50 protein-coding genes, 1 tRNA gene and 2 pseudogenes (1 of these 53 only partly in view) are annotated in these 55,978 nt (G+C 68.9%); 19 read left to right on the top strand and 34 right to left on the bottom strand.

Translation table 11 applies throughout. The features are described from left to right. Both BLU84_RS03365 and BLU84_RS03360 read left to right on the top strand, forming a co-directional pair. A protein-coding gene (locus BLU84_RS03365) for a sensor histidine kinase (RefSeq protein WP_074862887.1) crosses the window boundary here: on the top strand, window positions 1-892 show its 3' portion. 506 nt of this gene lie to the left of the window's left edge; only the last 892 of its 1,398 coding nucleotides appear in the window; the start codon falls outside the window, past its left edge; it ends in the stop codon at window positions 890-892. Next, on the top strand, window positions 889-2,013 hold the full coding sequence (locus tag BLU84_RS03360; RefSeq protein ID WP_083382276.1) for an ABC transporter substrate-binding protein: 1,125 nt from the start codon (window positions 889-891) through the stop codon (window positions 2,011-2,013). The genes BLU84_RS03365 and BLU84_RS03360 overlap by 4 nt, the downstream gene beginning before the upstream one ends. A gap of 117 nt (window positions 2,014-2,130) precedes the next feature. On the opposite strand, the gene BLU84_RS03355 is transcribed toward BLU84_RS03360, so the two are convergent. Both BLU84_RS03355 and BLU84_RS03350 read right to left on the bottom strand, forming a co-directional pair. Beyond that, window positions 2,131-3,042, bottom strand: coding sequence for a dihydrodipicolinate synthase family protein (locus BLU84_RS03355; protein WP_074862884.1), 912 nt, complete (start codon window positions 3,040-3,042; stop codon window positions 2,131-2,133). 54 nt (window positions 3,043-3,096) lie between these two features. Then, the gene (locus BLU84_RS03350) at window positions 3,097-3,888 is read right to left on the bottom strand and encodes an aldolase (RefSeq protein WP_074862881.1); all 792 of its coding nucleotides are present in this window, start codon (window positions 3,886-3,888) and stop codon (window positions 3,097-3,099) included. A gap of 174 nt (window positions 3,889-4,062) precedes the next feature. Between BLU84_RS03350 and BLU84_RS03345 the strand changes: the two genes are divergently transcribed. After that, window positions 4,063-4,632 carry a helix-turn-helix domain-containing protein gene (locus BLU84_RS03345; RefSeq protein ID WP_074862879.1) on the top strand — a complete coding sequence of 190 codons (570 nt, stop codon included), beginning with the start codon at window positions 4,063-4,065 and terminating at the stop codon, window positions 4,630-4,632. A 249-nt stretch (window positions 4,633-4,881) separates the two neighbouring features. Here BLU84_RS03345 and BLU84_RS03340 read toward each other — a convergent pair whose 3' ends face one another. Next, complete coding sequence (locus BLU84_RS03340) at window positions 4,882-6,120, bottom strand: NADH:flavin oxidoreductase/NADH oxidase family protein (protein ID WP_074862876.1); 1,239 nt, start codon at window positions 6,118-6,120, stop codon at window positions 4,882-4,884. Window positions 6,121-6,203: 83 nt separating this feature from the next. Here BLU84_RS03340 and BLU84_RS03335 point away from each other — a divergent pair, with 83 nt between their 5' ends. Continuing rightward, a complete protein-coding gene (locus BLU84_RS03335; protein WP_074862874.1) occupies window positions 6,204-6,695 on the top strand; it encodes a MerR family transcriptional regulator in 492 nt (163 codons plus the stop codon). A gap of 250 nt (window positions 6,696-6,945) precedes the next feature. Here the strand turns inward: BLU84_RS03335 and BLU84_RS03330 are convergent, their stop codons facing one another. Together BLU84_RS03330 and BLU84_RS03325 are read right to left on the bottom strand one after the other, a co-directional pair. Then, entirely contained in the window at window positions 6,946-7,470 is a 525-nt protein-coding gene (locus BLU84_RS03330) for a flagellar basal body L-ring protein FlgH (protein ID WP_170849075.1), read from the bottom strand. 227 nt (window positions 7,471-7,697) lie between these two features. Next, complete coding sequence (locus tag BLU84_RS03325; RefSeq protein ID WP_074862870.1) at window positions 7,698-8,024, bottom strand: hypothetical protein; 327 nt, start codon at window positions 8,022-8,024, stop codon at window positions 7,698-7,700. A gap of 1,394 nt (window positions 8,025-9,418) precedes the next feature. On the opposite strand from BLU84_RS03325, the gene BLU84_RS03320 reads away from it, so the two are divergent. Then, the gene (locus BLU84_RS03320) at window positions 9,419-9,796 is read left to right on the top strand and encodes a hypothetical protein (protein ID WP_139174584.1); all 378 of its coding nucleotides are present in this window, start codon (window positions 9,419-9,421) and stop codon (window positions 9,794-9,796) included. A gap of 345 nt (window positions 9,797-10,141) precedes the next feature. Here the strand turns inward: BLU84_RS03320 and BLU84_RS03315 are convergent, their stop codons facing one another. The 3 genes from BLU84_RS03315 to BLU84_RS26090 all read right to left on the bottom strand — a co-directional run bounded on the left by BLU84_RS03315 (window position 10,142) and on the right by BLU84_RS26090 (window position 13,347). Next, window positions 10,142-12,445, bottom strand: coding sequence for a serine/threonine-protein kinase (locus tag BLU84_RS03315; protein WP_074862866.1), 2,304 nt, complete (start codon window positions 12,443-12,445; stop codon window positions 10,142-10,144). A gap of 10 nt (window positions 12,446-12,455) precedes the next feature. Next, window positions 12,456-13,016 carry an ECF-type sigma factor gene (locus tag BLU84_RS03310; protein WP_074862865.1) on the bottom strand — a complete coding sequence of 187 codons (561 nt, stop codon included), beginning with the start codon at window positions 13,014-13,016 and terminating at the stop codon, window positions 12,456-12,458. A 136-nt stretch (window positions 13,017-13,152) separates the two neighbouring features. Continuing rightward, window positions 13,153-13,347, bottom strand: coding sequence for a hypothetical protein (locus BLU84_RS26090; RefSeq protein WP_139174582.1), 195 nt, complete (start codon window positions 13,345-13,347; stop codon window positions 13,153-13,155). Between the two features lie 41 nt (window positions 13,348-13,388). Between BLU84_RS26090 and BLU84_RS03305 the strand changes: the two genes are divergently transcribed. After that, window positions 13,389-14,156: a hypothetical protein gene (locus BLU84_RS03305; protein ID WP_139174580.1), complete on the top strand. Its 768-nt coding sequence runs from the start codon at window positions 13,389-13,391 to the stop codon at window positions 14,154-14,156. Window positions 14,157-14,185: 29 nt separating this feature from the next. Then, complete coding sequence (locus tag BLU84_RS03300; RefSeq protein WP_074862862.1) at window positions 14,186-14,734, top strand: C39 family peptidase; 549 nt, start codon at window positions 14,186-14,188, stop codon at window positions 14,732-14,734. Between the two features lie 464 nt (window positions 14,735-15,198). Here BLU84_RS03300 and BLU84_RS03295 read toward each other — a convergent pair. Next, a tRNA-Lys gene (locus tag BLU84_RS03295) sits at window positions 15,199-15,274 on the bottom strand. Window positions 15,275-15,352: 78 nt separating this feature from the next. After that, a complete protein-coding gene (gene queC, locus BLU84_RS03290; protein WP_074862860.1) occupies window positions 15,353-16,051 on the bottom strand; it encodes a 7-cyano-7-deazaguanine synthase QueC in 699 nt (232 codons plus the stop codon). Between the two features lie 1,205 nt (window positions 16,052-17,256). On the opposite strand from queC, the gene BLU84_RS03285 reads away from it, so the two are divergent. Both BLU84_RS03285 and katG read left to right on the top strand, forming a co-directional pair. Continuing rightward, window positions 17,257-17,613, top strand: a complete 357-nt coding sequence (locus BLU84_RS03285) for a c-type cytochrome (RefSeq protein ID WP_170849073.1) — start codon at window positions 17,257-17,259, stop codon at window positions 17,611-17,613. Window positions 17,614-17,753: 140 nt separating this feature from the next. Then, entirely contained in the window at window positions 17,754-19,910 is a 2,157-nt protein-coding gene (katG, locus tag BLU84_RS03280) for a catalase/peroxidase HPI (RefSeq protein WP_211664504.1), read from the top strand. A gap of 241 nt (window positions 19,911-20,151) precedes the next feature. Here the strand turns inward: katG and queE are convergent, their stop codons facing one another. The 17 genes from queE to BLU84_RS03195 form a co-directional block, all read right to left on the bottom strand. Further along, on the bottom strand, window positions 20,152-20,832 hold the full coding sequence (gene queE, locus BLU84_RS03275; RefSeq protein WP_074862856.1) for a 7-carboxy-7-deazaguanine synthase QueE: 681 nt from the start codon (window positions 20,830-20,832) through the stop codon (window positions 20,152-20,154). Window positions 20,833-20,840: 8 nt separating this feature from the next. After that, window positions 20,841-21,638, bottom strand: a complete 798-nt coding sequence (ybgF, locus tag BLU84_RS03270; protein WP_074862854.1) for a tol-pal system protein YbgF — start codon at window positions 21,636-21,638, stop codon at window positions 20,841-20,843. Between the two features lie 43 nt (window positions 21,639-21,681). After that, on the bottom strand, window positions 21,682-22,206 hold the full coding sequence (gene pal, locus BLU84_RS03265; RefSeq protein ID WP_074862852.1) for a peptidoglycan-associated lipoprotein Pal: 525 nt from the start codon (window positions 22,204-22,206) through the stop codon (window positions 21,682-21,684). Between the two features lie 97 nt (window positions 22,207-22,303). Continuing rightward, the gene (gene tolB, locus BLU84_RS03260; protein ID WP_074862850.1) at window positions 22,304-23,623 is read right to left on the bottom strand and encodes a Tol-Pal system beta propeller repeat protein TolB; all 1,320 of its coding nucleotides are present in this window, start codon (window positions 23,621-23,623) and stop codon (window positions 22,304-22,306) included. A 248-nt stretch (window positions 23,624-23,871) separates the two neighbouring features. Beyond that, entirely contained in the window at window positions 23,872-24,333 is a 462-nt protein-coding gene (locus BLU84_RS03255) for an energy transducer TonB (protein ID WP_074862847.1), read from the bottom strand. Continuing rightward, window positions 24,333-25,283 carry a TonB C-terminal domain-containing protein gene (locus BLU84_RS03250; protein WP_074862845.1) on the bottom strand — a complete coding sequence of 317 codons (951 nt, stop codon included), beginning with the start codon at window positions 25,281-25,283 and terminating at the stop codon, window positions 24,333-24,335. Before BLU84_RS03250 ends, BLU84_RS03255 begins: the two co-directional genes overlap by 1 nt. Further along, a complete protein-coding gene (tolR, locus tag BLU84_RS03245; RefSeq protein ID WP_074862843.1) occupies window positions 25,280-25,723 on the bottom strand; it encodes a protein TolR in 444 nt (147 codons plus the stop codon). The genes BLU84_RS03250 and tolR overlap by 4 nt, the downstream gene beginning before the upstream one ends. A 105-nt stretch (window positions 25,724-25,828) precedes the next feature. Further along, window positions 25,829-26,611 (bottom strand): protein TolQ, encoded by a 783-nt coding sequence (gene tolQ / locus BLU84_RS03240; protein ID WP_074862841.1) that lies wholly within the window; start codon window positions 26,609-26,611, stop codon window positions 25,829-25,831. A 234-nt stretch (window positions 26,612-26,845) separates the two neighbouring features. Continuing rightward, window positions 26,846-27,301, bottom strand: coding sequence for a tol-pal system-associated acyl-CoA thioesterase (gene ybgC, locus BLU84_RS03235; protein WP_074862838.1), 456 nt, complete (start codon window positions 27,299-27,301; stop codon window positions 26,846-26,848). Window positions 27,302-27,350: 49 nt separating this feature from the next. Then, window positions 27,351-28,391 carry a Holliday junction branch migration DNA helicase RuvB gene (gene ruvB / locus BLU84_RS03230; protein ID WP_074862836.1) on the bottom strand — a complete coding sequence of 347 codons (1,041 nt, stop codon included), beginning with the start codon at window positions 28,389-28,391 and terminating at the stop codon, window positions 27,351-27,353. 162 nt (window positions 28,392-28,553) lie between these two features. Beyond that, window positions 28,554-29,015 (bottom strand): cupin domain-containing protein, encoded by a 462-nt coding sequence (locus tag BLU84_RS03225; protein ID WP_074862834.1) that lies wholly within the window; start codon window positions 29,013-29,015, stop codon window positions 28,554-28,556. 148 nt (window positions 29,016-29,163) lie between these two features. Beyond that, the gene (locus tag BLU84_RS03220; RefSeq protein WP_074862833.1) at window positions 29,164-30,267 is read right to left on the bottom strand and encodes an SMI1/KNR4 family protein; all 1,104 of its coding nucleotides are present in this window, start codon (window positions 30,265-30,267) and stop codon (window positions 29,164-29,166) included. 1 nt (window position 30,268) lies between these two features. Next, entirely contained in the window at window positions 30,269-32,224 is a 1,956-nt protein-coding gene (locus tag BLU84_RS03215) for a potassium transporter Kup (RefSeq protein ID WP_074862831.1), read from the bottom strand. 39 nt (window positions 32,225-32,263) lie between these two features. Then, window positions 32,264-32,854, bottom strand: a complete 591-nt coding sequence (gene ruvA, locus BLU84_RS03210) for a Holliday junction branch migration protein RuvA (protein ID WP_074862830.1) — start codon at window positions 32,852-32,854, stop codon at window positions 32,264-32,266. Window positions 32,855-33,022: 168 nt separating this feature from the next. Beyond that, window positions 33,023-33,586, bottom strand: a complete 564-nt coding sequence (ruvC, locus tag BLU84_RS03205) for a crossover junction endodeoxyribonuclease RuvC (RefSeq protein ID WP_074862828.1) — start codon at window positions 33,584-33,586, stop codon at window positions 33,023-33,025. 73 nt (window positions 33,587-33,659) lie between these two features. Continuing rightward, window positions 33,660-34,391 (bottom strand): YebC/PmpR family DNA-binding transcriptional regulator, encoded by a 732-nt coding sequence (locus BLU84_RS03200; RefSeq protein WP_074862826.1) that lies wholly within the window; start codon window positions 34,389-34,391, stop codon window positions 33,660-33,662. A 123-nt stretch (window positions 34,392-34,514) separates the two neighbouring features. Further along, on the bottom strand, window positions 34,515-35,141 hold the full coding sequence (locus BLU84_RS03195) for an alpha/beta fold hydrolase (protein ID WP_074862824.1): 627 nt from the start codon (window positions 35,139-35,141) through the stop codon (window positions 34,515-34,517). A 152-nt stretch (window positions 35,142-35,293) separates the two neighbouring features. On the opposite strand from BLU84_RS03195, the gene BLU84_RS03190 reads away from it, so the two are divergent. The 5 genes from BLU84_RS03190 (at window position 35,294) to BLU84_RS03170 (ending at window position 39,453) form a co-directional block, all read left to right on the top strand. Then, window positions 35,294-36,331, top strand: a complete 1,038-nt coding sequence (locus tag BLU84_RS03190) for a TolB family protein (RefSeq protein WP_074862821.1) — start codon at window positions 35,294-35,296, stop codon at window positions 36,329-36,331. A gap of 364 nt (window positions 36,332-36,695) precedes the next feature. Next, window positions 36,696-37,025, top strand: a complete 330-nt coding sequence (locus tag BLU84_RS03185) for a hypothetical protein (protein ID WP_074862819.1) — start codon at window positions 36,696-36,698, stop codon at window positions 37,023-37,025. A gap of 205 nt (window positions 37,026-37,230) precedes the next feature. Then, entirely contained in the window at window positions 37,231-38,430 is a 1,200-nt protein-coding gene (locus BLU84_RS03180; RefSeq protein ID WP_083382273.1) for a LamG domain-containing protein, read from the top strand. A gap of 40 nt (window positions 38,431-38,470) precedes the next feature. Continuing rightward, window positions 38,471-38,947 carry a hypothetical protein gene (locus BLU84_RS03175; protein WP_074862815.1) on the top strand — a complete coding sequence of 159 codons (477 nt, stop codon included), beginning with the start codon at window positions 38,471-38,473 and terminating at the stop codon, window positions 38,945-38,947. A gap of 227 nt (window positions 38,948-39,174) precedes the next feature. Next, window positions 39,175-39,453: a hypothetical protein gene (locus BLU84_RS03170; RefSeq protein ID WP_074862813.1), complete on the top strand. Its 279-nt coding sequence runs from the start codon at window positions 39,175-39,177 to the stop codon at window positions 39,451-39,453. Between the two features lie 5 nt (window positions 39,454-39,458). On the opposite strand, the gene BLU84_RS03165 is transcribed toward BLU84_RS03170, so the two are convergent. The 3 genes and pseudogenes from BLU84_RS03165 to aspS all read right to left on the bottom strand — a co-directional run bounded on the left by BLU84_RS03165 (window position 39,459) and on the right by aspS (window position 41,919). Then, complete coding sequence (locus BLU84_RS03165; RefSeq protein WP_074862811.1) at window positions 39,459-39,992, bottom strand: GNAT family N-acetyltransferase; 534 nt, start codon at window positions 39,990-39,992, stop codon at window positions 39,459-39,461. A gap of 52 nt (window positions 39,993-40,044) precedes the next feature. Further along, window positions 40,045-40,113 (bottom strand): annotated as a pseudogene (locus tag BLU84_RS28185) (DUF6053 domain-containing protein); the annotation flags it as partial. A 39-nt stretch (window positions 40,114-40,152) separates the two neighbouring features. Next, window positions 40,153-41,919, bottom strand: coding sequence for an aspartate--tRNA ligase (gene aspS / locus BLU84_RS03160; RefSeq protein WP_074862809.1), 1,767 nt, complete (start codon window positions 41,917-41,919; stop codon window positions 40,153-40,155). 207 nt (window positions 41,920-42,126) lie between these two features. On the opposite strand from aspS, the pseudogene BLU84_RS29000 reads away from it, so the two are divergent. Continuing rightward, a pseudogene (locus tag BLU84_RS29000) lies at window positions 42,127-42,177 on the top strand (DUF6053 domain-containing protein); the annotation flags it as partial. Between the two features lie 147 nt (window positions 42,178-42,324). Here the strand turns inward: BLU84_RS29000 and BLU84_RS03155 are convergent. The 4 genes from BLU84_RS03155 to BLU84_RS03140 form a co-directional block, all read right to left on the bottom strand. Further along, window positions 42,325-42,645, bottom strand: coding sequence for an FmdB family zinc ribbon protein (locus BLU84_RS03155; protein ID WP_074862807.1), 321 nt, complete (start codon window positions 42,643-42,645; stop codon window positions 42,325-42,327). A gap of 183 nt (window positions 42,646-42,828) precedes the next feature. Further along, window positions 42,829-44,109 carry a cation:proton antiporter gene (locus tag BLU84_RS03150; protein WP_074862804.1) on the bottom strand — a complete coding sequence of 427 codons (1,281 nt, stop codon included), beginning with the start codon at window positions 44,107-44,109 and terminating at the stop codon, window positions 42,829-42,831. A 146-nt stretch (window positions 44,110-44,255) separates the two neighbouring features. Beyond that, window positions 44,256-46,367 (bottom strand): hypothetical protein, encoded by a 2,112-nt coding sequence (locus BLU84_RS03145; RefSeq protein ID WP_074862801.1) that lies wholly within the window; start codon window positions 46,365-46,367, stop codon window positions 44,256-44,258. Window positions 46,368-47,663: 1,296 nt separating this feature from the next. Continuing rightward, window positions 47,664-49,538 carry an ABC-F family ATP-binding cassette domain-containing protein gene (locus tag BLU84_RS03140; RefSeq protein ID WP_074862798.1) on the bottom strand — a complete coding sequence of 625 codons (1,875 nt, stop codon included), beginning with the start codon at window positions 49,536-49,538 and terminating at the stop codon, window positions 47,664-47,666. 205 nt (window positions 49,539-49,743) lie between these two features. On the opposite strand from BLU84_RS03140, the gene BLU84_RS03135 reads away from it, so the two are divergent. From BLU84_RS03135 to BLU84_RS03120, 4 genes are all read left to right on the top strand, one after another. Beyond that, complete coding sequence (locus BLU84_RS03135; protein WP_074862795.1) at window positions 49,744-52,179, top strand: TonB-dependent receptor plug domain-containing protein; 2,436 nt, start codon at window positions 49,744-49,746, stop codon at window positions 52,177-52,179. A gap of 198 nt (window positions 52,180-52,377) precedes the next feature. Next, window positions 52,378-52,698, top strand: coding sequence for a hypothetical protein (locus BLU84_RS03130; RefSeq protein WP_074862790.1), 321 nt, complete (start codon window positions 52,378-52,380; stop codon window positions 52,696-52,698). Window positions 52,699-53,283: 585 nt separating this feature from the next. After that, window positions 53,284-54,975 (top strand): YbaL family putative K(+) efflux transporter, encoded by a 1,692-nt coding sequence (gene ybaL / locus BLU84_RS03125; RefSeq protein WP_074862787.1) that lies wholly within the window; start codon window positions 53,284-53,286, stop codon window positions 54,973-54,975. A 108-nt stretch (window positions 54,976-55,083) separates the two neighbouring features. Continuing rightward, window positions 55,084-55,749, top strand: coding sequence for a YceH family protein (locus BLU84_RS03120; protein ID WP_074862785.1), 666 nt, complete (start codon window positions 55,084-55,086; stop codon window positions 55,747-55,749). Window positions 55,750-55,978 lie beyond the last annotated feature (229 nt).

Genomic DNA, 55,978 nt, shown 5'->3' with positions numbered 1-55,978 from the left:
CATCGTCTGGCACGTCACCGGCTGGATCGCGCTGTTCACCGTCGCCACCCTGCTGCTGGCCTGGCTGGCGGTGGACCGCGCGCTGCAACCGCTGGTGCGGATCGAACAGGACTTCAGCGTGCGCACGCCGTTCGACCTGCGCCCGATCGACCGCGCGGTGCCGACCGAGCTGTCGCACGTGGTCGCCGCGCAGAACCATTTCATGTCGCGCCTGTCGACCAACATCGACGCCCTGCGCGCGTTCATCGCCGAGGCCGCGCACCAGATGCGCAACCCGCTGGCCTCGCTGCGCGCGCAGGCGCAGCTGGCCCTGCACCAGAACAATCCGCAGCAGTGGCGCCAAGGCCTGCAGCAGATCGACCGGCACGCGGGCAAGCTCAGCCGCCTGCTCAATCAGTTGCTCAGCCACGCCCACGTCACCCACCGCGCCGAGCTGCACCACTTCAAGCCGCTGCAGTTGGAGACCATCGCCCGCCAGGCCCTGCACGAATCGGTGCCGCTGGCCGAGCCGCGCCCGCAGGTGCGCTTCGAATGCGCGGCCAACGACACCCGCCTGCTCGGCGATGCGCTGATGCTGCGCGAGGCGATCAAGAACCTGATCGACAACGCGATCAAGCACGGCGGCGACGCGCCGGTGCACGTGCGCCTGGAACGCGACGACGCCGGCCTGGCGCTGAGCGTCGCCGACGCCGGCCCCGGCATGGACGAGACCGAGCGCGAGCGCGCGTTCGAACGCTTCGTGCGCGGCGACCTGGCCAGCGCCCAGGGCGCCGGCCTCGGCCTGGCCATCGTCAAGCGCGTGGTGGAGAGCCACGGCGGCCGCATCGAGCTGGCGCGCTCGAGCTTCGGCGGGTTGGAGGCGCGCCTGCGCCTGCCCAAGGACGCGGCGTGAAAACCTTGCGTTGGGCCGCGGGCATTGCCCTGTTCCTGGTCGCGGCGCTGGGCACGCTGTACCTGTCGCCGGCGCAGGCGCGGCCGAAGCAGAACGAACGCATCAGCGTGTTCGCGCCGCGCTTGCCCAAGCAAGGGCAGTTGGTGCTGCACGGCTCGTCCAACGCCGGGCTGATGCGCGCGCTGATCCTGGACTACCAGCGCCTGCACCCGGGCGTGGAAGTGCGTTACTCGCACCTGGACACGCAGGCGCTGTACGACCGCGTGCTGCGTCCCGGCAACGCCGCCGAACGCGCCGACCTGGTGCTCAGCGCCAGCACCGACCTGCAGGCGAAACTGGTCAACGACGGCTACGCCCGCGCCCACCGCTCGCCCAACGGCCAGGCGCTGCCGGCGGCCGCGCGCTGGCGCGACGAACTGTTCGCCTACGGCTACGAGCCGGTGACGATGGTCTACCACAGCGGCCGCCTCGACCCGGCGCAAGCGCCGCGCGACCGCGACGGCCTGCTGCGCCTGCTGCAACGCGCCGACCAACCGCTGCGCGGCCGCATCGCCGTACAAGACCCGCGCGACAGCGCCGTGGCCTATTTCATCGCCACCCAGGACGCCAAGCTGCTCGGCCACAGCGCCGCGCCGCTGCTGGCCGCGTTCGGCGCGCAACGCGCGCAACCCTACAAGCGCATGGACGCCCTGCTCGACCGCCTCGCCGAAGGCGAACTCAGCCTGGCCTACGGCGTGTTCGGCTCTTACGCCCTGCAACGCATCGAACGCGGCGCGCCGCTGCGCGTGGTGCTGCCGCGCGACCACCTGCTGCTGGTCGCGCGCACCGCACTGATCCCGCGCGAAGCCCCGCACGCCGACGAAGCGCGCCGCTTCCTCGATCACCTGCTGTCGCCGCGCGGCCAGGCGCTGCTGTCGCGCGAGGCCTACCTGATTCCCGCGCGCGCCGACCTGCCCGCGCCGCAGGCCTATCGCGGCCTGCTCGGCGCGGCCGCCAACCCGCGCCGGGTGCCGTTGGGGTTGGGCTTGCTGGTGTATCTGGACGAGACCAAGCGCCGGCATTTTCTGCGCGATTGGAGCGCGGCGTTGGGCGCGGGCGCGACGCAGGCTGCGCCGCGCTGAACTACAGCCGCCGCAGCGGCATCCTCGCACCGCGCAAGCGCACTACGGGCCGCGCTCGACCGAGCCCGTTCGACCATGCAGGCAGGCGCGTCCGGCTCGCCGAACGCGCCGCCCCGGTTACGCCGCCAGCGAGGCGCCCTCGCCGGTCACCGCGCTCAGAATCGCCGCCAGCGCCGCGCAACCGGCCGCATCCAACGGCAGTACCGGATGCCGCGGCGCGCCGACGTCCAGCCCACTCAAACGCAAGCCCGCCTTGACCGTCTTCGGCAAGCCGCCCTTGAGGATGAACTGCAGCAACGGCAGCTGCCGATAGAAGGTCTCGCGCGCCGCCGCCATGTCGCCGGCCTGGGCAGCGGCGTACAGGCTCAGGGTCTGCTCGGGAATCAGGCAGGCGGCCGCGGTGCACCAGCCGCTGGCGCCGGCGGCGAAGGCTTCCAGCGCCAGCGGATTGCTGCCGTTGAAGAACGGCACCGTGCCGCCGGACAGCTCATGGATCCGGTGCATGCGCTGGATGTCGCCCGAGCTCTCCTTGATCATGCAGACGTTGTCGATCTCGCGGGTCATGCGGATCATCAGCTCCGGCGACATGTCGATGCCGCTGGTGGCCGGGTTGTTGTAGGCCATGATCGGAAGGCCGGTCGCCGCGGCGATGCGCGCGTAGTGCTGGAACACTTCTTCTTCGCCGAGCTTCCAGTACGAAGTTGGCAGCACCATGATCGCGGCGGCGCCGGCCTGCTCGGCATAGACCGCGCGGCGCGCGGCGGCGGCCGTGGTGAGTTCGGAGATGCCGACGATGACTGGCACCCGCCCGGCCACCCGGCCGACCGAAGTTTCGACGACGTGACGCCATTCCGATTCGCTGAGATAAGCGCTTTCGCCGGTGCTGCCCAGCGGCGCGATCGCGTGCACGCCGCTGTCGATCAGCCGGTCGATGAGGCGCACCAGCATCTCGTCGTCGACGCTGCCGTCGGAGTCGTGGAACGGGGTGATCGGATAAGCGACGATGCCGTGTAGATCGATGGATTGCATGGGGGTTTCCTTGTTCGCGTTGGTGGAAGCAGCGTCGATCGAGGCCGCGCCGAGTCAGGCGGCGTCGGCGAGGCAGTCGGGGTGCTGCTTGAGCGCGCGGCGCGCGTAATAGGCGAACGTCGCCTGGCTGCGCTTGGGCGTGGAGATCCAGTCGTGGGCTTCGCGCGCCAGCGCTTCGGGAATCGGCTTGATCTCGCCGGCCGCCATCGCCAGCAACTGCAGCTTCGCCGCGCGTTCGAACAACGCCGCCAGCACGCAGGCTTCCTCGATGCTCGCGCACGCCACCAACTGGCCGTGATGGGCGAGCAGGATCGCGCGCTTGTCGCCGAGCGCGGCGGAGATGATTTCGCCCTCCTCGTTGCCCACCGGCACGCCCGGCCATTGCTTGAGGAAGGCGCAGTCGTCGAACAAGGGGCAGATGTCCATGTGCGAGACCGTCAGCGGCACTTCCAGCATCGACAGCGCGACGATGTGCAGCGGGTGGGTGTGGATGATGCAGTTGACGTCCGGGCGCGCGCGATAGACCCAGCTGTGGAAGCGATTGGCCGGATTGGCCATGCCGGCGCCTTCGAGCACGTTGAGGTCTTCGTCGACCAGCAGCAGGTTGTCCTGGCTGATTTCGTCGAAGCCGAGCCCGAGCCGCTGGGTGTAGTAGGTGCCGGGCCGCTCGGCGCGACAGGTGATCTGCCCGGCCAGGCCGGAATCGTGGCCGGCGTCGAACAGGATCCGGCAGGTCAGCGCCAGTTTTTGCCGCGCCGTCCAGGCGTTGTCGGGCAGCAGTTGCTGCATGCTCCGCTGCGCCTGGGCGACGAGCGTGCCTTTATCGAGTTGCAGGGTGGTAGCCATGGAGGAACCTCATTGGTCAGCGCCGTTCACGGGGGAGTGGTGGCAAGGAGTGCGCGCGTTCGAGGCCGCCGCGGGCCGTGGCGAACGCCTTCGGCCGGAGGGCAAGAACACTGCGATCTCTTTATGACACAAAGTGTCATGTGAGACAATAGAGGCACCCATCTGGATGCGGATATGGCTGCTCGCCTGAGAAGTTTGCGCAAGAAGTACGGCTGGACGATCGAGTCGCTGGCGCTGCAGACCGGCCTGACCAAGAGCTATCTGTCGAAGGTCGAGCGCGGCCTGAGCGTGCCGTCGATCGCGGTGGCGCTGAAGCTCGCGCACGCGTTCAAGATCGACGTCGAACAACTGTTCTCAGACGAGGCCGGCGAGCGGGCCTCGATCACCGTGGTGCGCGCCGGCGAGCGCACGCCGATCGCGCGATCGGGCAAGGCCAGCAAGCCCGTCTACGAAGGCATCGCGACCCAACTGGGCCACAAGCGGCTGCTGCCTTTCATGATGTACCCGCCCAAGGACTTCGCCACCTCCGAGTTCAAGGAGCACGCCGGCGAAGAACTGATGTTCGTGCACAAGGGCCAGGTCGAGGTCTCGCTGGCCGGCCAGAGCGTGCAGCTCGACGTCGGCGACAGCGTCTATTTCGACTCGCAGATCCCGCATCGGGTCCGCTCGATCGGCGCGCAGCAGGCTGAGGTGTTGATCGTTGTGCACGACGCGCACGCCGACGCCGACGCGGCGTCGGATTGACCGCCGCCGGATCGGCGCGGCCGGTCGCCGGCCTGGGCGACGTTGGAATCGCGCGCTAGCCGATGCCGGCTCAAAGCGAGCCGTCATGACCGTCATCGCCAGGCGCTGGCGACCCGCCCGGCGGAAGCGGTGCCATGACCCTGTGCGGGCGGGCGGGTCTCGACGATCGGCATGACCTTGCCCTGCGCCGCCCGATCCAGCGCCTCGCTCGCCCCCCGCGTGCCGGACGCACCGCTCGACAGACTGCCTTCAAGCCGCGGCCCTTCGCTGAACTATCCAGCGACGGTAGCGCTTGGTGCGGCACTGCGCTTCCACCTGCGAGACCACCAGCGCCCACAGCGGCGAAACACCCGGCGCCGTTCGACGCTGGCGACTGAGACGGGTCAGCTGATACTTGACTGCAGCCATATGCGCCGCCGCGGCCAGCGGCTTGTTCTTCCAGGCGACGGGCTTGAGCGCAGGAATCTCTGCATGGCTGCGTTTCCAGCTGCGCGGAAGATCCGGCTCCAACGCCAGCGCCGTGGCGATCCCAGCCATCGCGACGCCGCTGTCGATCACTTGCTGCGCGATTTCGCGCCGGCGGATACCGCCGGTGACCATGAGCGGCATCGTCGCAACCTGGCCTATTTCGCGAGCGAATTCGAGGAAATAAGCCTCGCGCGCCTGAGTGCGTTCGTCGCGCGCGGGGCCCACCATGGCAGGCGCCTCGTAGCTGCCGCCGGACAGTTCGACCAAGTCCACGCCCAGTGGCGCGAGCATCGCGACCACGGCCTGCGCGTCCTGCGCCGAGAAGCCGCCGCGCTGGAAGTCGGCCGAATTGAGCTTGACCGCCACGACGAAGCCGGGCGCGACCGCGGCACGCACGGCGCCGACGACGCGCAGCAACAAGCGCGCACGATTCTCCAGGCTGCCGCCCCAACGGTCCTGGCGACGGTTCGCCAGCGGCGAGAGGAACTGGCTCAGCAGGTAACCATGCGCGGCATGGATCTCCACGCCGGTGAAACCGGCGCGTTCGGCGAGCAGTGCGGTCGCGACGAAACGGCGTTCGACCTCGGCGATATCCGTCTCGGTCATCGCCTTGGGCATCGGGAACTGCTTCGACTGCGCGCCCAGGTCGAGCCGGACCGCCGAGGGCGCAAGCGTTGTCTGGCCGAGCGCTGCGGGCATTTGCCGCCCAGGATGATTGATCTGCAGCCACATCTGCGCGCCGCGCGAGCGCCCGGCCTGCGTCCACGCCTTGAAGCGATCGAGATGGCGGTCGTCTTCGAGCACGACGCCGCCGGGGCCGGTCATGGCGCGGGCGTCGATCATCACGTTGCCGGTGATGATCAGCCCCGCCTCGCCGTCGGCCCAGGCTTGGTAGAGGCGCAACAGCTCGTCGGAGGGCGCATGGTCGGCGTCGGCCATGTTCTCTTCCATGGCGGCCTTGGCGATGCGGTTGGGGATGACGGAACCGTTGGGCAGCGTCAGCGGAGAAAATAGGGACACGGGGTGCCTCCAGAGGGGAACTGGACGCACCCTAACCTTTAAGTTAACTTTAATGTCAAGTACTTTTGCCGAGGCGAATCGACATGAAAATCGGGGATCTGGCCAAACGCAGCGGCCTGGCCCAGTCGCGCATCCGCTTCTACGAGAGCATCGGCCTGCTGCAAGCGGTCGAGCGCCGGCCGAACGGTTATCGGGTCTATCCGCCCGACGCAGTGCTCGTTCTCGAACTCATTGCGACCGCGCAGAAGGCCGGCTTCAGTCTCGAGGAGATTCGTACGCTGCTTCCATCCAGCCAGGAACACGGGGAGCACGGTGCGCTGGTCGAAACGCTGCGCCACAAGGTCGCGGATATCGATGCATTGCAGGCGCGGCTCGCGCAAAGCAAGGCGCAACTGATCGCGGTCATCGCCGATATCGAAGCCAAACCCGAGGACATCGACTGCGCCGAGAACGCGCGCAGAGTACTGTCGCGCATGCTGCACGGCGAGATCGCGCGCCCGACGATGGCGGCCGATGACGTCAAGCGGCTCGACAAGGCGAGTCGGCGGCGCGCGGCCGCGGCCGCGGCCGATTAGAAGCCTGTCAGATATCCGTTGTGCTTAAGGGCGAACCGAAGTCGCGAAGACCGAAAGAAAATGCACATGCCGATGCGCAAAGGCAACCGCGTGCAAGACCGGTCCCATCGGCAAACGGACGCTCATTGAGCGGGGCTGGCGCAAAATCCTTTATCCAGGCCGAGCCGGGAAGCGGCTTGGGCCAGACCGAATCGCTGGACGCGTAGCGTCGCACCGGTACTGTCCAGAGCAGTTGCGCAGCCGAAAGCACTCATCGTGCCCGCTGCAGCCCCAGCAGCTTGAACATGTTTTCGATTTGGCGCTTACGCTGCGAAGAGTCCCCTGCACCATCGCCAAGCAATTCCAGGGACGCGCCAGCGATGCGGCGCGAATCGACAATCCCGCTGATGTCGATGTCCCCGGGGCGGACGTAGCCGGTGACTCGGTAGATCTGTTCCCGACCGTTTACGCTGGTCGTGAGCAGGCCCCGGATCTGCAACTTCCCGCCAGAGCTCACCGCGATCACCTCGCTCGGGATGGCTGCCAGCAGTTCCGTCTCCGAAGCCTCGGGATTGGGGACGGCATGCGACCTGGACCACGACGATTTGCGCGCATGTACTGTAATCGGATCGCCAACCCGAAACGCGGATTGCGTGCCGGAGTAGCCGACATAGTCGTTGACGTCGGATGAACTCCGCGATTCAGCGCTCGCCGGTGGCGCCCAGACCGAAGTTGGAGGCGCTACTTCAGGGGGCCCGAGCACTTCTGTCGGAGGCAATTTCGGCGGCGGGGGCACGCGAGGCGCTTGTTCGCGCGCATTCGCGCTCCCGGCGCAAGCCGCGACGACTACTACGGCATGCAAGATCAGTACGTGAAGGAAATGGCCGTGCCTTTTCATCGTGCGGCATCTATGTGGTGGTGAGGCATGCAAGTTCGGTTGGCCGCGACTGATTCTTCCACAGTGGTGGGTCGCTCAATCAGGTCGAGTCGCGAAGCGGCTTCGGCCGATCCGGATTCCAGATATCACTTGACGAATTCCATCTCCAGCAGCGCCCCGGTCTTCAAATCGACTCTGGCGATGTAGCCTACGTCGAGATAAAAACTCAAGGGCTCCTCCCTTACGATGCTGTACATGACCAAATGGTCGTCATCGTGGGCGAAATGCGCCAGATCCATGTCGCGCCAAAGCACCTTGCGATCCAAGTCCAACGCCATGATGGAAGGCTCACCCTCGTCGGGGATGAACGTCAAGACCACAGTGTCGCCGATGAGCGCCGCGTCGCTGATGGCGCGGCCGAAGTCCCATTCAATACCGTTGACGATGATGGTTCTTCTGATCGGGAGCTTCATGTTGAGCCTGTCTGTAGAGAGCCGAATGCCGAATCGGACGGCCAACGAAACTGCATTGCCGATCCTTCGCACACACGGATGCAGCTGAACTATATACCCGCCTGTGTGGACTGAGCCGCGAAGCGGCTTCGGCTCGGGACCGTATTTTTTTGCGGGCGTCAGGGTGCTTGAGTGGATCGCGATTCGATCACGAACACCAGCCAAGGTTCGTTGTTGCGAGTGGCTGGTGTAACCACGACGTCGCATGTCCCAATACTGGCGCGTTCGTAGCCAGGAAGGGCTTTGAGATACCGCGGTCCGTCCCCGGTCGCGAGCGATGGGTCTGCTGAGGCGATGAGCACTCTGTTCCCGCCGTCCGCTCGGTCCGATGTGCCTGTCACTGCCTCGTATTGGCATAAGGGGAAACCAGATCCCTCGCGCACTGCGAACATGGAGCGGCTTCCATCGAGCCAGACAAAACTGGAAGACCCAGTTGTTTGCAATGCGTTGAACGCATCGAGCGCTTGATCCGCCTTGCCGAGCATCTCGTCGTCAAGTTGCAAAGACCGCGCCAACACAGCTTCGCTGCTTGACGATTCTTCGGGACTGACCGAAGGGCTCGCCACTCGCAAGTTCTCAGGCGCTTGCATGCAGCCGGCGATCACGAATGTCACAAGCAACGTTGGCAGCACGAACGTAGATTTTACCAAGCGCATTTGTGTGGCCCGAAAGTTTGCCTGGAAGAGCAAAGCGAAAATACAAGAGATCTCATTCGACGGCTATATCGGCAGCTTTTGCCTGACAGGTTGACACAGATGATTGAAGCCTTGGCGGCATGAATATCGACATCGAGAAGCTCGCCCTATGGGAACTGACGCCCTTTTGATCGCCGCGGAGAAGCGGAAGCATTTCCTATCGAAGCGTCGCCCCGCCGCTTCGGTTCGTCGACAAGCTGTCGCGCGCAAGAGGGGTTCGACAGGCAAACGGACACTGGTCGAGTGGGACCGATCCGCTTGGGTGCGTAAATAGCTAGGTCGAAGCGCTGTCTGCGCTTGAAAGCGTATCTCGTCCCTAGGCGAGCAGGAATCCCGACGCGCGTGCCGCCTCGACAATCCTCACCGCGAAGGAGTGGTGGAGCGTGGGCAACCGGAATCCAACTCTCTTGATTACCCACGGCTATCCAGCAGTGCAGCCCCCCGGGCGACCCGACTGGGTCGGCGCCGGGCTAGCTGTCCAGGCCACTCCCGACTGCCGGGTCAAGACGCAGTGGTGGAAGCGCCGGCGCAGTTGTAACGTGGTGCGAACCACATCGCCGCGATGCGGAACAGGGGGGCTGCATGGGCAAGGGATGCCGATACGCGACGGTGTTGCGCGCAATGGTAGCGGCCCTGACTGCGATGGCCGCAGGCCCGGCGATGGCCACCGACTACGACGGCCTCTTCTATCCGGTGCTGATCGTCTTCAGCCTAGTCGTGCTGTTCGCTACGGTGACCTGCTTCGTTCTGGTCGGTGCGATCTCCCGGCCAGTGGTGCGCGCGCTGGTACCGGCAACGATTTTCGGACCTTTGCTGGCGTTGCCAGTGGTCGCGGTGTTCGACCAGGCCCAGTCCTGGCTGGGCTGGGTCGGCATTTCCGCCGCGATCGCCGCCCCGCTCTGGGGGCTGACCTGGTTTTTCTTTGCCAAGATTCACCCGCGCTTTCGCGAAATCGAGCGCGAAGCGCGCGAGTGGAAGCACGCCGCCGTCGAAGACGAACCCGACCGTCCCGATGCGCGGCCCGAAGACGAAACCTGAGCGTCGCTGAGCTAGCCGATTTCGGAGTCCAACAAAGGCAACAAATCGCCCGAGGCGGACTTGGCGATGAATCACTGGATAACGGACTAGACCATTGCGTGGAGTTCAAATTTATGTCCGCCATATCAGCGCAACGCGCTACCGGCCCGGCCCGCATAGGCGCTAACTACGCTGCTTAGGCCACTGAACCAGCTTCGCCTCACCAGCCACCAAGACTTCTATGACACCAATTCGCATGCTGCGACCAGGTTTTCGGCAGATGAAGAAGATCCAAGAAAGCGAGAAGCAACCGGAGCTTCGTTAGTCCAGCCTCCTCTGGCACCAGTGCCGCTAACACCCCAAAACTCATCGCGAATATCGCAGCCGATCCAGATCTGCCTCCATCCGCGGCCCCCCAACGCAGCGGTTGTCGTAAGCCTCACTCCCGCCATAACGCAGATACGCCACCCGCGCCTGTGCGCTTTGACCAGCACGCGATAGCGCCAGTCCTAACCCCGCATCGATCGCATGCAGAGTCCATCGATACGCCATCCCCGGCCGCGACGCCAATTCCCGCGCGGCCCGGTAATGCCGGATCGCCTCGTCGTTGCGCCCCTCGCGCAGATACCACTCGCCCAGCCCACGATGGATCGCCACCTGCGACCCGGGCTCATCGACCGCCCCCTGCATCCGCTCGACCTCAGCCACGATCGGTCGCGCCGCTTCGATGCGGCCGCTGCGCAACAGCGCCACGACATACTGCGCCTGCACCCCGACCGTCCACGGATGTTGCGGCCCGAACACCTGCTGGCGCGCGCGTAGTCCGCGCCCGGTCCATTGCGCGGCGCGTTCGTTGTCGCCGGCGCACAGGTACAGCAAGCCCAGGTGGTCCATGTAGGTCGCGGTGGTGCCGTGGTTCTCGCCGACCAGGCCGATCAGGGCGTCGACTTCGTGGCGGAATCGGGCGGTGGCTTCGTCGTGGCGGCCCAGCGCGCTCAGGGCCACGGCGATGCGGATGCGAGCGATGGCGGCGTTGCCGCTGTGCGGGCCGTTGGCGGCGGCGGCGTGGCGTTCGGCGCGTTCGCCGCTGCGCAATCCTTGTTCGGCGGCGCCGGTGGCGACCTGGCACAGGCTCAGGCTGTTGTAGGCGTCGCCGAGGTCGCCGTCGCCGACGGCGCCGGGGCGGGCGAGCAGTTCGGTGTAGATCGCCACGCATTCGCCGAAGCGGCTCAGCAGCATGGCGTTCCAGCCGCGCGCGACCTGGATGTGCCATTCCAGCGGTGAGGCGCCGCCGGGGCGGTAGGGATAGCGTTCCTGCAGGCGCTCCAGGCGCGGTTGCGCGCGTTGCGGCAGGCCGCGGTACATGTCCACGGTGGCGCGCAGCAGCTCCGCGTCGGCGGCGTCGCGCGGGTCGGCGACGCCGCCCAGCAGGACGGCGGCGCGGTCGGCGGCGGCGGCGGCGGCGGCGTAGCGGCCGCGGGCGAGCAGGCTCTTGCCCAGGGCGAGCACGATCCGGCCGGCGACGGCGGGGTGGTCGCGGAAACGGGCCTGCGCGCGTTGCACGCCGTCTTCGAGTTGCTCGGCGATCGGGCGGCCGTCGCCGGCGCCTTCGAAGGGGTCGCTGGCGCCGAGGATGTCTTCGCTGAGGAAGCGGTTGATCGCGGCGGTTTCGTCGCGCGCTTGCAGCAGGCGCCGTTGTTCGGCCGCCGATTGCACGGCGAATGCGGCCGCCAGCGCGATCAGGGCGAGCGCAGCCAGGGCGCTGCCTGCGGTGCCGAAGGGATGACGCTGCGCCAGCCGCCGCAGCCGGTAGGCCGGGCCGCCGCGGCGCGCGCGCACGGGGCGGCGCTGCAGGTAGCGCAGCAGTTCGTTCTTCAGCGCCGCCACGGTGGGGTAGCGCTGTTCGGGCGCCTCGCGCATGGCCTCGGCGACGATGGCCTGCAGGTCGCGCGAGGGCGACGCGTCGGTGTCGGCGCGCAGCACGGTGTCGAGCAGACGCCCGAGTTGCCACACGTCCGAGGCGGTGCCGACCGGGCGCGCGCTGCGTTGTTCGGGGCTGGCGACATCGGGGGTGAAGGCCGCGGCCGGATCGCCGTCCTGGGCCAGTCCGGCGATGCCGAAGTCCAGCAATCGCGCCTGGCCGCGCGCGTCGATGAGCACGTTGCCGGGCTTGATGTCGCGGTGGATCAGCAGCCGAGCATGGGCGAATTCGACCGCTTCCAGCGCCGGCAACAGCAGCGCCACGCGCGCGCGTTCGTCCAGCGCGTGGACGCTGGCGTGGCGGTCGATCGGCAGGCCTTCGACGTATTCCATCGCGAACCACAGGTGGCCGTCGTCGGTGTGGCCGCCGTCGACGAGGCGAGCGATGTTGGGGTGCGACAGCCCGGCCAGGAACTGGCGCTCGCGGCGGAACAGCGCTTCGCTGTCGGGCGAGGTGGCCGCGTCGGGCAGCAGCTTCAGCGCGACGCGCTGTTCGAATTCGCCGTCGTCGCGTTCGGCCAGAAACACCAGGCCCATGCCGCCGCGGCCGAGTTCGCGCACGATCCGCCAGGCGCCGATGCGCTCGCCGGGCTGCAGTTCGCAGGCGCCGAAGCGGCTGCGCAGCAGTTCGCCGAACAAGGCGCCGCGCAGCGGGCCCTGCGGTTCCAGCAAGCGGTCGCGCAGGGACATGCGGGCGGGCTCAGGCGGCCTCGTCGAGCAAGGTGCGCAGGCGTTCGCGCGCTTGCTGCCACAGCCGCTGCGCCGAACGCAGCGGCAGGCCCAGCGCCAGCGCGGTCTCTTCTTCGCTGAGCCCGGCGAACAGCCGGCACTCCAGCACCCGCACCAGGCGCGCGTCGGCGTCGCCCAGGCGTTTGAGCGCGGCGTCGATCATCACCATCTCCTCGGCCTCGCAATACGCCGCGCGCGCGGCGTCGAGGTCGGCCTTGCCCAGGGTGGTGTGCGCGTGCTGGCCGCCGCGCTTGCCGGCGATGCGGTCGCGCGCGTGGTTGATCAGCAGCTGGCGCATCGCCATCGCCGCGACCGAGAGGAAATGCGCGCGGCTTTCGATGCCGTCGGCGCCGCCGCGGTCCAGGCGCAGGTAGCAGTCGTGCACCAGCGCGGTGACGTCCTGCCCGCCCGAGCCCGCGCTGGCGCGCCGCGCCAGCCGCTTGAGATCGGCGTACAGCAGATGCACCACCCGGTCCCAGGCGGCGCCGTCGCCACCGCGCGCGTGCCCGAGCAGAACGGTGATTTCGCCCATGATGTCAGTGCCTCGTCGGATTCTGCGAGACAGCCGGCGCGGCTCCCTTCCGCACCGCAGCCGCCGCCCCCCTGCGGCGCGACGCCCGCCCTCGCATTGCGAGGATCACGGTGCCATCGGCCGCGATCCGCGCGGCTTAATTCTTGTGCCCGAAATGCTCAAAAGGCAAACGCCGGTCGCAGATTTTCTTGATGCGACGCAGCAAGCGCAGATCGCTGGCGGGAATCTCCCGCGTACCGGGTGAATTGAAATCGACGCGTCCGATGCGCGGCCCGAATCGAGTTTCGGCCGTGCGCGAGGCGAACGTCGGCGACGCGATGCCGCGCCGCAACAGACCACTATTCCGGAGAGAGCATGATGAAAGTCGGTTACATGAGAGGCGCGCTGTGGGCGCCGGCCGTGGCCCTGGGCCTGTGCGCCGCGGCGCTGCCTGCGTCCGCCCAGAACGTCGGCGCGGGCGCGATTGCGGGCGCCGGCCTTGGCGCGGGCCAGGGCGTGGCGGGCCGGGTCGCGTTGCGCGACCAGTCCAGCCTGGGCCTGCGCGCGGCGGCCGAACAGGGCCTGCGCGCGATGATGCTGGAGATGAGCCGCGGCCACGCCGCCGGCGCCAAACTGCCCGAAGGCTTCCCGCTCGCCGCGGCGACCTACGGCGAACTCGCCACGCTCACCCTGGGCGCCGGCTTCGAGGTCAACACCGTCGACCCGGCCGCGCTGATGTACGCCAACGCCGCCGCCGACCTGAGCCGCATCGCGCGCAGCACCGACACCTGGAAGTTCGTGATCCTGTCCGCCGGCAAGCCGGTCGGCCTGCTCGACATGAACCGGGTCGGCGGCCGCTGGACCGCGGTCGGCGCCGGCGCATCCGCGCTCGCGGCCGATCTGGTCGCGGCCGCACCGGCCACCGGCGACGGCTCGTTCCGCTTCGTGCGCATCTACCAGGCCACCTCCGACCTGATCGAAGTGCGCGGCGCCGGCGATCGCTCGCGGTTCGTGCCGATGCCCTCGGCGCGCCGTTCGCTCGCGCTGTCCGCCAGCGCCGCCCGAACCACGGCCGGCGCCGAGCAGACGCTGGACAGCCAAGACCTGCTGCCGGCGCTGCAAGCGGCCGTGCGCGGCAACCTGCAGCGCGGCCAGCGCTGACCGACCGAACGAACTGCGGAGCCCTTTCGATGAAGATCAAGAACAAACTGTCCACGGCCGCGCTGCTGGCGCTGGCTGCGATCGGCACCGCCTCGGCCGGCGTGCTCAGCGTTCCGCTGTACAAGCAGGAACACAGCAACTGGTGCTGGGCGGCCTCGGCCTCGATGATCCTGAGCTACCACGGCCGCTCGGTGGCGCAGTGCTCGATGGCGAACTACTCCTTCGGCATCAACTACGCCTGCGGCAACAACACCTTCTACTGGAACAGCTACGCCAACCAGGGCAACTGGAACTACGACGTCGACGATGCGATGAACTACTTCTGGGGAAGCCAGCGCTTCTACCAGCAGAACGGCGCGCTGAGCCAGGCCAGCCTGAAGGCGCGCATCGACGCCAACAAGCCCTTCATCATGTCCTGGCGCTGGAGCAGCGGCGGCGCCCACGACGTGGTGGTGACCGGCTATTCGGGCAACTACGTGTACTTCAACGACCCGTGGGACGGAAGCTATTACCGCACCTACGCCGCGACCGTGTCGGCCTCGGACCGGAAGTGGGAGGACGTGCTGGTGCAGTACTGAGCGGGTTCGCATCCGCCGCCGGCGGTCTGTCGGCGCAGGATGCGGTTGCAAGTGCGCTGCGTTTCATGAGCGAAAACGCGAGCGTCGCGGCCTGTTCGTCGGGCCGCGGCGTTCGTGCGTTTGCGTTTGCGTCTTGGTTTTCGTGGGAGCGGCGAAACGCGGGCGCGTTCGACGTCGCGGTGTCGGCCCCGCTTCAGGCCGAGGCGCGCTCCAGATACCGAACGCCCGGGCGCGAGCGGATGCGCTGCCCGGAAAGTGCTGACACGGCCGCACCCCACTCCCCGAAAACCTGTGCCCTGGTCGGCAGTTCAGAGGACGGGAGAAACGGAGAAAATTTGGCGAAGTTTTCGCCAAAACAGGGGCTGTGGGTATTTGACCAGTCCACAGGCCAGCGACGAAAAGCCAAAAAAGGGCTTTTCGTGGGAACGTGGAGGGGGAGAGACGCGGGTTCCACCCCGAGGGAGTGGTGGGTCGTGATGGATTCGAACCATCGACCAGCGGATTAAAAGTCCGATGCTCTACCGACTGAGCTAACGACCCAACGCGTGTCCGGGCGCGCCGGAGCCGGGCATTCTAGCCCAGGTCGGCGCGCGAGTCAGGCCCCTGCCCGCTGGACGTTCAGACGTAGCGGGTGGGGTCGGCCACGCCGGCGGCGTGGAAGCCTTCGGCGCGCAGGCGGCAGGCGTCGCAGTGGCCGCAGGCGCGGCCGGCGTCGTCGGCCTTGTAGCACGACACGGTCTGGCCGAAGTCCACGCCCAGGCGCACGCCTTCGCGGACGATGTCGGCCTTGCTCAGGAACTGCAGCGGCGCGACCACGCGCAGGCCGGCGCCCTCGACCCCGGCCTTGGTGGCGAGGTTGGCTAGGCGCTCGAAGGCCTCGACGAATTCGGGGCGGCAGTCGGGGTAGCCGGAGTAATCGACCGCGTTGACGCCGCAGAAGATGTCGTTGGCGCCCAGCACCTCGGCCCAGCCCAGCGCGATCGACAGCATGATGGTGTTGCGCGCCGGCACGTAGGTGACCGGGATCGCGTCCTTGGCCGCGTCCTGGCCGATCGCGTGGCCGTCGTCGTCGAGCGGCACCTGGATGCTCTCGTCGGTCAGGGCCGAGCCGCCGATGCTGCGCAGGTCGACGCTGACGGTCTTGTGCGCGGCCGCGCCGATCGATTCGGCGATGCGCGCGGCGGCGTCGAGCTCGGAGGTGTGGCGCTGGCCGTAGCGCACGCTGAGCGCGTGGACCAGGAAGCCCTGCTCGCGGGCGATGGCGGCGACGACGGCGGAGTCCATGCCTCCGGACACCAGGACGACGGCTTTCTTCATTTCTGCATGGCTCCGGCAACGGGCTCGGCGGGACGGATCCCTGCCCGAATGGTCGATTGATCAATTACTTAGGCGGGCATCGGGCGAGGCCTGCGGTGCTTGCCGGCGGCTCGCCGATCCCGGGTGGGGCCAGCGGGCGCCTGGCGACGGCGTTGCGGGCCGCCGATCCGGCAAGGACCGGGGTCGGCGCCGGGTCGGGCGCGGGCCCGGCCGAGCCGCGGTGTTCGCGGGCACGCGGGCCTGCGATGCCGCGCGCAAGAGTACCGCACCCGGCGTGGAGCGTTCATACCCGCATTGGCCGGCTCGCAAGCCGGTTTCGTCGCTGTGACCGGGCTGCGGCCGTGCGCGAGGCGCGCGGCGGTACATGGGCTGCACCGTGGCGGCTCGCTTGCGATCCGGGGCCAGCCGGCCTGCCGCACCGCCGTTGTTCCGCGCGGATTCGGCCCGCCCGGCAAGCCGGGGCGCGGTGGCGGGCGGCGGCATCGAGCGGCCCGATGCCTCCGTCGCTCGCCTCTCGTCCGCCAAGCGCGACGGCGGCATTGAGGCGGCTTCTCTGTGTCGCATCGGCACGATAACGCTCGAACCGCCTCGGAACGATTCGCGACTATTCGCGCGTGTGGACGCCGGCCTCCGTGCGCGCATGTGCTTCACGTGCGCGAGTGTGCGTGTGCGTGTGCGTGTGCGTGTGCGTGTGCGTGTGCGTGTGCGTGTGCGTGTGCGTGTGCGTGTGCGTGTGCGAGAGAAGCATTTCACATCCGTATCGCAACCAACCTCGCGCAATAAGCGTTCATACGAATGAACGATGCGCATTGCGTACATATCGAAGCGAACGCAAACGTGGACGGACGCCAGCCGCATGTGCGCGCGTTCGCATTCGCACATAAACGCAAGCTTCGGCACTCGCATCGCCACAGAGCAACAACTGCGACGGCGAGAGAAAAATAATCGACACGCAGCCCGCAGTTTTCACCTCGACAGCCCCAGCAACAGCTTATTCATAGGGCCAGTCGATAGCCTTCATCGGAACAATCAATTATCCGAAACCATCGCACGCACTCGATGATTGCGCCCTGCATGGCGAGCGACCGCTCGGCCGAAACGACGCAAGCAAAGGCGAACGCATGAAGCGAAACACGCGAGTGGCGACGATAGCGAACATCGCCGCCATTCCGTTTTTCGCCGCGCTCCTGGCAACGATGTTCGCGATGTTTCCGGCAGCGTCGCCCGCGACCGCCGCATCGGCCGAATCCGCGCCGTCGGCGCAATCGGGAAAGAAGCACTTCATCCGCTGCGCCGCCTGCCATTCCACCGACGCCGCCGATCGCTCGGCGACCGGCCCGCATCTCAACGGCATCGTCGGCCGCACCGCCGCTTCGTTGCCGCACTTCGCTTACACCAGCGCGCTGCGCGCTCAAGACTTCAAGTGGAGCGAGCCGAAGCTCGATGCCTTCCTCAAGTCGCCGCACAGCACCCATCCCGGCATGTGCCTGACCTTCAACGGCCTGGCCAAGGCCGAGGATCGCGCGGCGCTGATCGCTTATCTGAAAGACCCGGCCGGCTGATCCAGGCCTGCGATGCACGCGCGATCGCGCCGGTGGCGCGGCGACGTCCCATTTTTTCTGCCGTAAGGAGGGCAGCGATGCGCAACCGAACCACTCTGACGATCTTGGCCGCAGCGATCATGTCGATTTCATCGACGAGCATGGCCGGGCCGGCCCCTACCCCGAGCCAAAGCGCGGCCAAGCCGATGGGCAACCACGACTGGTGGCCGCGCACGCTCGACCTGTCCGCGTTGCGCCAGCACGAAGCGCAATCCAATCCCTACGGCGCCGATTACGACTACGCCAAGGAATTCGCCACCCTCGATCTCGATGCGGTCAAGGCCGACATCCGCAAGACGCTGACCACCTCGCAGCCGTGGTGGCCGGCCGACTACGGCCACTACGGCCCGTTCTTCATCCGCATGGCCTGGCACAGCGCCGGCACCTACCGCGTCGGCGACGGCCGCGGCGGCTCGGACGGCGGCGAACAGCGCTTCGATCCGCTCAACTCCTGGCCCGACAACGTCAGCCTGGACAAGGCGCGCCGGCTGGTGTGGCCGATCAAGCAAAAGTACGGGCGCAAGCTGTCGTGGGGCGATCTGATGGTGCTCAGCGGCAACGTCGCGCTGGAAGACATGGGCTTCAAGACCATCGGTTTCGCCGGCGGCCGCGTCGATGCGTGGCAGCCCGACGTGGTGTTCTGGGGCCCGGAAACCAAGATGATGGCCGACCAGCGCCGCGACGCCAAAGGCAATCTCAAAGGCCCGCTCGCCGCGACCCAGATGGGTTTGATCTACGTCAATCCGGAAGGGCCCAACGGCAACCACGACCCGATTTCTGCCGCCGCCGACATCCGCCGCGCGTTCGGCAACATGGCGATGAACGACGAGGAGACGCTGGCGCTGATCGCCGGCGGCCACACCTTCGGCAAGGCTCATGGCGCGCACAAGCCGGACAAGTGCGTCGGCGCCGAGCCGTCCGCCGCGGTCATCGAGCAGCAGGGATTGGGCTGGCAAAACAAGTGCGGCAAGGGCAACGCCGAAGACACCGTCAGCAGCGGCCTGGAAGGCGCGTGGTCGGCCAATCCGATCAAGTTCACCACCCAGTATCTCGACAACCTGCTCGGCTTCGATTGGGTGAAGACCAAGAGCCCGGCCGGCGCGACCCAGTGGATTCCGACCGATGCGTCGGCCGCGCGTCTGGTGCCCGATGCGCACATCAAGGGCAAGACCCACGCGCCGATCATGTTCACCACCGACATCGCGATCAAGGAAGACCCGGGCTTTCGCAAGATCGCCGATCGCTGGCACGAGAATCCGCAGGAGTTCGCCGATGCGTTCGCGCGCGCCTGGTTCAAGCTGACCCATCGCGACCTCGGGCCGCAGGCGCGTTACCTGGGCAAGGACGTTCCCAACCAGACCTTCGAATGGCAGGACCCGCTGCCCAAGGCCGCGGCCGCGCCGTTGAACGAGGCGGACCAGCGCAAGCTCAAGGCGCAGTTGCTGGCCTCGGGACTGACCGCGCCGCAGCTGGTGCGCACCGCCTGGGCCTCCGCGTCGACCTTCCGCGGCACCGACATGCGCGGCGGCGCCAACGGCGCGCGCCTGCGCCTGCAACCGCAACGCGGCTGGGCGGTCAACGATCCGGCCGAGCTGGCGCAGGTGCTGAGCAAGCTCAGCGCAGTGCAGAGCGCGTTCGCCCAGGGCGGCAAGCAGGTCTCGATGGCCGACCTGATCGTGCTCGGCGGCAACGCCGGCATCGAACAGGCGGCGGCGCAGGCCGGCTACCGCGTCGCGGTGCCGTTCGCGCCGGGCCGGGTCGATGCGACCCAGGAGCAGACCGACGCTGCGTCGTTCGCCTACCTGGAGCCCAAGGCCGACGGTTTCCGCAACTACTACGGCCCCGGCGCCGAACTCGACCCGGCCGCGGCGCTGGTCGACAAGGCCGATGCGCTCGACCTGACCGTGCCGGAGATGACCGTGCTCGTCGGCGGCCTGCGCGTGCTGGGCGCCAACGCCGGCCGCTCGACGGCGGGCGTGTTCACCGCTACGCCGGGCAAGCTCGACAACGCCTTCTTCGTCAATCTGCTGTCGATGGACACCGTGTGGTCGAAGTCGGCCGCGCCGGGTTTGTTCGAGGGCAAGGATCGCGCCTCGGGCGCGGCGAAGTGGACGGCGACGCCGGTCGATCTGGCGTTCGGCTCCAACTCCGAGCTGCGCGCGGTGGCCGAGGTCTACGCCTCGGACGATGCGAAGCAGAAGTTCGTCGACGACTTCGTGCGCGCCTGGGCCAAGGTGATGAACGCGGATCGTAGCTGAGCGGTCGGGGGCTAGCGATCTCGATCGGATCGGCCGTCATGGCTCGCGTCGTCGCCCCGCAAGGGGCGGCGGCGCGAGGTTCGTTGTGGGCTTTCGCTGGGCTTTGGCCCAGGTCGCGGCGAGCGGGTACGCAGGCATCGGGCCTGAAGGCCCTCGCACAAAAGCTGCGGCGAGCGGGCACGAAAGCGTCGGGCCTGAAGGCCCTCCCACATGCGAGCAGGCGGCGGGCGGCGCGGTGCGCTCAGCGGCCGGGTTCGTCGTCCCAGAGGATCTTGTGCAGCTGCAGTTGGAACCGCACCGGCAGGCGGTCGGCGACGATCCAGTCGGCCAGGTCGCGCGGGCGCACCTGGTGGAAGCTCGGCGAGAACATCACCGCGCAGATCGAGGTCAGCCCGTGCTCGGCGACGATGCCCTTGGACCACTCGTAGTCCTCGCGGCTGCAGATCACGAACTTGATCTGGTCGCGCGCGCTCAGCAGCGGCAGGTTGCTCCACAGGTTGCGGTGCGCTTCCTTGGAATCCGGGGTCTTGATGTCGAGCACGCGCGACACGCGCGGATCGACCGCGGCGATGTCGATCGCGCCGGAGGTTTCCAGCGAGACCTCGTAGCCGGCATCGCACAGGCGCTTGAGCAATTCGATGCAGCGCTTCTGCGCCAGCGGCTCGCCGCCGGTCACGCAGACGTGGCGCGCGCCGTGCTGGGCGACCTCGGCCTCGATCGCTTCGAACGTCCACCACTCGCCGCCGTGGAAGGCGTAGGCGGTGTCGCAGTATTGGCAGCGCAGCGGGCAGCCGGTCAGGCGCACGAACACCGTCGGCCAACCGATGCTGTCGGATTCGCCTTGCAGCGACAGGAAGATTTCGGTCAGCCGCAGGCGCTCGGAGGACGGCGCGGCGGCCGTCTCGGAGACAACGGCGTTCATGGCGGGACTCAGTTGCGCAACCGGCTCAGCTGGATCGCGTTGAGGCGATCGGCGGCCGTGCGCGCGGCGTCGGTACCGGGATACCGGTTGGCCACGTCGGCGAGCGTGCGCTCGGCGGCGTCGACCTGTTTCAGCCCGAACTGGGCCAGGCCGACCTTGAGCAGGGCCCCGGCGGCCTTGTCGTGGGTCGGATAGCGATCGAGCAGGGACTGGAACTGCTCCTGCGCGAGCTGGTAGTTCTGGGTGACGTAGTAGCTCTCGCCCAGCCAATACAGCGCGTTGGGCGTGTAGGTGCCGTTCGGGTGCGCGGCCAGGAACTCCTGGAACAGACGCGCCGACTCGACGTACTGCCCGGCCTTGAGCTGGTTGAACGCGGCGTCGTAGGCGGCGCGTTCGTCGCCGCTCTGCGCCAGCAGGCCCGGATCGCCGTGCACGCTGGGCGGAGTGTCCTTCACCGCCGGCGGCGGCGGCGAAGGCTTGGCGGACGCCTGCGGACCCGGCGCGGCGGCGGCGGGCGCGCCGCTTTCGAGCCGGTTGAGGCGGTTGTCGGTATCCAGGTACTGGGCCTTGCTCGATTCCTGCAGTTGGCGGTTGTGCTGCTGCAATTCCTCGACCTGCGAGCGCAGGGCCTGCATTTCCGACTTGAGCTGGTTGACCTGGTTGAGCAGGTCCATGTTGGCCTGGTTGTCGGACGCGCGCTGTTCCAGCGTCGCGACGCGATCGGCCAGGCTCGCGCGCTGGGCGAAAGCGGGCGTGGCGGCGGCAAGGGCCGCCACGACTGCCAAGGCTAGGGCGAATTTGCGCATCGCTGATCAGCCTTTGTCTGGGTTGCTCGGAAGGTCCGACCGCTTACTTGGCGGTGTAGACGATCTCGACGCGGCGGTTCTTGCCCCAGCAGTCTTCGTTCGACTCGGTGCACACCGGACGCTCTTCGCCGTAGGACACGACGGTGATCTGGCTGCCCGAACCGCCGTTGGCCTGGATGGCCGACGACACGGCATTGCCGCGGCGCTCGCCCAGGCCCAGGTTGTATTCGCGGCTGCCGCGCTCGTCGGCGTTGCCTTCCAGGGTCATGCGCGAGGACGGACGGTCGCGCAGGTACTTGGCGTGGCAGCCGACGATGGCCTGGAACTCCGGCTTCAGCGAATCCTGGTCGAGGTCGAAGTAGACCACGCGCTGGCGCAGGCAGGCGTCGGTGTCCAGGTCGTTCGGGCCGTAGGCGCCCGAGGCGACCGGGCCGGTCTCGCCGCCCGGCTGGGTGGTGGTCGAACCCGGGCCGGTATCGGTCGGCACGTTTTCCTTGACCTTCTTCGAGCAGGCGACGGCCGCGGTGCAGAGCACGGCGGCGAGCAGAATGCGGGCAGCGTTGTTCATGGGTATTCCTCGTCAGTGTGTAACGTGGGGCAGGAGTCGTTCGGGGATTGGTGCAGGCGTGTTCCGGCGCGTCTGCGCGTGGGGGCCGGCCGGCGCGTCAGCGCGGCAGGCGATAGGGCCCCCAGGCCGGTTCGCGCACGTCGCCGTCGGCGAGCACCAGGCGCTGGCGCACCCGGGCATCGGCGGAAACGGCATACAGCACGCCACGGCGTCCTTCGCGCGCAGCATAAATGATCATGGAGGCGTTCGGGGCAAAGCTCGGCGATTCGTCCAGCGAACCCGGCGACAGGGTGCTCCACAGGGCGCCGCCGGTGCTCGAATCCATCACCGCGATCCGGTAGGTGTTGCCGGCGCCCTGGGCGGTGGCGATCTTCTTGCCGTCGAAGGACACGCTGGCGCTGGCGTTGTAGCTGCCCTGGAAGGTCACCCGGGTGGCGCTGCCGCCGCTGGCCGCGACCGAGTAGATCTGCGGCTTGCCGCCGCGGTCGGAGGTGAAATAGATCTTGCCGCCGTCGGCCGACCAGGTCGGCTCGGTGTCGATGCCGAAGTGGTTGGTCAGCTGGGTCAGCGCCTTGCTGCCCAGGTCCATCACGTAGATCTCGGGGTTGCCGCTGCGCGACAGGGTCAGGGCCAGGCGGCGGCCGTCGGGCGAGAACGCCGGGGCGCCGTTGATGCCGCGGAACTTGGCTACCAGTTCGCGGCTGCCGGTGCCGATGTTCTGGATGTAGATCGAGGAGTTGCCGCCTTCGAAGCTGACATAGGCCAGGCGGTTGCCGTCCGGGCTCCACGACGGCGACAGCAGCGGCTCGGGCGAGCGCACCACGGTCTGCGGGTTGTAGCCGTCGGAGTCGGCGACCATCAGCGCGTAGTTGCTGCCGCGGCCGGTGCCGGTGGCGGTGACGTAGGCGATGCGGGTGAAGAACGCGCCGCGCACGCCGGTGATCTTCTCGTAGATGGCGTCGGCGACCTGGTGGGCGACATCGCGCATGGCGTTGGCGCGCGCGGTCAGGGCGAAGCCGAGCAGGCGCTGCTGCTTGCCCACGTCGTACAGCTCGTACTCGACCCGGTAGCTGCCGGCGCCGGCGTCGAGCACGCGGCCGACCACGATGTAGTCCTGGTTGAGCGCGCGCCAGTCGGGGAAGCTGATTTCGTTGCCGCGGGTCGGCTTGGCCGCCATCTGCTCGACCGGCAGACCGCGGAACTGGCCGGAACGGTTGAGGTCGTTGCGGACCACTTCGGCCACGTCGGTCGGCGGAGCGGCGCCGCCGCCCTGGTAGGGCATCGGCACGACCGCGATCGGGGTGGCCGAAGCCAGGCCGCCGACGATGTCGATCTCCAACCCCTTCTGCTGGGCCGATGCGGCGAGGGGAAGCAGGACGGCGAGCAACGCGGTCAGCCAGCGCAGGGGTCGTTTCATCGGCACTCCGTGAAAATCCAACGGGGGTTTGTTCAGGTTCGGCATTGTTAACGCTGTTGGGTGAACGTTGGCTCAAAACCCGGCGTCAATTTGCGTTTCAAAGTGTTAGCGCAGCGCGTACGCCGGCGAACGGCGGACAAAAAGGCGCGAAAAACGCCTTTAGCGACGCAACCGGGCAGCATCGGACCCGCCGGGACAGGCCGCCGGCCCATCGGGCGGGCCGCCCGACCCGGCAAGGCCGGACGCCCTCAGCGCTCGCGCACCTGGCGCCACCAGCGCTTGACCCGGCCCTCGCGCTCGTCCGGTTCCGGCACGTGCACGGCCAGCCGCAGGCGCGGTTTGAACACTTGTTGGTAGCCCTGGTACGGCAACGGGCTGGCCGCGCGTACCGCCGCCAGCAGGCTGTCGCGCGCGGCCGCGTCGAGGCCGCAGGGCTCGATCGCCCGCACCGCGTTGACCGCGCCGCCGGCCGCCTGATCCAGTTCCAGGGTGCAGACGCTGTCGGCGGCGGCGCTGTCCGGCGGCCGCCAATGCTGGCCGATGGCCTGGCGCAGCACTTCGTAATAGCGCAGCTGGTTCTGCGGCAGGCAGTGTTCGGCGCTGTCGCAGGCGCGGCCGATTTCGTTCTTGGCCGCGAACGCGGGCGCTGCGGCGAAGGCCGCACCCATCAGGGACGCGACTAACAGCAAACGGCGGAAAGCGGCGCGCATCAGCGGTCCTCGGCGCGGAAGTTGAGGATCAGGCTGCGCTGGAACACGCTTTCGAATCCGGCATAGGGCAAGGGCTGGGCCTTGAGCACCGCGGCCTCGACCGAACGCCGGCCGGCCTCGTCGTAGCCGCAAGGCTCCATCACTTCCACTGCGATCACCTGCCCGCCCGGCAACTGGCGGATGTTGAGGCGGCAGGCCGCGCCCAGCGGCACCGAATCCGGGCGCGTCCACTTGGAAGTGATCGCCGACTGCAGCGCCGCCTGATAGCGCGCCAGCAGGCCGGCATCGGTGCCCTGGTTGCCGGCCTGGGCGGCCGGCGTAGCGGCGGCGGTCTGGCTGGCCTGGGTGGCGCGGCGGTCGGCGAGCTGCTGCAGCTTCTGTTCGGCCAGGCTCTGTTCGCGCTGCAGGCGCGCGCGCTCGCGGCGGATCTCTTCGAGCTTCTTCTGCCGCTCGGCTTCCTGTTGCTCGGCCAGGCGCTGCTTCTGCTGCGCCTCTTCCTGGCGCTTCTGTTCGGTCAGGTCGACCTGCTCCTGCCGCGCCTTGGCCTCCTGCAGCTTCTTTTCCTCGGTCGGGTTCGGCGTGGGCGTGTCGACCACCTGCTCCTGGCTGGTGGTGTCGGGCACCGGGATGAAGTCCTGCGGCGACTGTTGCTGCGGCGCGACCGCGTCCTGCGGCTTGGGCTCGGCGACCGGCTGCGGCAGCGGCTCGGCCTCGTCGGGCTGCGGCTCGGGCAGTTCGACCGGCTTGACCTTGCTGCGCAGGGTGCGCTGCATCGCCGCCGACAGGTCGCTCATTTCCGCCAGTTCGGTGGTCACCGGCGAACCGGCGGCCGACACCGCCGCGCTGTTCCAGTTGAGCAGCGCGCTGATGATCAAGGCGGCGATCAACAGGCCGTGCAGCAGCACGACCAGGATCACCGCCTGTACCGTATCGGCGCGGGACTCCTTCATTGCTTGCCCTTCTCGGGCTGGCTGATCAGGCTGACCTTCTCCACCCCGGCCTTCTGCAGGATGTTCATCGCATCCATGACCGGCTGGTAGTTGGCGCGGCCGTCGCCGGCGATGTAGACCTGCAGCTTGTCCTTGTCGTTCTGCTTGACCATCGCGCTGACTTTCGTCGACAGCGTTTCGGCGGTCACCGCTTCCTTCTTGCCTGCGCGGACCGTCAGGAACAAGTTGCCGCGCTCGTCGACCTGGACCACGACCGGGTCGCTGGTGGTGTTGGTCGACTTGGCGTTGGACTTGGGCAGATCGACATCGACGCCCAGGGTCAGCAAGGGCGCGGTGACCATGAAGATGATCAGCAGCACCAGCATGACGTCGATGTACGGCACGACGTTGATGTCGGCCTTGAGCTTGCGTTTGTTCGGGCGGCGGATGGTGCCGGACATGGCGGGTTCCTCTGGTGGCGCCTGATCAGGCGGGGCGCGGCGCCGCAGTTCGGCGCGGCGCGCGCCCGCGGCGCGGGCTGTGCGGTGCGGTGGCGGTCGCCCGCATCACTCGTCCAGGTGCGCCTGCCGCTGCAGGATCGAGGAAAACTCTTCGGAGAACGCGTCGTAGCGCACCGCCAGCCGCTCCACGCCGGTGGCGAAGCGGTTGTAGGCCCACACCGCCGGGATCGCCACGAACAGGCCCATCGCGGTCGCCAGCAGCGCCTCGGAGATGCCCGGGGCGACGTCGGCGATGCCGACCTGCTTGGACGCGGAGACCAGCGAATGCATGGTCACCATGATGCCGAACACGGTGCCGACCAGGCCGATGTAGGGCGAGGTCGAGCCGATGTTGGCCAGCAGTTCCAGGTTGTGCTCCAGGCCGTCGACCTCGCGCGAACCGGTCGCGCGCATCGCCCGCTGGGCGCTTTCGATCTGGGCGCGGGCGTCGACGCCGCGGCGCTGGCGCACGCGGTTGAACTCGCGAAAGCCGGCTTCGAAGATCGCTTCCAGCCCGCCGATGTTGCGCGCGCGCTCGGTGGTGCCGGCGTAGAGCTTGGACAGTTCGGCGCCGGACCAGAAGCGCTCTTCGAAATGATCGGCCTCGGCCTTGGCGCGGCGGATCACTTTCCACTTGCGGAAGATGATGAACCAAGAGGTCAGCGAGGCGACCACCAGCAGCGCCATGATGAACTGCACCGGCAGGCTGGCCTTGATCACCAGGTCCAGCAGGCTGAATTCGGCGGCGGCCTGGCCGGCGGCGGCGGCGCCCTGGGTCACCGCCTGGGTGGCTTCCTCCGGCAAGGCTTGCACAGTCGTGGCCAGAAGCGCGATCAGCGATGACGTCATGCTCGGTTCTCCGTAGCCCGATGCGCGGGCTTGTGTGGGGCGTGCGGCGCGTCGGGAGTCAACGGGCCGCGGGATGCTGTGGGGTTGAAGCGCTGGGGTCGAACGCGGTGGGTCGCAAACGCGGGTTTCGCCTGGCGCGGGTGTCGCTGCGCGTGGGTCTTGCTACGCGCGGGTTTTACTACTGGATCCGTGAAGCCGTCTGCAACGCGCCCAGCCAGCGGCGCGGCGCGCGCCTCAACCGCCCGGCTCCGGCGCTTCGCGCGCCTGCAACTGCGCGTACAAGGCCGGCGGGATCGGACACGGGCGCAACTGCCGCGCGTCGACCGAGGCGATCTTCACTTCCGCCTCGATCAGCCGCTCCTCGCCGCGCATGACCTGCTGGACGAAGATCAGGCTGGCGCGGCGGCAACGCACGAGCCGCACGGTGACCTGCAGTTCGTCGTCCAGCCGTCCGGGCTTGAGGAAGCCGATCTGCATGCCGGCGACCACGAACACCAGCCCGTGCTCCAGGCGCAGGCCTTCCTGGCCATAGCCCAGGGCGCGCACCCATTCGCTGCGCGCGCGCTCCATGAAGGCCAGGTATTGGGCGTGGTACACCAGCCCGCCGGCGTCGGTATCTTCCCAATAGACGCGTGTCGGCCAACTGAATAAGCCGGGATTCGCCGCGGAATTCGCCGATATCGCGCTCATGCGCGCGCTCCTCGCGGGCCGGCGGACGCCGGCGTCGACGCCGTGGGCATCAGAACAGGTCTCCCGAATCGATGGCGCGTTCGCCCGGCCGGTCGCGCGGGTCCAGGCCGAAATGGCGGTAGGCGCGCGAGCTGGCCATGCGGCCGCGCGCGGTGCGGATCAGATAGCCCTGTTGGATCAGGAACGGCTCGATCACATCCTCCAGCGTGCCGCGCTCCTCGCTCAGCGCCGCGGCCAGCGACTCGACTCCGACCGGGCCGCCGTCGAAGGATTCGATGATGGTCTTGAGCAGGCGCCGGTCGAGGTCGTCGAAGCCTTCCGGATCGACCTTGAGCATCGCCATGGCGGCGTCGGCGACGGCGCGGTCGATATGACCGTTCGCGCGCACCTGGGCGTAATCGCGCACGCGCCGCAGCAGGCGGTTGGCGATGCGCGGGGTGCCGCGCGAGCGCCGGGCGATCTCGCCCGCGCCCTCGGCCTCGCAGGCGATGCCCAGGATCTGCGCCGAGCGGCGCACGATCTTGGTCAGCTCCTCGGCGTTGTAGAACTCCAGCCGCTGGACGATGCCGAAGCGGTCGCGCAGCGGCGCGGTCAGCAGGCCGGCGCGGGTGGTCGCGCCGATCAGGGTGAACGGCGGCAGGTCGAGCTTGATCGAGCGCGCCGCGGGGCCCTCGCCGATCATGATGTCGATCTGGTAGTCCTCCATCGCCGGGTACAGCACTTCCTCGACCAGCGGCGAGAGGCGGTGGATTTCGTCGACGAACAGCACATCGTGCGGCTGCAGGTTGGTCAGCAGCGCGGCCAGGTCGCCGGCCTTTTCGATCACCGGGCCGGAGGTCTGGCGCAGGTTGACCCCGAGTTCGTTGGCGATGACGTGGCTCAGCGTGGTCTTGCCCAGGCCCGGCGGGCCGAAGATCAGCACGTGGTCGAGCGCCTCGCCGCGGCCCTTGGCGGCCTCGATGTAGATCTTGAGCTGCTCGCGCACCGGCTGCTGGCCGAGGTACTCGTCCAGGCGCTTGGGCCGGATCGAGGCCTCGATGGCGTCGTCTTCGCGGGTGGCGCCGGAGCCGATGATGCGCTGATCGTTCATGCGGATATGTTCGCATGGGACGGGGCACGGGCGCAGTGGCGGAAAGTACCGGGCGGCGCGGCGGGCGGATTTCGCGGCCGCAGCGCCCGTGGACGGATCGCGCGGCGGCGCCGCGGCGGGCGCCGGCCGCAGCGGGCGCCCCCTGCCCTGCGGGCGCGCAGATCAGACGAAATGCACGTCGTAGCGCTCGTGCATCCGCGCCAGTTCGTCCGCGCCGACCTCGCCGCGCAGGATCTTCGGCAGCGCGCGGAAATAATCGAAGCGGTCGGTGCCCGGCGCCAGGGTCACGAACACGTCGGCGACCTCGCCATCGCCGGCGCGGAAGGAATGCACCACGCCGGCCGGGATCACCGCCAGGCCGCCTTGCTCCAGCCGCACGGCCTCGCCGTCGATCAGCATCTCCAGGGTTCCTTCGAGCACGTAGAACGCCTCGCTGGAGCGCCGGTGCAGGTGCGGGCGGGCGCCGGCCGCGCCGGGCTGCAGGCGCAGGCGGTTGCAGCCCAGGGCGCCGCAGCAGTCGCTGGCGTCGGCCAGCAGCCACAGTTCGCTGCCGTCGCCGCGCAGCAGTTCGGCGTCGCGTTGCTGGATCACGAACGCGCGGGCGTCGGAACGCAGGTCGGTCATCGCACACTCCTCGTCGCAGGCGGTGGCGACGAGGCTAGGCGGGCGCCGCGCGCGGCCGCAATCCGGCACGGATGGAACGGTTCTTCCCGGGCCGCGGCGCGGATCGCAGCATTCCCGCCGCAACGCTTGCCGGCAGCGGCGATCGCGGTTAGACGATCTCGCCGCGGCGCAGGTCGGCGAAGAAGCGGTGGAAATCGCGGGCGCGGTAGAGCTCGACCAGTTCGCCGAAGAATTCGAACGCGACGACCTCGGGCTCGTCGTGCGGGCCGCGTTCGCGATAGTCCAGGCACAGCAGCCATTCGATGTTGTGCGTGGCCAGGATCAACAGGCGTTCGCAGCCGGCGTAGCTGCGCACGAAGCCGTAGAGCGCGTCGCTGCTCTGGAAAGCCGCGGCCCAGTCGGCCAGCGTCTGCAGGCTGGCGAGCGCGAACACAGCCTCGCCGGGCACGACGCTTTCCCAGTCGTACAGATGCCACGAAGGCTGGCGCCGCAGCGGCACCCAGGCGAACTCGGTGCTGCCGCCGTCCTGGCGCAGGTACAGCGCGCGCAGCAGCGCCGGCAGGCGCAGGCCCAGACGGGCCTCGGCGGCGGCGAGCGCGGCCTCGTCGGCCGGCGCGGCGCCACCCCGGGCCCAGTAGCCGGGGCCGCTCCAGAACGTGTCCAGGCTCGGCGGCTGCGGGTCGCAGCGCAGCACCGCGCGCGGGTCGTGCCGCGCCTGCAGCGCCGGGTTCCAGTATTGGATCTCGACCAGATCGGCGAGGAATTCGGCGTGGCCGGGATAGTCGCGCAGGCGCTGGCGCTGGTCGGTCAGCACGATGCGCGGTGCGCCGGGCGCGCTGTAGTCCAGGCACAAGGTGCCGTTGTCTTCGCCCAGAGCGATGGCGATCAGGCGGCGGTCGTCGGCGGCCAGCGCGGCGAAGGCGTCGTCGCGGTAATCCTCGCGCCGGCGCAGTTCGGCCAGCGAGAACCACTCGGCCAACGGCAACAGCCGCGCGCGCGGCACCAGCCAGTCGGCGTCGATCCAGTCGTCGCTGTGCCGCGAACGCGCCCGTGCCATCCTCACCGCGCCGCCGTCGTAGCGCGCGTACAGACTGCGCAGCCACGCCGGCAACTCGATGCCCAGGCGCGCCTGCACTGCGGCGATGTCCTCATCGCCGGCCGCGCCGCGGCCGAGGTTGCGCGGCTCGTCCCAGAACGTGTCCAGGCTCGGCGCGCAGCCGTAGACCCGCCAGTCCAGGACGCTGCCGCCCACCTCAGATCTCGACCTGCGCGCCCAGCTCGACCAGGCGGTTGCCCGGAATCCGGAAGAACCCGGTCGCCGGCGCCGCGTTGCGGTGCATGAAAGCGAACAATCGGTCGCGCCAGATCGGCATGCCGCGGTGGCGGCTGGCGACCACGGTCTCGCGGCTGGCGAAATAGGTGGTGTCCATTGGGTCGAACCAGACCCCGCCGGCATCGCACGAGCGCATCAGCGCCAGCGGCACGTCGGGCACTTCCATGAAGCCGAAGCGGATCAGCACGCGGTAGAAGTCGTTGCCGATCGCCTCGATCTTGAGCCGCTTCTCCTTCGGCGCGTACGGCACGCCGAGGGTTTCCACGGTCAGGAACACATTGCGCTCGTGCAGCACCTTGTTGTGCTTGAGGTTGTGCAGCAGCGCGTGCGGCACCACGCCCTTGTCGGCGGTCATGAAGATCGCCGTGCCCGGCACCCGCACCGGCGGCGCCAGCATCAGGCCGGGCAGGAAGCTGTCGAGCTGGATGCCTTCCTTGCGCACCTCTTCGTGCAGCAGCTCGCGGCCGCGGCGCCAGGTGCGCAGCAGGGTGAACACGATCAGGCCCAGCGCCAGCGGGAACCAGGCGCCGTCGAAGAACTTGGCGCCGTTGGCGATGACGAAGCCGACGTCGACCACGAAGAACAGCACGCACAGCGGCAGCACCCACTTGCGCCAGCGCGGCCACAGCGCGCGCGCGACCAGGGCCAGCAGCAAGGTGTCGATCAGCATCGTGGCCGAGACCGAAATGCCGTAGGCGGTGGCCAGCGCGGTCGAGCTGCGGAACGCCAGCACCACGGTGATGACCGCGATCGCCAGGATCCAGTTGATGTACGGCACGTAGATCTGGCCGATGGTGCTGCTGGAGGTGTGCTTGATCTGCATGCGCGGGATGTAGCCCAGCTGCATGGCCTGGCGCGACACCGAGTAGGCGCCGGTGATGACCGCCTGCGATGCGATCACCGCGGCCATGGTCGCCAGCACGATCATCGGATACAGCGCCCACGACGGCACCGATTCGAAGAAGGGATTGACCACCGCGCGCGGGTGGTTGAGCACGAACGCGCCCTGGCCGAGGTAGTTCAGCATCAGGCTCGGCAGCACCATGATGTACCAGGCCCAGCGGATCGGCTTGGCGCCGAAGTGGCCCATGTCGGCGTACAGCGCTTCGCCGCCGGTCACCGCCAGCACCACCACGCCCAGGATCAGCACCGACTGCGCGCCGTGCTCCATGAAGAAGCGCGCGCCCCACATCGGGTTGAGCGCCTTGAGCACTTCCGGGCCTTGCAGGATGTTGTACACGCCGATGGCGGCGAGCGAGACGAACCAGATCATGGTGATCGGCCCGAACACCTTGCCGACCTTCTCGGTGCCGAAGCGCTGGGCCAGGAACACCATCACCAGGATCAACACGGTGATCGGCACGATGAAGCGGTGCAGGCCGGGCGCGGCGACCTCCAGGCCCTCGACCGCGCCGAGCACCGAGATCGCCGGGGTGATGACGCTGTCGCCGAAGAACAGCGAGGCGCCGAAGATGCCGAGGATGCCGACCACGTACGCCGAACGCCCGCCCTTGGCCAGCGTGCGCTGGGCCAGGGTCATCAGCGCCATGATCCCGCCTTCGCCGTCGTTGTCGGCGCGCATGATGATGGTGACGTACTTGACCGTCACCACGATCATCAGCGCCCAGAACACCAGCGACAGGATGCCCAGCACCGTGTCGTGGTTGCTGGTGAGGTGGAAGTGCGGCGAGAACGCCTCTTTCAGCGTGTACAGCGGGCTGGTGCCGATGTCGCCGAAGACGACGCCGATCGCGCCCACGATCAGCCCAGGAAGGCCCTGCTTGGAGCCGTGATGGCCTGAGCCGTGTCCGTCCGCGCCGTCGTGGCCGTGAGCGTGCTTGGCGTGCTTATCGGAAGAGGGAACGGTAGAAGACATGGTGGTCGGATTCCGGGCGGTGTCCCGCCATGGGCGGGCTCAACGCAGCGCGGACTTTAGCGCTTTGCGGATGATGGCGGCGGCATCGTCGCCGGCGGCGGTGGCGTCTCGCGCCATGCGCGCGGCTTCGGCCGGCTTGTAACCCAGTTGCTGCAGCGCCACCACCGCCTCGCTTTGCGGATCGGCGGGAATGCCGCCGCTGGGCAGGGTCGCGCCGCTGCCGGCGAGGTCGGCGGCGCGGTCGCGCAGTTCCACCACCATGCGCTCGGCGGTCTTCTTGCCGATGCCGGGGATGCGGGTCAGCGCGGTGACGTCGCCGGTCTGCACCAATCGAGCGAACTCGTCCACCGACACGCCCGACAGCACCGCCAGCGCGATCTTGGCGCCGATGCCGCTGACCTTCTGCACGTCGCGGAACAGCCGCCGCTCGCTCTCGCGCAGGAAGCCGTACAGCGAGACGCTGTCTTCCTTGTGCGCGTAATGGGTGAACAGCGCGACCTCGCGGCCGACCTCGGGCAGGTCGTAGAACGTGCTCATCGGCGCTTCGAGCTCGTAGCCCACGCCGTGCACGTCGACCACCAACCACGGCGGCTGCTTATGCACCAGGATGCCTTTGAGGCGACCGATCACAGGGTGACTCCAAAAGAACGGCGCGACCCGCCGTGGCCGGCGCGTCGCAGGAAAAGGACGGAAATCGGGGCAAAGCGCGGACGGCTATGCAGGACAACGCGGACGCGCGCACGGATCCCTACCCCGCGCGCCGCGGACGGCGCGGCGACGACCCGGACGGCGGCCATCTCAGGCGCCGCGCCTGCGCAGTTGGTGGGTGGCGATGCCGGTGCGCTGGGCCGTAGCGCTCATATGGGCATGGGTCAGCGCGACCGCAAGCGCGTCGGCGGCATCGGCCTGCAGCTTCACTTCGGGCAGGTTCAGCAGCAGCCGGACCATGTGCTGGACCTGCGCCTTGTCGGCCGCGCCGCGCCCCACCAGCGACTGCTTGATCAGCCGCGGCGCGTATTCGCTGATCGGAATGCGCCGGCGCACCACCGTCGCCAGGGCGGCGCCGCGGGCGTGGCCGAGCTTGAGCGCGGAGGTCGCGGACTTGTCCATGAACACCGTCTCGATCGCCACCTGCATCGGCCCGAATTCGTCCAGCGCCGCTTCCAGGCCTTCGCACAGCAGGCCCAGGCGCGAGGGGAAATCCTCGGCGTCGAGCAGCTTGAGCGCGCGCGCGGCGACGAAGGTGCAGCGGCCGTCGGCGGCCATGTCGATCACGCCCAGGCCGGTGCGCTGCGAGCCGGGGTCGATGCCCAGGATGCGCACGGGCCCGGCGGGCGGGGTGCGGGTTGTGGTGGTCGCCATCGGCTAGCGCTGGCGCAGCGCGGTGGCCGGGCCGGCCGCGCGCTCGGCGCGGCCGCAGCCTCGGCCATCGCGGCTACGCATACGCATCCTCGCCGAGGTCGGCGTTGGAATAGACGTTCTGCACGTCGTCCATGTCTTCCAGCCAGCCGAGCAGCTTGACCACCTGCTGGGCGGTCTCGCCTTCCACCGCGCTGGTGTTGTCGGCGCGGAAGGTCACTTCGGCCTGGCCGGGCGCGAGGCCGGCGGCTTCCATCGCGGCCTTGACCGCGGCGAAGGCGTCGGGGGCGGTCAGCACGTCGATCGAGCCGTCGTCGGGATAGACCACCACGTCGTCGGCGCCGGCGTCGATCGCGACTTCGGTGATCTTCTCCTCGTCCGAACCGGCTTCGAACCACAGCACGCCGCGCTTGGCGAACATGAAGGACACCGAGCCGTCGGTGCCGAGGTTGCCGCCGAACTTGCTGAAGGCGTGGCGCACGTCGGCCACGGTGCGGACCTTGTTGTCGGTCAGGCAGTCGACGATCACCGCCACGCCGCCGGGAGCGTAGCCCTCGTAGCGCACTTCTTCGTATTCCACGCCTTCCAGCGCGCCGGTGGCCTTCTTGATCGCGCGTTCGATCACGTCCTTGGACATGTTCGCCGACAGCGCTTTGTCGACCGCCGTGCGCAGGCCCGGGTTGCCGTTGGGATCGCCGCCGCCGCGGCGCGCGGCCACGGAAATCTCGCGGATGATCTTGGTGAAGATCTTGCCGCGACGCGCGTCTTCGGCGTTCTTGCGTGCTTCGATCGACGGACCTCTACCCATGGCGTTACCGGCTTATGTCTGAATAAGCCGGCGATTTTACCTGATCGGTCCTGCGGCGCGGCGCAAAACCCGCGGTCCGTGGGGCGGCGGTCGAATTGCCGCCGATTCGCCAGTCGCCAGCCTTCAGTCGCCGAACCTGCCGCGACGGAAGAACGCCTCGGCCATGCGCGCGGCCTGGGCCGAGAACAGCAGGCCGCTGTGGCTGGCGTCGATGACCGTGTGCGCGGCCAGCCCCGGCAGGCGGGTTTCGGCCACCGCCACGGTGCCGTCGCTGTCGCCGTCGAAATGGCCGAAATAGCGGCCCAGGCCGTGCGGGCTGCGGCCGGCGATCAGGCCGACCTGGGCCGCGCCCTGCCACGGCGGGCAGCCTTCCAGCAGCAGCGCGGCGGCGCGGCCGAGCACCGGCGCGCTCCAGGCCCGGCGCGACAGGCCGCCGGCGGCGGCGCTGCCGAGCAGCGGCGAGCCCAGGCACACTACCCGCCGCACCGGCAGGTCGGGGTGTTCGCGCAGCGCGCGCAGGGTCATCAGGCCGCCGAGGCTGTGGGCGAGCACGTGCGCCGGCTCGCGGCCCAGGCTCTCGACCAGTTTCGGCAACACCGCCTCCGGGCCGGCGCCGGCGCCGGCGTAGGCGAAGGTCTCGGGGCGGAAGCCGGCGGCGGCCAGACGCGCGCCGAGCCAGGCCATCGACACGCCGGGCATCCAGATGCCGTGCAACATCACGATCCTGCGCAGATTGGGCGAGCGGGCCATAGCGATATGGAAGAGGGGCTTGCGACCACTATCGGGCCGCATCGGCGGCACGCCAACCGGCGGCCGGCGCCGGTAGTCACCATGACTTCAGGCAGCGGCCGCGGCGGCGCCGTCGGCCGTAGCGTCGCCGCTCCCGTCCCGGAGACCGCCGCATGCCTTCGCTTTTGCGTTACGCCCTGCCGCTCGTTGTGTGCCTGTCGCCGCTGGCCGCCGGCGCCCAGGCCGGCGCCCAGGCCGGCGCGCCGGCCGACGGCCCGCGCGCCGAGCTGTTCGCGCCGGGCGTCGTCTCCACCGCCGCCAACGAGACCAGCGCCAGCTTCAGCGCCGACGGCCGCACGGTTTACTTCATGCGCGGCGATTACGCCTCGGCCGACACCACCATCCTGACGGCGCAGCGCAGCGGCCAGGGCTGGGGGCGGGTGCGCACGGCGCCGTTCTCCGGCCGCTGGCGCGACTCGGAACCGCATCTGACGCCCGACGGCCGGCGCCTGTACTTCGTCTCCAACCGCCCGCCCGCGCCGGGCGCGGCGCCGGTGACGGTCGTGCGCGGCGGCCAGAGCTTCCCGGGCGCGAACCTGTGGTACGTGGACGCGCGCGCCGACGGCAGCTGGGGCGAGCCGGTGCATATCGACGGCGAGATCAACCGCCTGGCGACGGTCTACAACCCCTCGCAGGCGGCCAACGGCAATCTGTATTTCTCCGCGGTGCGCGAGGACTCCGGCGGCGTGAACCAGCTTTATCTGGCGCGCCGCGAGGGCCAGGGCTTCGCCGCACCGCAGCGCCTGGACATCGGCGTGGGGGTCAAGGCCAACCGCATGGACCCGGCGATCGACCCGCACGAGCGCTTCATCGTGTTCGCCGGCAACGAGGGCGATTCGCGCGGCGCGGCCGACATCTACATCGCCTTCCGCGCCGCCGACGGCGGCTGGGGCAAGCCCATCGCCCTGCCCGGCGAGGTCAACAGCGTGTGGCTGGAAAACGCCCCGACCCTGGGCCGCGGCTTCGGCGAGCTGTACGTCACCAGCATGCGGCCGCAGACGGTCGAATTCCCCAAGCGCGGCGACGACCCGGCGGCGATCGCGCGCCGCATCGCCGCGCCGCTCAACGGCTCGCGCAATCTGTGGCGCTTCGACATCGCCGCGCTGCTGCGCGCGCATGGGGTCGAGGAGGCGCCGGCGGCGCAGCGCTGAGCCGGCGGGCGCGCCGGGGCGGGTCGCCGGGCCCGGTGCGCCCGTCCCCGCGCGCCCTGCCCGGCCGCCGACCGGGCCGCGAACCCCGGCCCCGATTACAAACGGGCAGCCAAGCCGAACTGCGTTCACAGTTCTGCGCGACCCGCCGGCCAACCGCCGGGACCGCCCCCGCCTGGGGCCTCTCGCCCGGGCTGCGCGACAAATCCGTCAAGTCCCGGCTATGCGATCTGCGTCGCCGAAATGGGATGGATGTCATCGAACAACAAATGTGAAACAGCCAAGCATCCAAACCGTGATGCCGTGCAAATATTGCACGGCCAGCGCACCGCAGGATGCGCGCCACCCGCAGCCGACGGCAGCCCGCATGGCCCCGCGCTCCACGACGACCGCCCTGCCCATCGTCAACGTGCTCGCTTCGGCGCTGCTGGCCGTGGTGGCGATGTATTCGGCGACGCCGGCCTCGTGCGAGCAGCCCAGCCACATCGGCCTGATCCACCCCATCCACCTGTTCTTCGACCGCGCCAGCGTGCGCCTGGAGCGCAGCTACCCGCAGCTGATGCAGTGGTCGCCGGCGCAGTGGGTGCTGCCGCGACGGATCGACTGCCGCTGCGCCCCGCCCGCGCCGCCGCCGGCGCCGGCCGCCGCCTCGCGCTGGTCCGAGCCCCTGCACCGGGCGCTGGGCGCGCTGCGCTGAGCCGGTCGGCCCTGAACCGGCCGGCCGTGAACTGACCGGCCTGAACCGACCCGCCCGGGGTCGCGCTTCGCAGCCGCCCCAGCGCACATAACCGCGAACCGCCGCGCGCGCATCGCCGCGGCCGCGCGCGCGGTCACGGTCGCGCGCGCGCCGCGCTCCTAGATTCGCGCGGCGTCCGGCGTGGGCGCGCCCCCGAGGTAGGGTTATGAATCGATCTTCGTGGTTCCTGGCGCTGGGCTTGGCGCTGGCGCCGATGCTGGCGGCGCAGGCGGCGCCGCCCCGGGTCAGCAACGGCCTGGTCGGCGAATGGCATCTGGACCTGTCCGGCAACGCCGCGCCCGACACCAGCGGCTTCGGCCGCAACGGCGCGGTGGTCGGCGGCGCGGCGTCCTCGTGGGGCTGGCTCGGCACCGGCGCCGATCTCAGCGGCGGCAAGTACGTCGAGGTGCCCAACTCCAGCAACCTCAACGTCGGCACCGGCAGCTTCACCGTGGCCGCGTGGGTGCGGCTGGCCGCGCCGGGCTCGTCCGGGGTCAAGACCCTGATCGAGAACCGCGGCGACGGCGCCGGCCGCGGCTACGCCTTTGGCATCGACCAGGGCCGCAACCTGCTGCTCCAGCTCAACGACGGCAGCGCCTGGGCCAACCACGTGTCCGACGGCAGCGTGAGCCTGGCGCCGAACCGTTGGCACCACATCGCCGCGGTGGTCAACCGCAGCGCTGCGCCGTACACGATCTCGTTCTACGTCGACGGCCGCCGCGCCACCGCGCAGCCCACGCCGACCGCGGCCAATCTCGACAACACCACCCGGCCGTTCCTGATCGGCGGGCACAAGGACACCGCGTCCTACCGCTTCAACGACCGCGCCGACGAGGTGCTGGTCTACAACCGCGCGCTGCCGGCCGACGCCGGCGGCGGCCTGGGCGACATCATGTTCCCCGGCCGCACCAGCTATCAGCCGACCTACTGGAACGACGGCGGCACCCGCCAGCGTTACAACAACTGCTACAACTACGCCAACGGCCGCGCCACCAACACCTTCGCCCAGCCCGGCCGCGCCTCGGGCGGCGGGCAGGCAGGTTCGATGAGTTGCGCAGCGGTGCGCGCGGCGGCCGAACGCGACGGCCTGGAGCCGCTCGCCGACAGCGCCATCAACGCCACCAGCTACAAGAACGTCGTCGCGCTGGTGGTGGCGCCGGGCTACGACTACCACTGGTACCGTCGCGACGGCAACGGCAAGTGGACCCACAAGCCGGGCCAGACCGCGGCCACCAACCGCGACAACTCCGGCAACGAAATCGCCGACCCGCGCAACGCCAACCGCGGGCCGTACAGCGATTTCTGCGGGTTCTACCGGGTCTGGTCGGACAGCATCGAAGGGAGCGGCCATGAACAGGTCAACTGACATCGCCCGCGCCGCCACCGTCTCCGCACGAGGAACCGCCATGCGCTCGCGCCTTACCCTGCTGCTCGCCGCCGCGGCCCTGTCGGCCGCGCCGCTGTTCGCCCACGCCGCCGACGCGCCGGGGCTGCGCATCACTTACCTGGTGTATTCGGGCCGGCCGAACCCGGAGCTGACCGTGACCGACCCAGCGCAGTTGCGCGCCATAGAAAGCCGCCTGGGCGACGCCATGGCCGCACCGGCACGCGCCGGCGCGGCGGCGGAACCAGTGCTGGGCTACAACGGCATCCTGATCGAACACGTCGGCGGCCCGGCCGAGAAAGCCCGACCGCAAGCGGCGACGGTGAAGGGCCAGCGCTTGAGCGTGGACACCGCCGCGGCGACCGACTTCAAGTCGGCGACCGCAGCGACGCGGGTGTCGGCGGCGGCGGCGGATCTGGAATCGATGCTGCTCAAGCTCGGGCAAAAGCGCGGCGTGTTGGATGCGACGACGTTGAACGTGCTGCTCGAAACGAAGTGAGTCCGGCCCGCGCGCCGCCGCCTGCCGGCGTCGCGCGGACTGCAGCGCGAACGCGACTGCGCGCTGCGGCACGGATGCCGCGCATGCAACATGCCATCGACGTGCGAAACCCGACGCAGGCATGAATCGCGCTGCGCGCTGAGGCTTGCCGTGCGCGTCGCCGCTTGCCCATGCTGGCCCCTGCCCGGATCGCCGCACGACTGCGCGATCCCATACCCAGGACGCCCATGCGCACTCTTTTCGCCCTCGCCGCCGCCATCGCAGTCGCCGCGGCGCTCGCGTTTTACCTTTCTCCGGCGATCGACAGCGCACCGCTGTGGACGCGCTTCGACCCCGTCGCGGCGATCAAGATGATCGCCTTCGGCCTGGCCTGGGGCGCGGGCGTACCCGAAATCCTCGCCCGGGTCTTGGGGGTACTGCTGTACCTGCTGCTGCCCGCGCTCGCCTTCTTCGCGGTACGGCGCCTGTTGCGCCCACGCGCCGCAGCAGGCGGCTTGCGCCGCTGACCGCGTCAGCCGGCAGCGACAGCCGCCCGCCGCAGGATGAATTCGTGGTCGCGGGTGTCGCCGACGATGAATTCGTAGTGGCCGACCTTCTCGAAGCCGTAACGGCCGTAAAAGCGCTGCGCGCCGTAGTTCTCCGACCACACGCCGATCCACAGCGTGCGCGGGCCGTCGCGCTCCAGCCAGGCCAGCGCGGTTTCGAACAAACGCCCGCCCCAGCCGCCGTTCTGCGCTTCCGGCAGCAAATACAGGCGCTTGAGCTCGCCGTCGCCGGGCGCGACGTCCGCATGCGGCAAGCCGCAGGCGCCGGCCAGCGCGTGGCCGACCGCGACGCCGTCGCGCTCGAGCAGCCACGCCGCGCACGCCGGGTTCGCGAGCAAGGCGCCGATGGCTTCGTGCGAATAGGTTTCGGCGAGGAAGCCGGTGAGATCGATCGGCGGATACGAATCGCCGAAAGTGACCACGAAGCAACGTGCGGAGATGTCGGCCAACACAGCGGTGTCGGCAGGCGTGGCGCGGCGGATGGCGAAGTTCGCGGACATGGGCGAGTGCGAAAGCGGTAATGCTGGGGATTCTAAATGCGGGAAGGGCTTCAGCCCCGACGCCTTCGTACCAGATCGCGACGACCTGAGCGGAAAGCATCGGGGCTGAAGCCCCTCCCACCACCGAAGCGGCCCGGCATCGGCCGGGCCGCGGCTAAGCTCAGGCCGGATCCTTCGGCCGCACCATCACATGCACTTCGGCCAGCTGCGCGTCCGGGATCGGCGACGGCGCGCCGGTCATCAGGCACTGCGCGGTGGTGGTCTTGGGGAAGGCGATCACGTCGCGGATCGACTCGGTGCCGGCCATCAGCGCGGCGATGCGGTCGATGCCGAAGGCGATGCCGCCGTGCGGCGGCGCGCCGTACTTGAGCGCGTCGAGCAGGAAGCCGAACTTGGCTTCGGCCTCTTCCGCGCCGATGCCGAGCAGGTCGAACACCGCCGACTGCATCTGCGGGCGATGGATGCGGATCGAACCGCCGCCGATCTCGTTGCCGTTGAGGACCATGTCGTAACCGCGCGACACCGCGGTCTTGGCGTTGGCGCGCAGGTCGGCGATGTCGTCCACCGCCGGCGCGGTGAAGGGGTGATGCAGGGCGACGTAACGCTGCGCTTCCTCGTCCCACTCGAACATCGGGAAGTCGGTGACCCACAGCGGCTTCCAACCTGCGCCGACCAGGTTCAGGTCGCGGCCCAGCTTCAGGCGCAGCGCGCCCATGAAGTCGCTGGCGGTCTTGTAGTCGGCGGCGCCGAAGAAGATCGCGTCGCCGCTTTGCGCGCCGGCGACTTCGACGATCTTGGCCAAGGTCGCATCGTCGAAGAACTTCGCGATCGGCGAGTTGATGCCTTCGCGGCCCTTGCTCAGATCCTCGACCTTCATCCACGCCAGACCCTTGGCGCCGTGCTTGGCCGCATGCGCGCCGGCTTCGTCGATCTGCTTGCGCGACCAACCCGCGGCGCCCGGCGCGCGCAGCGCGATCACGCGGCCGTCGGCGTGGTTGGCCCAATCGGTGAAGACCTTGAATTCGCAGGTCTTGACCAGTTCGGCGATGTCGACGAATTCCAGCTCGATGCGCAGGTCGGGCTTGTCCGAACCGTAGCGGCGCATCGCTTCGGCATAGGTCATGCGCGGGAATTCGGCGTCGAGTTCGACGTCGATGGTTTCCTTGAACACCTCGCGGATCATGCCCTCGACGGTGTCCTGCACGTCGCGCTCGGACACCCAGGCGAACTCCATGTCGAGCTGGGTGAACTCGAGCTGGCGGTCGGCGCGCAGCGCTTCGTCGCGGAAGCAGCGCGCGATCTGGTAGTAGCGATCGAAGCCGGCCACCATCAGGATCTGCTTGAACAGCTGCGGCGACTGCGGCAGCGCGTAGAACTCGCCCGGGTGCATGCGCGCCGGGACCAGGAAGTCGCGCGCGCCTTCCGGCGTGGCCTTGGTCAGGATCGGGGTTTCGATGTCCTGGAAGCCGCGCGCATCCAGCCAGCGGCGCAGCGACTGCACCAGGCGGATGCGGGTGCGCATCATCTTCTGCATTTCCGGACGGCGCAGGTCCAGGTAACGATAGGTCAGGCGGGTTTCCTCGCCGGCGTTCTCGTGGGCGTGGAACGGCAGCGGCTCGGCCTTGTTGAGCACTTCGATCTGCGCGGCCAGCACTTCGACCTTGCCGCTGCGGATCTTGTCGTTGGCCGCGCCGCGCGCGCGCACGGTGCCGGTCACGCGCACGCAGCTTTCCACGCTGAGGTCGCCGGCGCTTTTGAACAGCTCGCCCATGTCCGAATCGACCACGATCTGGACCACGCCCTCGTGATCTCGCAGATCGGTGAACACCACGTGGCTTTGCACACGGTTGGTGTTGACCCAGCCGCACAGGGTGACGGTCTGGCCGATCAGCGCCTCATCGACGAGGCCGCAGAAGTGGGTACGCATGGAAGCTCCGGATTGGTCGATCGGGCGGGCCGATCGTTGGATCGTGGGGGTTGTGCCGCTGGCGGCTCGCAGGGACCGCGGCGCGAAGCCGGGCCGGAGCCGTCCCGCCGGCGCTCAGGCCGGGGCCGGACATTCTAGTCCAGGCGCCGCGGCGATTGGCCCGGGCGGCGGTCATGGCAGGCTTTCAAGCCAGAAGCTTTCGACTTTGTAGGAGGGCCTTCAGGCCCGAGGCTCTTGGCTCAGATCGCCGCGACCTGAGCCAAGAGCCTCGGGCCTGAAGGCCCTCCCACAAGGACGAGAGCCTTGGGTCTGAAGGCTCTGCCACAAACAGACCTCAAGGCCCTGCCACAAACAGAAAGGGCGCCTCGCGGCGCCCTTGCGGCCATCGCGGCGGGCCGGGCGGCGTCAGCTGCCGCTGGCCGCCGGCTTGGCGGCCGGGGCGGGAGCGGCCGCCGGCGCCGGATCGGCTTTCTTCTCCGCCGGCTTGCTCGACTCGCCCGCGCCGGTGCTGCCTTCGCCGGCCAGGTTGCGCTTCTTGTCGCCGTCCTTCTTGAAGTCGGTCTCGTACCAGCCGCCGCCAGCCAGGCGGAACTGCGGCGCGGTCAGCTGGCGCCCGACCTGGTCGGCGCCGCATTCGGGGCAGACCGAGGGATCGGGGTCGGAGAGCTTCTGCAGGCGGTCGAAGGTGTGGCCGCAGGCATGGCACTGGAAGGCGTAGATGGGCATGGCGGGGAACTTGGGGAAGCCGACTCAGGCTGGCTAGTTTGGGGCGCGGCGGCGCCGATGCAAGCGCGCGACGGCCGATGCGGGCCGGTTTGCCGCGGTTTCGGCCTGATTTCGGCCCCGATCCGAGCGCTGCGGGCCCGAAGCGGCCTCAAGCGGCCGGTTCTGCGCCAGCCGCGCCGCGCCTCAAGCGCCCGGCGGGTGCGGATCGGGCCGGGCGGCCGCCGCCGCGGCGGGCACCGCGGTCGGCTCCGGCTCCGCCGCGGCGACGCCGGCCGCGGCCTCGCGCCGGCGCAGGTCGCCGGCGTCGTCGGGATGGCGCGGGCCGTGGTCCTCGACCGGATCGACGTCGAACGGCGCGCGGAACACCAGCGACGGCAGGATCGTGGTCAGGGTCGCGTACAGCAGCAACGCGCCGAACCACGCGTCCGGCAGGGCGAAGCGGTCGCGCAGGATCGCCGCCAGGACCAGGGTGAAGATCAGCGTCGGCGCCAGCGCCACCGACACCCGCAGGCTGGCGCCGTGCTTCTCGCCGAACAGCGCGCGCCGCTGCAGCCAGACCACCCCGACCCGCAGCGGCAACACCACCGCGGTCAGCAACAGGCCCAGCCCCAGCGCCTGGAAGCTCAACGCACCGCTGGGCACCTTGGTGCCGGCGTTGAAGAAATAGAACGGGACGAAGAACGAGGCGAACAAACGCACCGCGTGCAGGTTCTCGTCCGAGGCCAGGCGCGGCATGCGCTCGCGCAGCAGCCGCGCGACCAGCCCGGCCACGAACGCGCCGACCAGGTAATACACGCCGAGCTTGGCGGTGGCGAACGCGGCGATCAGGCCGACCATCACCAGCAGCGAGAACTCCGAACCCGGCGCGTGCGGCGCGACCCAGCGCCCGAGCGCGACGAACGCCAGCGGCAGGCCGACCAGCATCGCGATCAGCGCCATCGACGACAGCGCCATGTGCACCGGATCGCTGGCCTGCAGCACCACGAACAGCGCCACCAGCGCCAGCAGCTCGCCGGCGATGGCCTTGCTGGTGACCCAGAACCGCTCCTCCTCGTCCAGGCCCAGCCGCGCCAGCGAGTCGAGGATGAAACCGGTCGACGGCGTCAGCAGCGCCAGCGCCAGCAGGCCCGCGGCCTGCCAACCCATGCCGGCGTAACGCCAGGCCAGCCAGCCCACGCCGAGCAAGGTCGCGGTGCGGATCGACAAATGCGCGACCAGCGGCCACAAGCCCTTGCGCAAAGCGCGCAGCTCGACCTCCAGCCCGGCGAACAGGAACAGCGAGGAAATGCCGAGCGTGGCCAGCATCGCCACCACGCTGTCGTGGGATTTGTCGCCCCAGGCCAGCATCGCGACGATGCCGAACAGCAGGCAGGTCAGCGGCGCCGGGATCTTGTAGCGCTGCAGCGCGCGCGGGACGACCAGCAGGCCGAAGATCAGCAGCAGATAGATCAGTTCGCGGCTCATGCGGCCCCCTGTTGCGAAATCAGGGCGGGACGATAAGCGAGGCGATGTCTAGGCGGCGACAAGCCGGCGCCGGCCGGCCGTTGCCCCGCGCGCATAAAAAAGCCCGGCCCCGCTTGCGGCGGGACCGGGCCCAATCCGACTGAAACTTACGGCGTGGCGGGCACTTCGGTCAGGCATTCGCCGGAGACGCATTCGATGTAATCGGCGCGCGAGTCCATGTACTTGACCTCGTAGGCGCCGCTATAGCCCGCCGGCTTCAACGCCGCGTTGGAATAGAAGTCGACCACGCCGTACAGGCGCGTGCCGACCCGCTGCAACGCGCGGAAATGGCGCACCCGGCTCGGCGCGCATTCGCTGGCGCCGGTCGCGAACGCGCTGGCGCAGTCGGCGACGGGCCGCGGCAGGTTGGAGCCGAACTTGGCCGTGTACTGATAGTCGGACACGCCGCGAACGACGGTCGGATACCAGCGCCCCGGCGTGAACGGCTCGCCGCCGTTGTCGAACACGGTGACGTCGCGCTGCACGCCGGAGGCGAGGCGGCGGATCTCGAACGTGCTGGTCGGCAGCGGATTCCACGCCAACCGCCCCTGCGACGACGGCCCGCGCCACGAGCCCGCCGGTTTGGAGAAGGACACATCGTGTTCCGGCATCAGCGCCATGCTGGCTCCGGCCATGTAGCCGCCGCTGGTGCTGCTGAGGTAGATCACCGGGCGCCGCAGCGCATCGCCCTCTTCGTAACGCCAGAACGTGGCGCTGGGCAACGGCTGGCCGTTGACCGGCGCCTGCATGATCCGTAACGCGCCGCCGGCCAGATCGGGAGTGAAATTGCGCGCGCTGTTGGGCAGGTCCAGGCCCATGGAGTCGTTGACGGTCGGCGGCGCGAAGACGTAGCCGGTGCCGGCCCGACCGAAGTAATGCTCGCGGTGTTCGCACTTGCCGAACGCCGGCAGGTGCGCGGCGCGGCGGTTGCTGTTGCACGGGGTCGGCAGGAAGTACGTGGGCGAAACCAGCGGATCGCTCAGCAACTGCGACCACGGATGCGCCGCCGCGACCGCTTTCAGGTCGAAGGCCGACCACCACGAATATGCGGGAAACTCCTGCTCGAAATCGGCGGTCGCGGAGTGGTGGCTGTCGAACCACAGCGAACGCGACATCCACAGGCTGTAGACGTCGCCGACGACCAACCGCCGCAACTCGTGCCCGCGCGAAACCCGCTGCACGGTTACTTGCACCGACCCACCGCCAGCAACCGGGACCGCGCGCAGGGCGTTGCGCGAACCGGCCGCGCCGACCGGCGTCAGCGCGACCGTGCCTTGCGCGGTCAGCGCCGCGCTGTAGCGCGGATGATTGACCAGCGGCTCTTCTTCGAACAGGGCGTAATCGACGCCGTTGCTCTGGCGGTACAGCACCTGCATGTCCGACACCGCCACCGACGCTTCGTTGAGCGGCACCGGACCGAGCATGGCCATCGCCTCGGGCAACTGGGTCAGGCCGGTCAACGCTACGTTGTCGGCGTTGTCGTACAGATAGGCCATCGCCGGCGCGGAGTTGGCCTGCATGATGGCCTGGTTGTAAACCGCCGCCGGCGCTTCCAGCGCCTGCTGCCCGTCCGTATAGCCCTGCGGCAGCGGGAACGCGCCGCTGGTCCAGCCGTTGAGCATGTACGCCGCCGTCGCCAGATGCTGGCCGACGATGGAGCGGGTGATGTTTTCGAATTCGGCATCGGACCCCGCGTCGCGGCCGCCGAGCGCCTTGTTGACCATGAACGCCAGCGCGCTGCTGAACGGCGACACCCGCAACGACGCGCGTTCGGCCAACGTCACTTCGGCATCGCCGCCGGCCGCAGCCGCCAGGCGCGCCGCGCTGCCGAGCGCGGAGCGATAGCGCGCGCGGGTGGAAGCGACTTCGACCACGACCATCTCGTCGCCGCTCAGCGCAGTGAAGGCGGCGGTGTAGGCGTTGCCCTGCACCGTGGCCGGATAGCTGCGGCCGCCGATCGACACTGTCGCGGTGGCCGGCGCGCCGGCGGCGAGCCCGGCCATCTCGCCGTGCAAGGTCAACGCGAACGGCACCGGCGCCTCGTCGCCTGCGGCGGCGACGGCGGCCGGTGCACGGCCTGTGTTCGAGGCCGATACCACGGCCTGCATCGGCGCGGCGGCGTACGCGCCGTCGGCGATCCGATCCGATACAGCGGCCGCCAGCGCGACGCCGCCCAGGGCTACCGCGATCGCGGCCGCCAAGCTCTTCCCTGCTTGCATAGTGTCATTCCCCAGACTGCGAAGACATCGCTCTTGCAAGGCGGCGGCGCAGCCGGCCGCCTTCATGGCCGCGACAACCCTGTCATGGCCGAACCCGTCTTCGCCGCGAATCTACCGAAGCGCCCGCAGCTTCACTATGGGAAAAGTGTTTCGCTGGCCGATGCGGCGCCGAACTGCACGAATTCGAGGACGAACTGCATAAAGACCCGCTGCATCATTCCGGCGAACGCCGGAACCCATTGCAGTCGCCGTTGCTGTTGCTCCTCGCTCCCCCCGCCGCCCCGAACTCGCCACAGGCAATCGCAGACCCGAAGGGCGGTGCGCAGGACGCGCGCCGTGCGCCACCCAGGCCATGGATGGCCTGTGTGGCGCATCCCTGTGCAGGCTTCGAGCGATCGTGGCTTTTGATTCGAAACAGGGAAAAGCACTTTCTTTGGTTACTTTCTTTGTTGCTTTGGACAAAGAAAGTGACCCGGCCGCTTGCGGACGGAAGCTGTTGATCTTGGCTTGTCGTCAGGCGCAACCGACGGGCTTAGGTGAAGTTTGTCGTAGGTGCGTTGGCGCGGTCGCGACTTGCGTCGCTCCTACAAGGGGCTCCGGCCAGTTTCGTATCCGACTGTAGGAGCGGCGCGAGCCGCGACCGCGCCAACGCAACTACGACGAAACCTTCGCAATGGCTGCGTTCTCGCAGTCGCGACTTGCGTCGCTCCTACAAGGGCTCCGGCCAGTTTCGTATCCGACTGTAGGAGCGGCGCGAGCCGCGACCGCGCCAACGCAACTACGACGAAACCTTCGCAATGGCTGCGTTCTCGCAGTCGCGACTTGCGTCGCTCCTACAGGGGGCGTTCCGCGGGGGCTTTCGTCGTTACTCGGTCAACGAGTGAGGACAAGCCGCAATCCAAAGCTTCCGTCCGCCAGCGGCCGGGTCACTTTCTTTGTCTTGCCAAAGAAAGTAACCAAAGAAAGGCGCTTTCCTTGTTTTCGAATCAAGAGCCACTATGGGTCGGAGCTTGCGCAGGGATGCGCCACACAGGCCATCCATGGCCTGGGTGGCGCACGGCGCGCGTCCTGCGCGCCGCCCTTCGGGTCTCTATTTGCCTGTGGCGAGTTCGGGGCGGCGGGGGGAGCGAAGAGCGACGGCAACAGCAAGGCGACATGGATTCCGGCTTTCGCCGGAATGACAGGTTGGGGGCTTCGGGTCTTCGGGTACGTTCGGCGGAGCTACGTCGCTTCGGTTGGAATGACGGACGTGGGGATACGCCAAGACAACGCACCCCACCGCCCCGACAACAGGCATCACGCCCCGTCGTACAACCCCATCCAGGCCGCCTCGGCCTTCTCCAACTCCGCCGCAACCTGCTCGCGCTGCCGCGCCAACTCGGCGGCATTGTCGCCGCCGCCGGCGTACTTGGTCGGATCGGCCAGATCCATGTCCAGCGTATGCAGCTTGGATTCCAGCTCGGCCACGCGCTTCTCGGCCTCGGCCAGCTTGACCGGGTTGACCTTGCGTCCGCCCTTGCCGGCCGCCGGCGCGGCCTTGCCCGCAGCGCTGGCAGCGGCGGCGGCTTTGGCCGCGGCCGCGCCCTTGCCGTCGTTGCTGTTGTCGCGCGTGCGCAGCCACACCGCGTAAGCGTCGAGATCGCCGTCGAACGGCTGCGCCACGCCATCGGCGACGCGCCAGAACGTTTCGCAGACCAGACCGATCAAGTGGCGATCGTGCGACACCAGCACGATCGCGCCGGGGAAATCCGACAGCGCTTCGGCCAACGCCTCGCGCACGTCCAGGTCGAGGTGGTTGGTCGGTTCGTCGAGCAGCAGCACGTTCGGCTTGCGCCACGCGATCAGCGCCAGCGCCAGGCGGGCGCGCTCGCCGCCGGAGAAACCGTCGACCGATTCGAACGCGCGATCGCCCGGGAAATTCCACTTGCCGAGGAAGTCGCGCAACTGCTGGGTCGCCACGCCCGGAGCGATTTCGGCCAGATGGTCGATCGGGCTCACGCCGGCGTGCAGCGATTCGACCGTGTGCTGGGCGAAGTAACCGATGCGCAGGTCCGGATGGCCGCCGCGCTCGCCGGTCAGCAAATCCAGTTCGCCGACCAGCGATTTCACCAGGGTCGATTTGCCCGCGCCGTTCGGCCCCAACAGCGCGATGCGATCGCCGGCCTCGAGAATGAAGCTGACGTTGTCGAGCACGACGTGATCGCCGTAACCGCAATCGGCGTGGATCAGGCGCAGCAGGGCGTGCGGCAGCTTGGTCGGCGCGGGGAATTCGATGCGCATCGCGCGCTCGACCCGCACCGCCTCGGTGCCGACCATCTTGGCCAGGCGCTTGACCCGCGACTGCGCCTGCTTGGCCTTGGCCGCGCTGGCGCTGAAGCGGTCGATGAAGCTCTGCAGATGGGCGCGTTCGGCCATCTGTTTTTCGTGGGTGATCTGCTGCAGGCGCAGGTGCTCGGCGCGTTGGCGCTCGAAGGCGGTGTAATCGCCGGTGTAGAGCTTGGCCTTGCCGTCGTGCAGATGCAGGGTGTGGGTGGTGACTTCGTCGAGGAACTCGCGATCGTGCGAGATCAGCAGCAAGGTGCCCGGATATTTCAGCAGCCATTGCTCCAGCCACAGCACCGCGTCGAGGTCGAGGTGGTTGGTCGGTTCGTCGAGCAGCAGCAGGTCGGACGGCGTCATCAGCGCGCGCGCCAGATTCAGGCGCACGCGCCAGCCGCCGGAGAACTCCTTGACCGCGCGCTCGTGGGTGTCGGCGGAGAAGCCCAGCCCGTGCAGCAGCTTGCCGGCGCGCGCGGTGGCGTCGTAGCCGCCGAGTTCTTCGAGCTGATGGTGAGCGTCGGCGACCGCTTCCCAGTCCTCGCGCTCGACCGCTTCGCGCTCGGCGACGATGACCTTGTAGACGTTGGCGTCGCCGGACAGCACGAAATCCAGCGCCGGATCGTCCAGCGCCGGAGTTTCCTGGGCGACGCTGGCGATGCGCACGCGGTTGGGCACCTCGATGTCGCCGCGATCGGCCTCGACCTCGCCCTGGATCGCCGCGAACAGCGAGGACTTGCCGGTACCGTTGCGGCCGATCACGCCCACGCGCCAGCCGGCATGCAGGGTCAGGTCTACGTTGGACAGCAGCAGGCGTTCGCCGCGCCGCATGGCGAAATCACGGAAAGCAATCATGCCGATATGGTCGCATGACTGATCGGCATTTGCTCATGAGGATCGGTTCGGCCGCGCGGCGGGCGGCCGTCGAATAATCCGGACACCGGCCTCAGACCGCCCCCACGCGTCAACGAGCTCGCCTTTCGCGGCAAAGCGCCCACCCGGGCCGGCCGCGCGGTCGCGCTCGGCCCGACGTTCCCCGATCGCTATGCCCGGAGTCTCCATGCACCGCCGCCCGTCCTTGCTCAGCCGCGCCGTATCGCTCGCCCTCGCCGCATCGTTCGTTCCCGCGGCCCTGGCCGCCTCCCCGGCCCCCGCGCCCGATGCGCCCGCCGCAGCCCCGGCCGAGACCGAGCGCGCCGCGACCAACCTCGACACCCTGATCGTCACCGGCACCCGCGTGTCCGACCGCACCGTGGCCGAATCCACCGCGCCGATCGACATCATCACCCCGCAGACCCTGGAGGCCACCGGCACGGTCGAACTGGCCACCGCGCTGGCCCGCGCCCTGCCCTCGCTGAACTTCCCGCGCCCGGCGATCACCGACGCCACCGACGCGGTGCGCCCCGCGCAGCTGCGCGGCCTGGCCCCGGATCAGGTGCTGGTGCTGGTCAACGGCAAGCGCCGCCACACCACCGCGCTGATCAACCTCAACGACAGCATCGGCCGCGGCTCCTCGCCGGTGGATCTCAACGCGATCCCGATCGCCGCGATCGAGCGGGTCGAAGTGCTGCGCGACGGCGCCTCCGCCCAGTACGGCTCCGACGCCATCGCCGGCGTGATCAACATCGTGCTCAAGGGCGCGGGCGAAGGCGGCTCGGTCGCCGCGCGCTACGGCCAGTACAGCGCCGGCGACGGCGAGCAATACCAGCTCTCCGGCGATGCCGGCTTCAAGCTCGGCGAGAACGGCAGCGTGCACCTGGCCGCGCAGGGCGGCCACAGCGACAACACCAACCGCGCCCGGCCCTACCTGGGCCCGGTCACGCCGACCAGCAACCCCAAGGGCCGCGTAGTGCACCGCTACGGCGATCCGGAAATCGACCAGGCCGCGTTCGCCTACAACGCGCAGTACCAGGCCGCCGAGGGCGTGGAGTTCTATTCCTTCGGCACCGCCAGCCGCCGCCGCGCGATCTCCAACGGCTATTACCGCGCGCCGGGCAATCCCAACAACATCCTGTCGATCTATCCCGACGGCTTCCTGCCGCAGATCGACAACGTCAGCAAGGATCGCGCCTTCGTGCTCGGCCTGCGCGGGCAGACCGCCGGCGGCTGGAACCTCGACCTGAGCTACAACTACGGCCAGAACCAGCTCGACTTCGACGTGCGCCACAGCCTCAACCGCACCCTCGGCGTCGCCTCGCCGCGCAGCTTCTATATCGGCACCCTGGAAACCACCCAGAACGTGCTCAACGCCGATTTCAACAAGGCCTTCGACGTGGGCTGGCTGAAATACCCGCTGACCGTCGCCTTCGGCGCGGAATGGCGCGGCGAGAAGTTCGACCAGGGCGCGGGCGAGCCGGCTTCCTACATCGCCGGCCCCGAACCCGGCGCGCCGGGCGCGCAGGTGTTCCCGGGCTTCACCCCGTCCGACGCCAGCCGCCGCGACCGCCACAGCTATTCGTTCTACGCCGACCTGGAAACCGACGTCACCGACAAGCTCTCGCTCGGCGCGGCGGCGCGCTACGAGAGCTACAGCGACTTCGGCGAAACCACGTCGGGCAAGCTGTCGGCGCGCTACGCGTTCACCGACAAGGTGGCGCTGCGCGGCACGGTCTCGACCGGTTTCCGCGCGCCGTCGCTGCAGCAGCAGTTCTACCAGTCGACCCAGACGGTGATCGTGCTCGGCGATCCCAACCCGTTCCAGGTGCGCACCTTCGCCGTCGACGACCCGGCCGCGATCGCGCTCGGCGCCGAGCCGCTGAAGGCCGAAGAATCCACCAACCTCGGTTTGGGCCTGGTGCTGCAGCCGGTCGAAGGCCTGTACATCACCGTCGACGCCTACCAGGTCGACATCGACGACCGCATCATCCTCTCGGAAAACCTGCGCGGCCCGGCGGTGGCGAGCTTCCTGGAAGCGCGCGGCTACCCGGGCATCAACGGCGGCCGCTACTTCACCAACGCGGTCGACACCCGCACCCGCGGCATCGACATCGTCGGCAGCTACAAGTTCGAACTGGCCGGCGGCGCGCTCGACCTCACCGCCGGCTACAACCGCAACAAGACCACGCTGGAGCGCATCGCGCCGAACCCGCCGGAGCTGACCGCCGGCGGCCTCAACCTGCAGCGCATCGGCCGGGTCGAACAAGGCCGCATCACCCAGGGCGCGCCGCGCGACAAGTTCTTCCTCGGCGGCAGCTGGCACCGCGACGGCTGGCGCTTCGACGCCACCGCCACCCGCTACGGCGAGTTCCACACCTTCAACGACGACCCCAGCGGCATCCGCGATCAAACCTTCGCGGCGAAGTGGACCTTGGACCTCGCCGCCACTTACGCGGTGAACGGCTGGGAGTTCACCGTCGGCGGCGACAACGTGCTCAACGAGTACCCGGACGAATCGATCTACGCCAACAGCGAGAGCGGGCAGCTGCCGTACACCAGCTACGCGCCGTTCGGGTTCAACGGCGCGTTCGCTTACGCCAAGGTCGGGTACAAGTGGTGATGCGCCCGGGGCCGGCGTAAGGCCGCCCCCGGCTTTCAGGAACGAGCGTGCGGGAACCAGCGCAAGCGGCCGGTTTGCGCACGCTCGTTCCTTCTGCGCGCTCGCTGCGCGCATTGTGCGCCGCGCCACGTTGTCCGTCCGCGTCGATGCTAGCCTCCCCAGGCCGAACGACTCGGCGCAATCATGGGAAGGAACGTCATGTCCAAGTCCGCCTTGCTGACCCCCGTATTGCTCGCCTCGATCACCGCGGTGACCGCGCTGTTGCCGGTCTCCAGCGCCTACGCGGCCTGCAACGATTGCGGTTGGCTCTACGTGCGCTGCATGAGAACCGCCGACACCACGGAAAAGGCCCAGGCCTGCGAGGAATCGCGGCAACTGTGCGAAGAGACCTTCTGCACCAATCCCCTGGCTGTGCGGCTGTCGCTGCCGGCGACCACGGGCGCAGGGCCCGCGCCTGCATCGGCGGCGGACGCGGCCGTCGCAGCCGACGACCGCAACGCGCGGCGCAGCGCGCAGTAACGCATCGACGAATCAAGACATCGACGTCGACCCGCCCGTTGCCTTGGGCGGCGATCGGAAGGCCCCGCCGCGTGCGGGGCCTTTTTGTTGCGGACGAGCGGCTTTCATCGTGGGCGCAGGCTTATCGGCGCAGCAACTCGGCCGCACAGCGGTACGTCGTTATTGCGGTGTCGCGGTCGCGGCTCGCGCCCACCCCGGGAACCATCCGCCGCCCCCGCGGTCTGAGCCCCCGGCAACCACGCGGACACGGGCCCTGCCCGCCTCCGCCTTCCAGCCTTCCCCCCTCGCGCGTTTCGCGCAAATCCGCCCGCCGCCGCCGTCTCGACGGCGCGGGGATGAATCCCGGTTCATCCTCGCGCATCACGCCGGAGCGACCGGCGCGCAGGCATAAAACCCGCTATGCCTCCGTTACCGCAGGCCTTGCCGCGCGGGCGCGGGCGGGTCCGCCCGGCGCGCGTCGCGACACCGGGCCGGCGAGGAAAAATCTCGCAGAAACAATCGTTTGCGAGCATGAATCGAACGAGAAAGACTTGCATCTGAATCGTTCAGCACACATTCTTCAAAGACCAGACCACAGGAGAGCCGATGCACCACACGTCCCTGATCGCGATCCTGGTAGCCGGCTTCGTCCTGGCCTTCATCTTCGGAATGATCGCTCAACGCCTGCGGCTGTCGCCGCTGGTGGGCTACCTCATCGCCGGCGTCATCGCCGGCCCCTTCACGCACGGCTTCGTCGGCGACCAAACGCTCGCGCCGCAGCTCGCGGAAATCGGCGTCATCCTGCTGATGTTCGGCGTCGGCCTGCATTTCTCGCTGGGCGACCTGCTCGAAGTCAAAGCCATTGCGCTACCGGGCGCGATATTGCAGATCGCGGTCGCCACAGCCCTGGGCTGGGGCATGGCGTATTACCTGGGCTGGTCGCACGGCGCCGGCCTGGTGTTCGGTCTGGCGCTGTCGGTGGCCAGTACCGTGGTGCTGTTGCGCGCGCTGGAAGAACGGCGCCTGGTGGAAACATCGAAAGGACGCATCGCGGTCGGCTGGCTGATCGTCGAAGACCTGGCGATGGTGCTGGCCCTGGTGCTGCTGCCGGCGCTGGCCGGCCTGCTCAAGGGCGAAGCCGGCGACACCAGCCAGATCTGGAGCCAGTTGTTCGTCACCCTGGCCAAGGTCGGCGCGTTCGTCGCCTTCATGCTGATCGTCGGCCGCCGGGTGATCCCATGGATCCTCGAGCGCGTGGCCGGCACCGGCTCGCGCGAACTGTTCACTCTGTGCGTGCTGGCGATCGCGCTGGGCGTGGCGTTCGGCTCGGCCGAACTGTTCGGCGTGTCGTTCGCGCTGGGCGCGTTCTTCGCCGGCATGATGCTCAACGAATCCGAGTTCAGCCATCAGGCCGCCAACGAGACCCTGCCGCTGCGCGAAGCGTTCGCGGTGCTGTTCTTCGTCTCGGTGGGCATGCTGTTCGATCCGCAGATCCTGCTCAAGGAACCGCTGGAAGTGCTGGCGGTGTTCGCGATCATCGTGATCGGCAAGTCGGTCGCGGCCTACGCCTTGGTGCGCGCGTTCGGCAAGCCGAACTCGACCGCGCTGATGATCTCCGCCAGCCTGGCGCAGATCGGCGAGTTCTCCTTCATCCTCGCCGGCCTGGGCATGGACCTGGAGATCCTGCCGAAGGAAGGCCACGACCTGATCCTGGCCGGCGCGCTGCTGTCGATCGTGGTCAACCCGCTGCTGTTCGCCTGGCTGGACCGCAAGAACGCGCGCGAAGCCGCGGCGCTGCAGGAAGCGCGCACCGATCCGGTCGCCCCGCCGGTGCCGGCCGACATCGACAAGCACGTGATCCTGATCGGCTACGGCCGGGTCGGCAGCGAGCTGGCGCGTTTGCTCGGCGAGCAGAAGGTGCCGATAGTGGTCATCGACGGCGAGGAAAGCCTGATCGCCAAGGCGCGCGCCGCGGGCCTGCCGGCGATCCTGGGCAACGCGGTCAACGAGCGGGTGCTGCGCGAAGCGGTGCCCGAGCGCGCGACCACGGCGATGCTGGCGATTCCGCAGGCGCTGGAGGCCGGCGAGATCATCGCCCGGCTGCGCGAGATCAACCCGAACCTGAGCATCGTCGCGCGCGCGCACAGCGACAACGAGGTCAAGCACTTGATCGAGCACGGCGCCGACGGCGCGGTGATGGCCGAGCGCGAATTGGCCCACAGCCTGGCCGAGATGGTCCTGGCCGCACCGGTGTACCGCGGCGCGCGCCACCTGCCGCCGTCGACGGCGCTGGCGTGAGGGCGGTAGCCTGATGCGTTCGCCGCCGCGGCCCACCGGGTCCGCGGCGGCGGCTGCCGGAGCGCACTCCGGCGCCCCTTCCACCACCGTAGCCGGCGACCCGCAGCCATGAGCGATATCGACACCTCCGACACCGAAGCCTCCGCCGAGCCGCAACTGACCCCGACCGAGGCGCGCGTGGTCGCGGTGCTGATCGAGAAGGAAGCGACCACGCCGGACGTGTACCCGCTGACCCTCAACGCGATCGTGGTGGCCTGCAACCAGAAGACCTCGCGCGATCCGGTGAGCAACCTGGAACAGGGCGAAGTGGCGCACGCGCTGCGCCAGCTGGAGCCGCGCGGCTGGGTCAAGTCGCACCATTCCCCGCGCGCCGAACGCTACAGCCACCGCGCCGGCACCGCGCTGGATGCGACCCGCCCGCAGACCGTGCTGCTGGCCCTGCTGATGCTGCGCGGCCCGCAGACCGTCAACGAACTGCTGACCCGCAGCGAGCGCATGGCCAAGTTCGAATCGGCCAGCGACGTGCAATACGCGCTGGAGCGCCTGGCCCAGCACCAACCGCCGCTGGTGAAGCTGCTGGGCCGGCAGTCCGGACAGCGCGAAGACCGTTACGGCCACCTGCTGTGCGGCGAACCGGAATGGACCGCGGCGTCCTCCGGCGCCGACCCGGCGCTGGCCAGCCCGGCGGCGCAATCGGCGCTGAGCGAGCGCATCGCCGCGTTGGAAGCGAAGGTGGCCGAACTGGAAGCGCGCCTGGAAGCCGCTGGCGCCTGATCGGTTGGCTTGCTGCAGGCGCGGCGCGCGCCGCGACTGCGGTACCGCATATGCCTGCGCCGCTCGTCTCGCGCGGGCGATTTCCACGACCTTCGACCAGTCACGCCGGCGTTCGCATTGGCGCGGTCGCGGCTTGCGCCGCTCCTACAGGGGGCTGCCGCAACTACGCGAATGTCGGGTGGGCTACCTGTAGGAGCGGCGCGAGCCGCGACTGCGGCACCGCATATGC

Source organism: Lysobacter enzymogenes (assembly GCF_900106525.1).
Taxonomy (GTDB): domain Bacteria; phylum Pseudomonadota; class Gammaproteobacteria; order Xanthomonadales; family Xanthomonadaceae; genus Lysobacter; species Lysobacter enzymogenes.
The sequence above is the reverse complement of the archived record's forward strand: the minus strand, read 5'-3'. Positions and strand labels throughout refer to the sequence as shown.

What these genes read in the sequence shown, in the direction of transcription:
- BLU84_RS03150 (WP_074862804.1), bottom strand. Translation starts at nt 44,109, where the DNA reads ATGAGCCGCGAACTGATCTATCTGCTGCTGATCTTCGGCCTGCTGGTC.
- BLU84_RS03320 (WP_139174584.1), top strand. Translation starts at nt 9,419, where the DNA reads ATGGCCACCGACTACGACGGCCTCTTCTATCCGGTGCTGATCGTCTTC.
- tolB (WP_074862850.1), bottom strand. Translation starts at nt 23,623, where the DNA reads ATGAAACGACCCCTGCGCTGGCTGACCGCGTTGCTCGCCGTCCTGCTT.
- BLU84_RS03215 (WP_074862831.1), bottom strand. Translation starts at nt 32,224, where the DNA reads ATGTCTTCTACCGTTCCCTCTTCCGATAAGCACGCCAAGCACGCTCAC.
- BLU84_RS03130 (WP_074862790.1), top strand. Translation starts at nt 52,378, where the DNA reads ATGTCCAAGTCCGCCTTGCTGACCCCCGTATTGCTCGCCTCGATCACC.
- aspS (WP_074862809.1), bottom strand. Translation starts at nt 41,919, where the DNA reads ATGCGTACCCACTTCTGCGGCCTCGTCGATGAGGCGCTGATCGGCCAG.
- BLU84_RS03170 (WP_074862813.1), top strand. Translation starts at nt 39,175, where the DNA reads ATGCGCACTCTTTTCGCCCTCGCCGCCGCCATCGCAGTCGCCGCGGCG.
- BLU84_RS03135 (WP_074862795.1), top strand. Translation starts at nt 49,744, where the DNA reads ATGCACCGCCGCCCGTCCTTGCTCAGCCGCGCCGTATCGCTCGCCCTC.
- BLU84_RS03155 (WP_074862807.1), bottom strand. Translation starts at nt 42,645, where the DNA reads ATGCCCATCTACGCCTTCCAGTGCCATGCCTGCGGCCACACCTTCGAC.
- BLU84_RS03190 (WP_074862821.1), top strand. Translation starts at nt 35,294, where the DNA reads ATGCCTTCGCTTTTGCGTTACGCCCTGCCGCTCGTTGTGTGCCTGTCG.
- ybaL (WP_074862787.1), top strand. Translation starts at nt 53,284, where the DNA reads ATGCACCACACGTCCCTGATCGCGATCCTGGTAGCCGGCTTCGTCCTG.
- queC (WP_074862860.1), bottom strand. Translation starts at nt 16,051, where the DNA reads ATGAAGAAAGCCGTCGTCCTGGTGTCCGGAGGCATGGACTCCGCCGTC.
- BLU84_RS03310 (WP_074862865.1), bottom strand. Translation starts at nt 13,016, where the DNA reads ATGGGCGAAATCACCGTTCTGCTCGGGCACGCGCGCGGTGGCGACGGC.
- BLU84_RS03195 (WP_074862824.1), bottom strand. Translation starts at nt 35,141, where the DNA reads ATGGCCCGCTCGCCCAATCTGCGCAGGATCGTGATGTTGCACGGCATC.
- BLU84_RS03335 (WP_074862874.1), top strand. Translation starts at nt 6,204, where the DNA reads ATGAAAATCGGGGATCTGGCCAAACGCAGCGGCCTGGCCCAGTCGCGC.
- BLU84_RS03345 (WP_074862879.1), top strand. Translation starts at nt 4,063, where the DNA reads ATGGCTGCTCGCCTGAGAAGTTTGCGCAAGAAGTACGGCTGGACGATC.
- BLU84_RS03355 (WP_074862884.1), bottom strand. Translation starts at nt 3,042, where the DNA reads ATGCAATCCATCGATCTACACGGCATCGTCGCTTATCCGATCACCCCG.
- ybgF (WP_074862854.1), bottom strand. Translation starts at nt 21,638, where the DNA reads ATGCGCAAATTCGCCCTAGCCTTGGCAGTCGTGGCGGCCCTTGCCGCC.
- BLU84_RS03255 (WP_074862847.1), bottom strand. Translation starts at nt 24,333, where the DNA reads ATGCGCGCCGCTTTCCGCCGTTTGCTGTTAGTCGCGTCCCTGATGGGT.
- BLU84_RS03305 (WP_139174580.1), top strand. Translation starts at nt 13,389, where the DNA reads ATGAGAGGCGCGCTGTGGGCGCCGGCCGTGGCCCTGGGCCTGTGCGCC.
- BLU84_RS03120 (WP_074862785.1), top strand. Translation starts at nt 55,084, where the DNA reads ATGAGCGATATCGACACCTCCGACACCGAAGCCTCCGCCGAGCCGCAA.
- tolR (WP_074862843.1), bottom strand. Translation starts at nt 25,723, where the DNA reads ATGTCCGGCACCATCCGCCGCCCGAACAAACGCAAGCTCAAGGCCGAC.
- ybgC (WP_074862838.1), bottom strand. Translation starts at nt 27,301, where the DNA reads ATGAGCGCGATATCGGCGAATTCCGCGGCGAATCCCGGCTTATTCAGT.
- BLU84_RS03300 (WP_074862862.1), top strand. Translation starts at nt 14,186, where the DNA reads ATGAAGATCAAGAACAAACTGTCCACGGCCGCGCTGCTGGCGCTGGCT.
- BLU84_RS03165 (WP_074862811.1), bottom strand. Translation starts at nt 39,992, where the DNA reads ATGTCCGCGAACTTCGCCATCCGCCGCGCCACGCCTGCCGACACCGCT.
- BLU84_RS03180 (WP_083382273.1), top strand. Translation starts at nt 37,231, where the DNA reads ATGAATCGATCTTCGTGGTTCCTGGCGCTGGGCTTGGCGCTGGCGCCG.
- BLU84_RS03350 (WP_074862881.1), bottom strand. Translation starts at nt 3,888, where the DNA reads ATGGCTACCACCCTGCAACTCGATAAAGGCACGCTCGTCGCCCAGGCG.
- BLU84_RS03185 (WP_074862819.1), top strand. Translation starts at nt 36,696, where the DNA reads ATGGCCCCGCGCTCCACGACGACCGCCCTGCCCATCGTCAACGTGCTC.
- BLU84_RS03145 (WP_074862801.1), bottom strand. Translation starts at nt 46,367, where the DNA reads ATGCAAGCAGGGAAGAGCTTGGCGGCCGCGATCGCGGTAGCCCTGGGC.
- ruvB (WP_074862836.1), bottom strand. Translation starts at nt 28,391, where the DNA reads ATGAACGATCAGCGCATCATCGGCTCCGGCGCCACCCGCGAAGACGAC.
- BLU84_RS03285 (WP_170849073.1), top strand. Translation starts at nt 17,257, where the DNA reads ATGTTTCCGGCAGCGTCGCCCGCGACCGCCGCATCGGCCGAATCCGCG.
- BLU84_RS03175 (WP_074862815.1), top strand. Translation starts at nt 38,471, where the DNA reads ATGCGCTCGCGCCTTACCCTGCTGCTCGCCGCCGCGGCCCTGTCGGCC.
- pal (WP_074862852.1), bottom strand. Translation starts at nt 22,206, where the DNA reads ATGAACAACGCTGCCCGCATTCTGCTCGCCGCCGTGCTCTGCACCGCG.
- BLU84_RS03140 (WP_074862798.1), bottom strand. Translation starts at nt 49,538, where the DNA reads ATGATTGCTTTCCGTGATTTCGCCATGCGGCGCGGCGAACGCCTGCTG.
- BLU84_RS03315 (WP_074862866.1), bottom strand. Translation starts at nt 12,445, where the DNA reads ATGTCCCTGCGCGACCGCTTGCTGGAACCGCAGGGCCCGCTGCGCGGC.
- BLU84_RS03200 (WP_074862826.1), bottom strand. Translation starts at nt 34,391, where the DNA reads ATGGGTAGAGGTCCGTCGATCGAAGCACGCAAGAACGCCGAAGACGCG.
- BLU84_RS03225 (WP_074862834.1), bottom strand. Translation starts at nt 29,015, where the DNA reads ATGACCGACCTGCGTTCCGACGCCCGCGCGTTCGTGATCCAGCAACGC.
- queE (WP_074862856.1), bottom strand. Translation starts at nt 20,832, where the DNA reads ATGAACGCCGTTGTCTCCGAGACGGCCGCCGCGCCGTCCTCCGAGCGC.
- ruvC (WP_074862828.1), bottom strand. Translation starts at nt 33,586, where the DNA reads ATGGCGACCACCACAACCCGCACCCCGCCCGCCGGGCCCGTGCGCATC.
- BLU84_RS03325 (WP_074862870.1), bottom strand. Translation starts at nt 8,024, where the DNA reads ATGAAGCTCCCGATCAGAAGAACCATCATCGTCAACGGTATTGAATGG.
- BLU84_RS03250 (WP_074862845.1), bottom strand. Translation starts at nt 25,283, where the DNA reads ATGAAGGAGTCCCGCGCCGATACGGTACAGGCGGTGATCCTGGTCGTG.
- tolQ (WP_074862841.1), bottom strand. Translation starts at nt 26,611, where the DNA reads ATGACGTCATCGCTGATCGCGCTTCTGGCCACGACTGTGCAAGCCTTG.
- katG (WP_211664504.1), top strand. Translation starts at nt 17,754, where the DNA reads ATGGCCGGGCCGGCCCCTACCCCGAGCCAAAGCGCGGCCAAGCCGATG.